This window comes from Dysgonomonas hofstadii, assembly GCF_014196915.1.
GTDB lineage: Bacteria > Bacteroidota > Bacteroidia > Bacteroidales > Dysgonomonadaceae > Dysgonomonas > Dysgonomonas hofstadii.
Genome location: NZ_JACIEP010000010.1, coordinates 92,746 through 149,292 on the forward strand (window position 1 = coordinate 92,746; position 56,547 = coordinate 149,292).

Sequence of the window (56,547 nt, forward strand, 5' to 3'; positions counted from 1 at the left end):
GCCCAGACAGTCGCATAATCTAACTTGTCATTATTATATCTGAAATTAATAGTATGAAGATAAGTATTGTTTGCCCAGACAGTCGCATAATCTAACTTGTCATTATTATATCTGAAATTAATAGTATGAAGATAAGTATTGTTTGCCCAGACAGTCGCATAATCTAACTTGTCATTATTATATCTGAAATTAATGGTATAAAGATAAAAACTCTCATCATTCTCACCCCCTCTCACATACTCCCCATCGATATTAAACACAATATCACCTTTGGCATCCGCCCCCGCCCGGATATAGTTGGCATCGATATTAAAGACCACATCGCCGGTCTTTTCCTTTCCCGCGCGTATCAGCTTGCCGTCTATATTGAAAACCACATCGCCCGTTTTGTCCTTTCCGGCGCGCACATAGTCCCCGTCAAGGTTAAAGACAGCGTCGCCCGATTTCTCCTTTCCCGCACGTATCAGGTCACCGTCAAGGTTGAAGACGATATTCTCTTTCTCCACAGGCGTTGTTGGAGGCGTAGGATTTACCGGCAGCTCGGGATTGTTGGGGTCGTCTCCACCGCAGGCGGCAAAGGTGAACGATAACAGTAAGATAGATATATAACGCAGTGGTTTCATAATTATAGCTTTTAGCTTTTGTCATCCTGACGATAGGAAGGATCTGACACACGGGATGCTTCGTTGCTCAGCATGACAAAGAGTATCTACAAATATAGACTATCCTTTTCATCCGAAGTTTAATAATCACAAGCAAAGTTTTTGTAATTTTAGGCATTAAACCTTTCTGCAAAAAGAATGTCATACTAATAAAGAAGCTGCTTTCTTTTTGTTAGCAAATAATATTATTTTGTAATCTAAATATATACTGAAATGAAAAAAGTAAGATTTTTAGCATCAATGATTGTCCTTTCTTGTGTTTTATCCTTTTCATCCTGTGGAACCATGAATCTGGGCAGCAAGCTGAAGAATGTGGAAATAGGGATGACAAAAAAAGAAGTGACCAACATTCTGGGTAACAGTTACGATGTGGTGGCCGCCCGCGATACACCCGATGGCCCGCTCGAAGTACTGCGTTACACCGGCGTGACTATCGACGGGGATAAATATTATATAGTGAACTTCCTTAACGGAAAACTGGTGGAATGGTTCCTCGAAACAGGCCGTTTGCCACATCCTTAATTAACACATGGATACATGCAGCAGGAATAGATATCCTGGTTAAAAATATAGTATCTCGTATTTTATTCCTTACTTTGGTCTTTGAACGCAACATCTATGTATAAAAACAAGAACTATGAAAAAGAGAATGCCCTTATTCAGGATTTCAACTTTGTGTTTACTAACAATAGGAATAATATCCTGCTCGTCTGACGAGGAAATATCAACAGATCTACCCGGAGAGGGAGACCCGGGCTCAAATCCTCATACGGAAATCACTCTGAAAGCAATACCCAGTACAGTAAGTTTGTATAATTGGTCTGAAATTTGGATTTCCCAAAATCACATCGACGGAGGTGTGCCGGTCGATTCGGTCGTATGGGATATGCCGGGTATCTTTAGGCATGTCTCTGTGCCGCACAGTTCTCTTTGGATGATGTCACAGGCATTTTGCCTTCCCGGCGAATATGTGATGAACGCTACGGCATATCACGAGGGAGATACAGTTTCGGTCGGGTCGGCAACTATATTCGTAACGGACAATCTGAACGATTTTCTGGGACTTCGTTGGGACAGTAATGAAAGTATAAAAAGGGGAGATAAGCATTATACATCCAATGTAGACAATTATTCTTTTTTCCTGCAGTATGTGGCCGACGATCAGTATGCGCTATTGGAATTTGTAGTCAGAGTTAATGATGATAAAGAATTTATCGAAGCCAACGACGGTTCGCGCAAACTGCTGTCCGACTATATAACAAAGCTCTATGGCGACGCAAAGAATGTGTATGAGGGAGAAGATATTACTCAATCGCCCCTTATGGCTGATTATGATGAGCTTTTTAGTAAAAAACTCAATACTATTTATCCGAGAACACAGTTCTACCCACTGGCAATATGGCAAACACGAAGTTCAAATATCGCACTGATCGGATATATAGAGGATATGTATCCATGTACGATTTTTATGGTTATAGCCGAACCTCGTGCGAAATAAGATATTTGATTAATAAACTAAATAATACAGAAATGAAGAGAACATTTTTATTATCCTTGTTTGCAGTACTACTGATGTTTACATTCTCCGCTTGCGGATCGTCATCGCTGGTCAATAAAGCAAAAAAACTGGAAATAGGGATGATTAAACAGGATGTAGTCAACATTATGGGGAACGGTTACACCACGCTGGCTGCCCGTCAGACACCCGAAGGTGCATTGGAAACCATACGCTACGAGAATATAATGGAATTTCCGTATATTATAAGTTTCCTCGACGGTAAATTGGTGGAATGGTATATTGACGAACCGAAAACGCAACCACCACATCATCACCGCAATGGCAATCCTCATCCGTAAATATGATTTACCGGTGTAAAATTATAGGGGCTGTCCCAAAAGTAAGATTACACTATCAAAGTGTTACTTTCTTTTGTCATTATGAGTGTAACGAAGAATCTCAACTCTCAAAAGAAGATCCTTCACTCCGTTCAGGATGACAGAAAGAAATCAAAAATTACTTTTGGGACAGCCCCTTTTTATTTATATGCAAACATCACAAATAATATATAAAATCCGTGAGGCAATAATTTTTTATAGAACGCATTATTCCAACTACAGATTCGTTCTGATACTAATTTTTTCTATCTTTATATCCATTATGCAAAGAGTATAAGATAGCAGAATGGTTAACCAATATGAATTAACAGACAGGCAAAAAGAGATAATTCTAAGAATACCACTCTTTAGAGGAATATCGGAAGAACTGAAGAATAATTTCTTCGACCGCATCGACTATTCTTTCACACCCCTTAAAAAAGGAAACATCATCATCGAACAGGGAACTACCTGCAATCATCTGCATATCCTCCTATCGGGCACACTCGACGTGAATATTATAGATGCCTCGGGTAACGATATCAAAGTAGAGGACCTGATCGGGCCACGTTCTTTTGCCACCCCTCATCTCTTTGACGGGAATAATATTTTCCCTGCAACATTTACTGTGGTCGAAGATGGTCTGCTGATGCGTATAACCAAAGAATCGGCCTTTAAGCTGATCAGCTCCGAGCCCGAAATGCTCAGAAATTTTCTGCGCCTGACAGGAAACTGCAACGTATGCACTGTGAGCCGTCTGCGCATACTTGCCTATAAAAATATTCGCAGCCGCTTTTCTTATTATCTGCTCGAATACAAAAGGGACGAAAACGACATGATAACCATTGCCCATAACCAGACTCAACTGGCCGAATTTATAAATGTGACCCGTCCGGCACTGGCTCGTGAGATCAGGAGCATGATAGACGAGGGTATTATAGAGATGTCGGGCAAAAATATAAGGATAGCCAATTACAAAGCATTGCTGCAAAATATCTGAGATATTCTGTATTACAGCATGTAACCTCTCTTTTTTAGTCATTATTCTGTGTTTTTTCAAGTATAGATAATTTCGAATAAAATTGATAAAGAGGCGGAAGACGAGTTGTCGTTTTCCGCTTTTTCTCTTTTATTCTTTTCTTGTCTTTTCTTGTCTTATTATTTGGTATCGGCGAGTGTCGGGTAACTATCCTGTAAGGAGTGGCAAATGCGACAGTGAAAGTGCAGGCATGAGTGTATCTTATAAGATACGGTTGGGGAGGCAGATTGAAAAAATCATGCCGCTAATCTACTTAAATTCAAATATTTTTGTATATTTATAACCACATAGTGTTTTACGAAGATTTTACCGGATATAAACTGTTAGCATAGAATTTTAGTAACTAAAATACATGCTATGAAAGGATACTTAAAAAAAGTATTTGCTGCCATCGTGATAACGGTATTGACAATGCCCCTTGGAGCACAGATCTCCTGGAATATACCGTCCGATTCTATAAAGAAGAATTTTATTTTCCAGTCTGTAATTTTGCCCCAGGAAAAAGTGTATGTTCAAAATGACAAACCCTATTATGTGACAGGAGAAGATATTTGGTTTAGAGCCTATCTGGTTGACGCGATTTCCCATGTGGCAGATTACTCGAGCCGTTATATCTATGCAGAGTTGATAAATCCGGTAAATGAAGTGTCGGTAAGGATTAAGATCAAGCCCACACTGGGAGCATATTCGGGATATATCAAGATCCCGGAAGAAGTGCCTTCGGGAGACTATCAGCTAAGGTTTTATACCAAGTTTATGGAAAATGTGGACGATGCCTATTTCTTCAAAAAGAAGATCAGGATAGGAGATCCGCTGGGCGCTCTCTACAGGACCGAGGCTACTTTCAGCTACGATACAAAAGATAATGTGATTGTGCGCCTGCAGTTTATTGACGTGAAAACCGGGAAACATATTTACCCCGATGAAGTGAGGATTAAAAATGATGATAAGCTTATAGCAAGTGGTGGGCAAAAATATAAGAAATATAGTCCAGACAGCGAATCCGGGATAGAATTTGAACTGAAAGAGCCTAAAAAGCGCTATGGTAATTATTTGTATATCGAGTATGACTATCTGAAAAAATTCCATAAAGAATACATCGCGATACCGTCTTCCGACAGCGACTTCGATGTAACCTTCCTGCCCGAAGGCGGTAATTTTCCGGCAGGTGTGAGCAGCATAGTAGCTTTCAAGTCCTTAAATGCTAACGGTATGGGAGAAGATATAAACGGATGGATAGAGAATGGTAAGGGCGAACAGATCGTCGAAATAAAATCTATGCACGCCGGTATGGGATTGTTTGCACTTAATGCCACAGTCGGAGAAAAATATTATGCGGTATGTAAGAACGGTAAGGGTATAGAAAAGCGCTACGAACTTCCACTCTCAGTCTTGGGTGTGCATAGCCTGAAAACCAACTGGCAAAAGGAACAACTGTACATTTCCGTGAATAAATCGGCTGGTGTGCAGCCAATACCACTTTATTTGATAATACATTGCAGAGGTTCGGTGCTGTATGCTGCACCTTGGGACAATGCAAAAGAATATATAAATATAGATAGGAAATTGTTGCCTTCGGGCGTTATCCATATTATCCTGTCGGATGCGAATCTTAATCCGTTGAGCGAGCGTCTGGTTTTCAGCCGGAATGAAAAAGAAGATATGAAACTGGCATTCAATACCGATAAGGCTGCCTATGGCAAACGAGAAAAGGTGAAAGCTGCTTTCTCCCTTGCCGATAAGGAAAACCGTCCGGTAATGGCCAGCCTGTCTGTTTCGGTGACGGACGATAAAGACGTGAATCCCGAAACAGGTGTAAATATCTTATCTTATCTACTTCTGTCTTCCGAACTACGTGGATATATAGAATCGCCCGCTTATTATTTTACTGATGTCAATAATACTACAATAGCCGAACTCGATGTGTTGATGATGACTCAGGGGTGGAGACGGTATAATATCCCCAATGTGCTGAAAGGAAAATATGAAGAGCCAGTCAGTCCGCTGGAAATCGGGCAGGAAATATCGGGAACAGTGACCAGTGTTGCCCGCAAACGGCCGGAGAATAATGCCGAAGTAGGTATCTTTTCTACCGGAGCTAATTATTTTGATCTGCTAAAAACGGATAAAGACGGACGCTTTGCATTCAAAGGCTTTGAACATCCCGAAGGTACGTCATATTTACTAAGAGCAAATAAAGGTAATGGAAATGACTGGGTTCGCCTTACCCTCGATGAGGAAACATTCCCCGATGCAAAAAGATATGGTAGCATAAAGCCTTTGCCAAGCGGAATAGAGAATGTGTATGAAGCATATCTCGAAAAAGCCGATAATAAGTATGTACTGGAAAATGGTATGCGCATGATTTACCTGAAAGAAGTGGAGGTGACAGCTACTAAAAAAAAGCGTTATATGGCTACAGGACCTGTTTCTGTAATAGCAGATAAATCATATAATTATCAGGATATTGAAGAACACAAATATTTTTCTATACGTGATATTTTGCAACGGACGGCAGGAGTAATGATATTGGGCGACCAGATAATTTTGCGTACAAGGACGACGATAGGCATCAGTTCCGGTAGTTCAACTGAGCTTTCGAATGGTGAGGCAGCAGGTGATTATAGCAATCCTAACCCTGAGCCGGGTATATTTATCGATGGCGTTTATATAGATCCTGAATTGATGGGTGGAAGCGCACTCTATTTTCTGGAGCAAATGAATATACATGATATAAAGCAGGTTGATATACTAAAATCAAATACCGTTCTTTTTGGGTACAGAGGGGCTAAAGGGGTGATAAATATAACTATGAAAGATGGTTCGGAGCCAAGTGCTCCAAATCCTATGTACAATATGGCAACCATATCTCCGCTTGGTTATCAGCCGGTTAAGGAATTCTATTCTCCTAAATACGATACCCCGGATCAGAAAAATGTGAATACTCCTGACCTGCGTACTACTATTTATTGGAATCCTAACGTAAAAGTATCGCCTGAAGGCAAAGCCGATATAGAATTCTACACAGCCGATTCCGCTTCAACTTATTCGGTAGTTGTAGAAGGTGTAACAATAGATGGGCAGCTTGTACACGCCGTAGAAAAAATCGACTGCACAGGAAATAATTAAGGCTTAACTCTGATAAAAGCGTCCCGGTATAAAATATATCGGGATGTTTCTTTTTATTCTCTTTTTATCCGTAAAAACTTTTGTTAACCAAAAAAGTTTTTTAATTTTGCAAAATACAATTTTATAAAATTGAATTATGTCAGATGATTTGAAATTAGACAACCAATTGTGTTTTCCCTTATATGCCTTATCGCGGCAAGTGACTACATTATACCGTCCGCATTTGGAAAAGCTTGGATTAACATATCCGCAATACCTCGTAATGATGGTATTGTGGGAACACCATTCGGTAACTGTTAAACTTTTAGGTGAATTACTTTGTTTAGATAGTGGCACACTTACACCCTTGCTGAAAAGAATGGAAGCTGCCGGACTGTTAGTCCGCAAGCGTTCGTCAAATGACGAAAGGATGGTCGATGTAACCATTACCGGTAAAGGAAAAGAGATGGAAGCACAAGCCGAATCCATCCCCCTTAACATTAAAATAGGGCTGGATATGACCGACGAACAAATAGTGAAATTACGTGACCAACTTAAAAAAATATTAACAAAAACAATTGAGGATAAATAATAAGATGAGCCTTTTAAATACATTACAATGGCGCTATGCCACAAAGAAATTTGATCCTTCAAGGAAAGTAGATCAGAAACTAGTCGACCAGATAGTAGAAGCCGCATGGCTTGCGCCCACATCATCGGGTTTGCAACCTTTCAAAGTGATAGAAATAACCAATCAGGAACTGAAAGAAAAATTGGTATCTGTGGCCATGAACCAGCAACAGATAGCCGATTGTTCACACCTGCTGGTATTTGCCGCCTGGGACAATTATACTTCCGACCGCATAGACAAGATTTATCATTACACAACAGAGCGAAGGGGACAGCAGGTCGATACATACAAATCGTATACCGACCGCCTGAAAAAAGCCTATCTGAATCGCCCCGACAGTGAGAATTTCGCTCACACCGCACGTCAGGCTTATATCGCTTTCGGACTGGCAATAGCTATGGCCGCCGAACTGGGCGTAGATACCACTCCGATGGAAGGTTTCGATAACGATGCGCTCGACGAATTGCTATCGCTGAGCAAACTGGGTTTGAAAAGTGTGGTTATCCTTCCTCTGGGTTACAGGGACGATGCCAACGACTGGCTTGTGAAACTGAAAAAGGTGCGACATCCTAAAAATGAATTTCTTATACAAATAAAATAATATAAACCAACTAAAATTAAAGAATCATGGCAAAAATTACATTCAAAGGAGAAATTCCGGTAAATACAAGTGGCGAACTTCCTGCAAAAGGATCGGTAGCACCTGATTTCGCATTAGTAAAGTCAGATCTGTCAGAAGTTTCACTTAAAGACCTTAAAGGCAAAAAAGTAGTATTGAATATCTTCCCTAGCATCGACACTGGCGTGTGTGCCGCTTCGGTACGCCGTTTCAATAAAGAAGCTGCCGGACTTCCAAATACTGTGGTATTGGCCGTTTCTGCCGACCTGCCGTTTGCAGCAGGCCGTTTCTGCTCGGCTGAAGGTATTGAGAACGTACATCCTGCATCAGTATTCAGAAGCCCTGAGTTTGCCAAAGCTTATGGCGTGTTAATGACAGACGGCCCGTTGAAAGGTTTGCTGGCACGTTCGGTGGTGGCGATAGATGCCGATGGTAAAGTGCTTTATACCCAGCTGGTGCCTGAGGTGACAGAAGAACCTGACTATCAGGCAGCAATCAGCGCTGTTAAATAAAAGGTATACCATCCTCCTGCATACATACCTGAATAGGAAAAAAACAATGTCGGTTCCTATATTGGATAATGAAACGATAAAAAAAGAAACTGGAAAAATACAGGTTCGAAAACTAAGATAAGGCAAACTCCGAAACAAATCCGTTTCGGAGTTTGTTTTTAATAAATATTTCCCCATAAAAATTATCTATATTCAATCGATTGAAAAAAGTGCTATTTATTACACTGTTTATGAACACTAACTCGTATTTTTATGTTCATATAATGTTTTTTAATACCACTAAAAACTTTAAGCCCATGAAGATACACGAATATCAGGCCAAAAACTTGTTCTCATCTTATGGCATTCCTGTCGAAAAATATGTGCTGTGCAACCTTGCCGGAGAGGCAACTAAAGCATATGACGATATGGCTATGCCACGGGTAGTAGTAAAGGCACAGGTACTTACCGGAGGACGCGGGAAGGCCGGAGGAGTCAAGCTGGCGAAAAGCCGTGACGATGTCACCCTATATGCCGGTTCCATCCTCGGGATGACAATTAAGGAATACACAGTAGAAAAGATCATTGTCAGCGAAGCTGTGAATATAAGTTCGGAATACTATGTGAGTTTTGCCATCGACCGCAACTCTAAGTCGGCCATTCTGATGATGAGTGCCGAAGGAGGTATGGATATAGAAGAAGTAGCAGCCACCACTCCCGAAAAGATCTATAAATTTCCTATCGACCCGCTGATAGGTATTCCCGGTTATCTGGCACGTAAGTTTGCCTTCTATTTGTTTAAGGACGTTGCACAGGTAAACCAGATGGCTTCCATATTACAAAAGCTGTATAAATTGTTTGTCGACAAAGATGCATCGCTGGCTGAGATCAATCCGCTGGTACTGACCGGCGAAGGAAACCTGATCGCGATAGATGCCAAGATGACATTCGACGACAATGCCCTGTATCGTCAGCCGCAGATACATGCACTATTCGAACCTACCGAGGCTGAAAAGGTAGAAGCTTACGCAAAAGAAAAAGGTTTCAGCTTTGTGCATCTCGAAGGAGAGATCGGCTGTATGGTGAATGGCGCTGGACTGGCTATGGCTACGATGGATATGATAAAACTGTATGGCGGCCGGCCGGCCAACTTCCTCGATATAGGCGGTAGTTCCAATCCCAATAAAGTGATAGATGCGATGAACCTGCTACTCAAAGACCCGGATGTAAAAGTAGTGTTGATCAATATATTCGGTGGCATCACCCGTTGCGACGATGTTGCTTCGGGCCTGCTCACCGCTTTCAACCAGATAGAGACGGATATCCCTGTTGTGGTTCGTCTTACAGGAACCAATGAGAGAGAAGGACGCGAGATGCTGAAAGGCACACGCTTTAAGGTAGCCGAAACTATGAGTGAGGCGGTACATATGGCAGTAAATAATTAGCAAATTCGAAAATTAAACTAAATACATTTGCTAATTTTCAAATTACCGAATTTTCAAATTGAGTTATCATGAGCATACTTATAAATAAATCGACACGATTGATAGTACAGGGAATTACCGGACGCGACGGTAGTTTCCATACACAAAAAATGAAAGAATACGGCACCGATATAGTCGGAGGCACTTCGCCAGGAAAGGGTGGGATAGAGGTACATGGCGTCCCTGTATTCAATACTGTATATGAAGCCGTGGAAAAGGCAGGAGGCAATACCTCCATTATCTTTGTACCTGCGCGCTTTGCCGCCGATGCCATTATGGAAGCCGCCGATGCCGGTGTAAAACTCATTATATGCATATCGGAAGGAGTGCCTACACTGGATGTGATAGAAGCATACCGCTTTGTGCAAATGAAGGGCGCTATGCTGATAGGGCCTAACTGCCCCGGGCTGATGTCGCCCGGTAAGAGCCTGGCAGGTATACTTCCTGCGCAAATCTTCAAACAGGGCAATATCGGCGTTATCAGCCGTAGCGGCACGCTTACCTATGAAGTGGTTTATCAGCTTACAGCAAACGGAATGGGACAATCCTCTGCCGTTGGCATGGGAGGCGATCCTGTGGTGGGGCTTTATTTCCGTGAATTGCTGGAAATGCTGCAAAACGATCCGGAGACTGATGCTATAGTAATGATCGGCGAGATTGGGGGTAATGCCGAAGAACAAGCCGCCGAATATGTCAAGAATCATGTGACAAAACCTGTTGTGGGCTTCATTGCCGGACAGGCTGCACCTCCGGGTAAGCAGATGGGGCACGCGGGAGCTATTATATCGAGTGGTAGCGGTACGGCAGCCGAAAAGATCGCCGCCTTGGAGGCCGCAGGCATACAGGTTGCCAAAGAACCATCTGAAATACCTGTAATGCTAAAGGCTAAACTGGGTAAATAAGGGTATAGTATAAAATAAAGAAACTCCGGGATTTGAACGATCAGATCCCGGAGTTTCTTTTATTTTAAGATATTTATATCACCTTACCCCTGTCATATTTTCAGGGTTCAGTATCTTGTCCAGTTCTTCTTTCGATAATACGCCTTTTTCCAGCACCAGCTCATATACGCCGCGTCCTGTTTCCAAGGCTTCTTTTGCTATTGCTGTGCTGTTGTTGTAGCCAATGTATGGGTTCAGTGCAGTTACGATGCCGATACTATTCATTACGAGGTCTTTGCAATGTTCTACATTTGCGGTGATGCCATCGACACAGTTCGCACGGAAACAGTCGATAACATTCGTCAGCAGATTTTGCGATTCCAGTATGCTGTATGTGATCACAGGCTCCATCACGTTTAGTTGCAGTTGTCCGGCTTCAGCAGCCATCATCACTGTCAGATCGTTACCCATCACCTTGAAGCAGGTCTGCGATACTACTTCAGCTATCACAGGGTTTACCTTACCCGGCATAATCGATGATCCTGCCTGGCGTGGAGGAAGGTTTATCTCATATATTCCACAGCGTGGCCCCGAAGTGAGTATGCGGAGATCATTCGCCATTTTAGACAATTTGGTGGTCAGTCTCTTCATAGCCGAAGAGTAAGCCACAAAAGCACCTGTACTGGAAGTGGCTTCCACCAGATTTGTAGCCGGATAAAACGCATATCCTGTTATTTTGGCTAAAATGCCGGCACAAAGCCCCGCATAACCCGGGATGGCATTCAATCCTGTTCCTACTGCAGTTGCTCCCATGTTTATCTCGAGGCACTGGTTGGCATTGTATTTCAGATAGTCGATCTCTTTTTCTAAGGTAGCGGCATAGGCATCAAATTCCTGTCCCAAAGTCAAAGGAATAGCATCCTGTAGATGCGTACGTCCCATTGTTATCACATGGGCGAATTCTTTTCCTTTGTTTTTCAGCGAATCCACCAGTTTTTGCAACGCTTCTGTGAGTTTTTCGTTATAGAAGAGGATACCCAGCTTCACTCCTGTGGGGTAAGCGTCATTTGTGGACTGCGAAAGATTCACATGATCGTAGGGAGAGCAATGCTCATATTCACCTTTCTTATATCCCATTCCTTCCAAAGCGATGTTTGCCACCACCTCGTTTATATTCATATTGGTAGAAGTACCTGCCCCGCCCTGAAGCATATCGCTGGGAAACTGGTCGAGGTATTCTCCTGCGATAATCTTTTTACAGGCTTCCACAATGGCTTCTTCTGTCTTGTTATTCATTGCTCCCAACTGACAATTCGCTTCGGCTGCAGCCCATTTGACATAAGCAAGCGCTTTCACAAATTCGGGAAAACGGGATAGCTTTGTCCCCGAAATGTTGAAATTATTCATAGCTCTCTGAGTATGAATGCCATAATACGCATCGGCAGGAACATTTAAGTCGCCAATTAAATCATTTTCAATTCTGTTCATAATGTGTCAATTTGTAAACTGTTAACACTAATTTTTACTAAAAATAAAGACTTCGAATTTACAAAATGATTTTCTCATTACATAATATTTAATGAAAGAAAATTTAAAGAGGCTTTAAAAGTAAATTCACATGATTTATAATCAGATGCGGATTGTTATCAAAATCGGACTCAATTATCTATATAACAAAAACCAATAAACAGAGTAGATATGGGACAATTACCTTTAATTAACGAGAAGCTGTTTAAACAGCATTCGCCTGTTACGTCGAGCACCGATATAACAGAGTTTATTCCTTATATACATATAGCGCAGGAACTGCATATGTTGGAAATACTGGGACAACCGCTGGCCGAAGAACTGAGCGGGCAAATAGAGACAAATAGCCTGACACCCGAAAACAGCGAACTGATACTTAAAATCGCACCGGCATTATCTTTTTTTGCTGTTTATCAGGCGTTACCGTTCCATTGGGCCACAATTGTGAATAAAGGAATTACCATACGTGAAAGCGAAAACAGCAAGGGTGTAGATATAAAAGATCTTGCGCAGCTTCGCCTGTGGATAAAGAACGACGCCGAAATACTGAAAAAACAATTAATCACTTACCTCGAAAAGAACCGTGATAAATATCCATTGTGGGCACCTGCTGATAAGTACGAAAACGAAGAAAAATTTGACAGTGGATTTTATTTCAGGAAGTAGAAAACATTTATCAGAAAAGGATGGCAAAAGGCCATCCCTCTTTCTTTTTTATACAAAAAAAGAAAAAGGTCACGATATCACATCGCAGACCCCTTTCAACCTTAACACAAACTTTACAAAACTATGCATATATAACAATGCATTTTCGAATATGTTTTATTAAAATAGCTTATAAAATACTAAATTTGAAATTTTGGTTTTTATCGCTATTTTCTATCTTCTTTATAACCTCCATGCCTGAAAGTTATGAGCACATGTTTGAATCCCATAGCCTGTAAAATGGGCCGCAGCAGTGTGACTGCATTTTCACGGCTTTGCTTGTCTATATCGAGCTTTACGGCTTGTTCTCTCAGATGGGTCTCAGCTGCGCGATAGGCTTCGTCCACAACTTCCGATGTATCCCAGAATCCGTATTGGATATTAAATATCCGCGATTTTGAATGGTCTATTTTTGTGTGGCAAATTTCAGGAGCCGGCAATTGCAAACGTATGGAATCGCCGGAGGTATAAATATCTTCGGGACGCAACCGGGTGAGATCTATGCATCCGATGACCTCACCTGACACTACCAGCGCTGTTTTGGCATTTGGTAACCATCGTCTGACTTTTTTATATTCTACTATGTCCTGTATACTTAATTTCACTACTTCCAGATTGCCCAGACTCTCTATTTTTTCCACAATCATATTGTGCGAAATCTCCACCTTGCTCTCCCCGGGGCTTCTGGTGAAAACAAACATCAGCAGCATACCTGTGATAATGCCTGAAATAAGTATCAGAAGGCCTGACCTTTGTTTTACTCCAACTCTACTCATGTGTAATTTCTTGTTTTGTAGATTACAAAAGTACGTAAATCTTCATGCCACACCAAACAGAGACCATACAGGAGAGCTGTTTCTCACGTTTATAAATATACTTTATTATAAATTAAGAGCTTGCAATGCGTTTATCGCATTGCAAGCTCACATATGAGGTTTCGCACCTCAACTGCGAAGTTCTATATAGTTGGTTAAGGATGGAAGGTGGCTCTATTTTATTCAGATTACCCCTGTACACGCGAAAACCTGCAATAAGAAATACTGCAAGTTTTCATCCTGTGTTGTGAAGCCTGAAGAAGGCGTTGATTGAATATTTACCTAATGCCTAATACCTAGGGAATATCTTAATTAAACGCCGCCATGTAATATTGTTTTAGCAGACTAGTTTGTCTGTTGTTTACCGTGTTATTTTCTTCTCATCCAAATTTAATCAAATTTATAGTACAAATAACGCACTACGTGTTAAAAAAACACATTAGTATTTTCTTTTTTTGAAAAAAATGGAGAGGTGTTAGGTATATAGGTAACCAGATTCATTGATGATTCCTTAAAATGATTCTTATTTTATCGGTTTCAGAAATAAAACGCAGAATCAGGACATATTTAGTACATATACAGGGCAACTGACATACCGGCGTCACTGTGTTTGAGAAAGGTTTCGAAAAAGAGGTTTACATTTAACCCTTTAAAAATGCTTTTGCTGTTTCCGAAGTAGAAATTTCTGGAGATAGCAAATTTATAATCTATCCTGTCTTTAAAGAAAGAGGACTCTCCTGCAATCGTAATGAACGGAAGCGATGAGGTGATGGCTGACGTATAAACTCCCGCCTGAGTGCTTTCTGCATTATAAATATCTGTGCCTAACGCAGCTGAAAAATATTTGAAAGTCAGGCCGTAATTTATTTTATGAGTTCTCGATACCGTTTGTCCGTTCTCTATATAGTGAAGTCGCCGTTGTCTGTAGTTGTACCACAGATAGTCGGTCGCTTTTCCCCCTTTTCTGACAAAAATATTTGTTTTAGCACCTAATATCGAAAAATCATAAGAGCCATTTTTTCCGAAACGATGTATTATTCTTAAACCCGCATTCAATTTAAGGTTTCCCAAATATGTGATATTTGTAACGGCTTCGTAGCCATAAGGCATGCGCAAAGATCCTGAATAACCAACATGGTAGTTGATTGGTATATAGCAGGTTGTGATCATTCCTCCAGAAGTGTAACATCCTCTGCGTGGCAATGTTTTCTTATATGCGTCATACTTATCCCTTAATGAAAGTAATCTGGATAATTCGTTCACAAAATTTTGAACCAGCAATGCTTCGGGCAAAGAATCTTGTGATGTAGGCGTCCAGTACCATTTGTACCAATACTTTTCTTTATCTGCATGTTCTATAGTGTAGGTTATTCCGTCAAAACCCTGTTGCCACCCTTTAATATTTCTGGAAGAAGCTAAGTTCAGTATTCCTGAATCATTTATAGTATGGTATGCTTTTTCAGCTAAATATGTGGGTATAGAATCTTTTCGAAAAATCCTCTGTTTGTTATAATCTTTATCTAGTTTATATATATAATTGATAAGCGCCCCACTTATTATATCTTCATTTTTACAGATTTCTACTATCTGTCCCATATTTTCGAAACGAAAATTAAAGTCGTCGTTAGTCCTGGTGAAATCCGGCAAACCTGCCTCTTTAGAAAATGAGTCATTGCGTTCTTCCCAAAATATAGTATCTCCCAGTATCTGCTTGTCTTGCGAAAATAACATCAGTGCAAACAAAGATGAGATACAAAAAAGAATTAATCGGTTCTTCATCGTAAAAGAATTTGTTTCAGGTCATTATACGAAGATAATAAATAATCCAAATATCGAAGTTTTTGGTATAAAATTTGTAATAAAACAATTACTAATAAATTAGAAATGAATCTGTCTAAAAAAGCAAAGAAGAGAATGTTGATAATAATATCTATAATAGCTATTATTGTAATAGCAGTATTAACCTTTTTGCATTCGTCGCGTTTCGGGAGCACTCCCAGTGGCGAGCGCAAAGCAAAGGTAGAAGCTTCTGCAAACTACAGGGAAGGAAAATTCCAGAACCTGAGTTACACCCCGCAGTTAACAAGCGACAAGAATTATGTGGCAACGATGGCCGATTTCCTGTTTGGTGAAAAAGAACGGCTGACACCTGCCGGGGAATTACCTGTCGTAAAAACTGATTTATTGAATCTGGACAAGGATAGAGATATACTTGTATGGTTTGGCCACTCGTCCTATTTCATGCAGGTGGATGGCAAACGTATGCTGGTAGATCCTGTCTTCAGCGAAGCGGCATCGCCGGTATCATTTGTTAATAAGGCATTTAAAGGGACGAACGTTTATAAGCCGGAAGATATACCCGATATTGACTATCTTTTTATCTCGCACGACCATTGGGATCATCTCGATTATCCTACCGTCGAGGCATTAAAAGACCGTATAGGGAAAGTTATTTGCGGATTAGGTGTGGGTGAGCATTTCGAGTCATGGAATTTTGATAAGGACAAGATAGTGGAACTGGACTGGAATCTGGATACGGTTCTTGATGATGGTTTCAAAGCAGACTGTCTGCCTGCACGTCATTTTTCGGGCAGGGGGCTTTCTCCTAACCAGTCTTTGTGGGTATCTTTTATGCTGCAAACGCCTACGATGAAGATATATATAGGCGGCGATAGCGGTTACGATACGTTTTTTAGCCGGATAGGAGAAAAATATGGCGAGATCGATCTGGCCATTCTCGAAAACGGGCAGTACAACGGCGATTGGAAATATATACACATGTCGCCCGAAGAGACAGTAAAGGCCGCTAAGGATGTACATGCCAAAAGATTGCTGCCTGTGCACAACTCGAAATTCGCACTGGCTTATCATGCATGGGACACACCATTGATCGATGTGACTGAGGCCGCAGCAAGGGAAGGTCAACCGGTTATAACACCCATGATGGGCGAGGTGGTCAACCTGAAAGACATTACCCAGCAGTTCCGGCAATGGTGGGTAGGAATAGAGTAGAGCCCCCTCTGGCTCCCCCAAGGGGGAGAAATTGTAACCGATATTATTTACTAAAAACTTTTCGCGGCTTGCCATAAACTCCCCCTTGGGGGAGCCAGAGGGGGCCCTACTTCTCCATATAAGCAGGATAAACGATAACTTCCTGCTTTTTGTTCTTATTAGGTATCATCCACCGGATATCTTCGTCGCTGAATCCCATTTTGCGGGCAAAGTTATCGATGTGCAATCCTGCTTTTATATGAGGCGAATACAGCATTCTTATTGCTTTTTTCTCCTGCTCCGATAAATAATACGGTTGTGCCAGAAAGTCTTTTATCGCTTCCTGTGAAGAAAAATACTGAGGTATTACCGAACGGCCTATTGTCAGGTAATAAGAATACATATTGATGGGGTGATCTAGCCCGAGGGCATGCTCAAATTCGTGCAAAAGAGTCTGGCACTGGTTGCCGCACCCGGCATATACAATGGCAAAATCGATGCTCCACGAAAAGCGGCTTTTGCTGTTGATTTTCGAAATTCCGTTCACATATTTCGGTTTGGGTACATGGTGCGGCTTCGACGATTTCACATGTGTCACGTTCCGGTACACATGCAGGTTGCCGTCTTTGCGTACACGCTCTATTTTCAGAGGTGCGATCAATGGTGCCAGCAGGCTGATAATGGAATCTACTTCATCTATGGCCCGTTTGTCAATCTCACCTATATTTTTTATTTCCACCTTTATATCTTTGGTCCACTTACGGATGCGCACGCCATCGTCGGCAAAGGCAATATCACAAAACAGGGCCAGTTCTTCTATTGTAAATCCCGATTCTATAAACTTTTCCGAATTGAAGTCGTTGGCACTTCGTATTGCCGCATTCTCGTAGTAGAACGACGCCAGTCCCGATGCTGCGAGCAACAGGAGGAGGGTTAGTGTGCCATATTGCAGAAACTTTTTCATGCGCTTCGGGGTATTAGAGTTTCTATTTTTTTAAGGCTTTTGTATTTTATAGAGGAATTGGAAGCGGAAATTCCATAAATGAAGGTAAGAAATTTTTACGGGAAATAAATATCCGCCCCTGATATCATGATCGAGAGGCGGATAAATTCAGTAGATTAATTATTGCTATTGGTTTTTCTTATATACTTTCTCTGTTGTTTTGTCGCCGTTCTTGTCTGTTGTTTCTATAATATAAATGCCTTCTTTCAGGCTTGTATTCTGTATGTTGAAATCAATGGCGTTCTTTTCCTGATGTACTATTGAACCTGTGGTGAAGTTGTAGACTTTAATGGTGACAGGGGAAGGTGTGTCAACGGTGGTCGTCGATTTTAAGCCATTTGTGACACCATCAGTAATACCGCCGATTGGACCGCCTGTATTGGTTTGAATTGTTCCGGTTCTTGAATATGAAGCAGATATGCCACATCTGTTTTGTGCTGTTACGGATATAGTAAAACTGCTTCCTCTTCCTTTAGGTCCCATGGTAACCATCATGTTATTATTGTATTGGGTTGGCACATGAAGGACATATTTACTGGCATTTCCTGTTATAGTCCAGTTAAATGTCTCTATAGATGAATTATGTCCTACAAGGAAAGGATAAGTTGTATCCGGATTAAATTGCCTCATATCAAAGCCTTGTATTTGAGTAGGTGTTTCTGGCTTACCTACCCAGACATCGGAGTTTTCGATATTTAAAGTATTTCCAGAATATTGTACTCCTTCACCTCTAATAATGGCTTTTACTGTAACATAACCTGATTTTAATGGTTTAAAATGTGCATTTACAGTACCTTGACCTGATATTAAATTCATATTAGGGCCGGGTAGCCATTCTATTTCAATATTTGGAGGTAAATTAGGTATTGAATAGATTGCAAGTTCATCATTACATACAACTTTTTTAGAACTAAAGATTCGAGGCTTTATTGGAACGTATACACCTCCTGTAGCTATTTTATAAGATATTGTAGTAACATTAGTTTCAGGGTTCCATCTAGTCATTTTGTCGTAATAGATTGTTAATCCTACATTTACGTTGTTACGGATAATATTTTTAACTTTTATTGTGACCTTGGTCTCAGATTGTTCTAAAATTTCAAAACCTATAGGATCTGCAGACCATCTTGTTTCTACATAATCTTTAAAATGATCAGTCCCAGAGCCAGAAATAGTATATTCTGCTATTTGTCCGCAATATAATTCTGAGGGTCCATAAACAGAAATTGTTTTTACTTCTCTTGGAGGTTCATTTATAACTTGAGGAGGATTCGGGCTTCCTCCGCCAGAGTTGCTTTCTATCGAAACAGTATATGATCCCGAAAGAGATTGGGAACCGTTTATATATGTATAACTGAGAGTTCCATTTTGATTTTGACTTGTCCATATTACATCTACACCCATTACATCTACATTTTGAGTAAGTGTGGTACTACCATCTAAAAATTTACCATTAGTTACTTTCCAGGTTGCATTAGTCCCAGAAATTCCATGATGCCCCGATGTTATCCAATAATTATAGGTTTGATTTACTTTTGGATTTGCGTTACCAGTAATAATAATTTGCGAAAAAGAAAAAATTGAAGAAAATAAACAGACCATTCCGAGTAAAATTCTTTTCATAAGCATACAAATTTAAGTTAAACAATCGATGTTAATTCGAAAGTCTATCACTTATAGCTACATGCATATCCAAATAATTTTCCCCAGAGATTAGCGGATGTTAATGTATTAACATTTTTTCATTAAAACAAGTCTCGAAGAATTATTTTACAAAAAAAATCTCTTTTCCTGCATTTTTTTCAAACACAATTATCTATACCTAAAAAACAGTTGAACTGTAGACTGGAAACCAGTTCACTCATAATTTATAATTTATAACTCATAATTAACTATGAACCTCCCTATCTACAACTGCCTCATCGAAGACGAAGACGACCTGACGGGCATCTGTGCCATATCTTTTGTCGATTGTCCCGCCAATGAGGTCGATTTTGTTGCGTTGAAACGACAAGAGCAACAGGTTTTTCTCAACCGTGATTCCCGCAAACAAATACTGACCGGCGTAGTACTTATGCCAGAGCAACTTATTTACCGTCACAGTGAAGAACTGGGTGACTATTATATCCGGTTCTCTGCCGATCAGATAGAGAAGATTGCGCAAAAGATGATGCGCACAGGGGTTGCCCTGCAAAACACTACACACCAGCATCAGGCACCACTTAGCGGTAACTACCTCACCGAACTGTGGATAGTGGAAAACCCGCATAATGATAAATCGAAAGCATTAGGATTCGAAAACCTTCCCAAAGGGACTTTGATGTGCAGCTACAAGGTCGGAGATAAAGCATATTGGGACACTGAGGTGATGGCCGGCCACGTCAAAGGCTTCTCTTTGGAAGGTTTTTTCAATCAACAACCCTATAAACTAAATATCAAAAACAAAAAGAATGTGGACATGAACAAAAAAAGACCGAAACAATCGCTTCTCGGACGCCTTACACGCATGTTGCTCGACATCGAGGCCGTTACCAAAGCCGATATCACGGCAAGTGGTACGCCATATGTCGTATTTGTACTGGCTGACGGCAAAGAGGCTTATGTGGATGAGGATGGGTTTGTCACACTCGACGGCGAACAGATGCCTGCCGGAGAACACAAGCTGGCAAATGGAAATCTACTGATCGTGGACGAGCAGGGGCAATTTACAGAAACGCGCGAACCATCGCAGAACAAAACTGAGCCGGAAGAAGAAAAAGCACCCCAGACGCTGAAACGAAAAAGACAGAAATTATCGGAATTCGATCCTAAAACGGCTGAAGCCCTGAAAGCTAAGATCGCTGAGATGCAGGAAACTATCAATTCTTTGACAAATTCGCTCAATGAAGCACAAGCAATGCTGGAAGATACTAAAGGAAAGGTGGAGGAAATGCGTCGCAAAACCCCCTCTGCTCATCCGGTTACACATTTGTCGGGTACAACAAAGGTCGTAGGCGAAATGACTACCGCCGAACGTATGGCTGTGGCATTGAATCAGACAATAAACAGGAGGAACAATTAGCAAATTCGGAGATTAGCAAATGTGAAAATGAATTTCTATTGGCTAGTTTCCCCCCCCAAAAAAAAATCATTAATTCAAATTGGCGGAGACAACAAAACCATTTGCTAATCTGCTAATTTTCAAATTTTCAAATTAAAACTTATGGCAAACATGTATGACATTTCATCACTCACCTATCAGCCGTCGTCTAATATGGACTGGTTTACAAAAGCTGTATTTGGTGGAAAACTTATCGAAAAGGGAAAGATCACTCCGATTATAGGTGTGAAAGAATCTACCCAACTCAATCTTATCGACCTTGCGGGCAATATTCTTCAGACTGACAGTCGCGACTGTGCATGGACTCCGCAACAGATAGCTAAACTAAGCGAAAAAGAACTGAAGGTGAAGACTTACAAGATCAATCTGGAACAATGTCTCGATGATCTTGAGCGTAAGCGTACTATCTGGATGATGGGCCCGGGTGCAAAAAATATGGAACTGCCCGAATCGCTTGAAGAAGCAACTATGGCTTTACTGGCCAATGAGCTTAGCAGCGAGATAGAGACAAAGATATTCAAAGGTGACAGCTCTGCACCAGGAAGCAACGATTTTGACGGTGTAGTCAAAGTGTTGACTGACAGTGCAGATGCAATCAAAGTTTCGGGTGTAGCACTGACAAAAGACAATGTGCTGAACGAAATAGAGGCGGCCTTTGCTTTTCTGCCCGATGATGTCGCTGCTGCCGGACTGGAAAAGCAGAGCCTGAATATATACGTTTCGTATGCTACATTGCTGAAAGTGAAGATCGCATTGGGTGGTGTGTTTGGAACCAATGTTGTAGTAAATCCGAATTTCATAGTGGAAAACGATGTGGTGAAATACCTCGGTGCAGAGATTGTTCCGGTGAAAGGCATTGCCGATAACGATATGGTTGTGGCCGAAGCTTCCAATTTCCTTTTAGGTACGGATTTGTTAAATGACTTGGAAGAAATTCGTCTGGGACAGATGGCCGCACCTTACGATAATAAGATATTTATCGACGGACGCCTGCGCTTGGGATTCGCTATTCCATTCGAGGACGAAGTGGTTTTTTATAGTCCAAACAATTAGCATATTAGCAAATTCGAAAATTAGCTAATGCAATACAACGAATATCATTTGCTAATATGCTAATATTCAAATTTACTAATTTAATTAACTCATTTTCAAATTAATAAATTAAATCATTATGTCTTGTAAATTAACTTCAAATATAACAAAAGATAACTGCCAGTATTCTTTGGCAGGTGTAAAAGCAGTCTATCTGTTCAATTACGATACCGACAATAAATACACCATGAGCGCTGACGAAGGCATAGAGACTATTGTCCTGGCCGACGACACATTGAAAGCGTATAAAATCGATTTCGTAGACAATACGGCGTCTTTTTCCGACGAACTGGCGGTAAATGGGAACGGTGGCAAATACCGTACACATACTGTGAATTTCACGATCAGCAATTACGATTACAACCTGCTCAACCAGGGAGACAAACTGAGTCTCGGTAAATTTACGGCAGTGGTGGTCGATAAATCCAATAATGCGATCATGCTAGGCCGCAACAACGGGCTTTCTGCTACTGCATTCAACTATGCTTCGGGAGCAGCCGAAGCCGATGCTTACGGCTGGACTGTGACTATGGCCGGAACAGAGATAGAAATGGGGCGCCTGCTGACAGACGAAAGCGTTATTTCTTCTATTGCAGACACGACTGTGGTTACTCCGTAATTTAATTAGCAAATTAGCAGATTCGGGAATTAGCAAATGAAATGGGATAATTGGTTCATTTGCTAATCTGCTAATTTTCAAATTTTCAAATTGAAGATTATGACATGTAAACTACTAAAGAATATAACACACACCTGCGAATACAATCCCGGAGGAATAGTTGCAGTTTATTTGCTCGATATAAGGGATTTTATCTCGTATAAATTTACTGGTGACGGGCTGTTCGATAGCGGGTTTATCAGCAGTATAGAATCGGGTGAACCGTTCCGGGAAATAGGTGCTGTGAACGAAAGCGCTTTTACCGAGATACACGATAACGGCATCTACAAACAGCAACTAACCACCTTTATCAGGACGCTTAGCGGTGAGAAACTTTCCGATCTCCTTCTGGTAGCGGGAAACAAATATATAGTAGCCTTCCGTAATTCACAGGGTAAGGTATATTGTTTTGGCAGCGATGGTGGAGCATCTTTGTCGTTTTCGCAGATAAGCGGGCAAACGGGAGAAACGTCAGGTTATCAGGTCTCTATCACGAAAAATTCTGTTTATCCTTTATTCGAGGCAGATGCCGGTCGGTTCAATACGATTCCTGTATTAGGTACCGAAGATCTACGGATTGTAATGACGGAGAATTATGAAGAAGCAATATTAATTTAGAGCCCCCTCTGGCTCCCCTAAGGGGGAGAATTGCAGACTAATGCGAGTTCCTCCCCTTGGGGAGGCCAGGAGGAGCTTTTCTAACTATTAAACAAAATGACAAATGATACAAGAAAACAAAGCCCTGTAGAGCTATCGCAGCTTCCACCGATAGAGGACCCGGTCGGATTCTGGATATTCGGGTCGAAGAGCGATAGTCAGGGAAATTTCGAGTCGGGACGGTACGAATTTACACGTTTGGCCGATTATGCCCGTAATCTTCAATTGGAAAGACGTATTTCCATTACTATGGAAACCGATGACTTTGAGATGTTCATAGGGGAAGAAATGACTATATACCGGATTGTTGCTAAAAATGTGAAAACGCTTTATGTCAATGGGGACGATATTGGAGATTTCGATCCTGATGTAAATCTGGAGGATATTACCATACCAAAAGGTTCGGTAATGAATATACATATAGAGCGTTTGGGCACCGATACCAAAGCGTACTTATTTATTCACGCGAAAGCAAAAATAGAATACTGATGATTTACGAAGTGAAATATACTGTCCGCAATGAAGAGGATGGGACGGATGAAGTGAAAATATTTGAGATAGATGATCTGGTTATGTTCGATGATCAACCGGGAGAGTTTAAGAGATTATTCAATAGCCGTGAACAATGTGATATGATGGAATTTGATAATGCAACAGTGATCACACTATCTACAAACAGAGTGTTAATTACATTAAAAGAAGAATAAAGATAATGGAATATACATTTAAAGATGAATATTATGGTGTATCCAACCTGCCCGTGATAGAAACGGGTATGAATACGACATTTTTTGTATCCGGATCAGTAAAAAAAAGTACAGATGGAGTGGGTACAAAAGAAAACCCTTACTGTTCTTATAACAAGACATTTGCCGCCCCGACTGCGGGTAATCCCAGTTATAATGTAGAAATATTTTCTGACGGATATCATAAATTGTCTTTTTTCAGAAATACGGCAGCCGGGAGTAGTCAGTTCATCGGAAATAATATGAGAACTTGTTACTTGGATGGAAATATGACTTGTAACGGTTCATTTTCACGAGCATATTTTTTTCGTATGAAACTGAACCTGAACATTACCTGGACGGGAGGAAATAACTACGTAAATGCTTTTTACTATTGTGACATATTGAATATATCACAAATAAGTTATACCAATATACTTACATTCTATAATTCGATAGTCAGATTTAATTCAACAGCTGGTGGAAATAATAACTCCTATGTAGGCATCAATAGCAAAACCATCACCAACAACAACCTCTCCTTAGTTGAAAAATGTAATGTCGATATCAATCAGTCTGTTTTGACCTCTTATGTCGATTTATATTACGCATTCAGCGATTGCAATTTCAGGATAGGTAACGAAACGGGCTATACTTCGCTAACAGGGGAAACCGAAGCGGAACTAAGAGCAGATTTTATCCGCCGTTGCGACGAGCAGGGGCTTACCTATACCACAAAGACCGAATACGGAGAAACTTTGCCGGTGTATCGTTGGGTATTTGCAAAAAAATCATCGCATGATGGTGCTGTTCTGCCCAATAGTATAATTCATGATTTTGAGAGAAGACGAAAGGTCTATTTCGGTTATACATCTTGTCGTGAAGGAATTTTGGTAAGTGATGCGGTGAATGTTCCCAACTCCATATCTATGGGCAATCCCAATCAAAATATCGAGATATTCGATAATGCGGCTAAATTGCCGTCCAATAGTGATATCTTAACAAAGGTAACTTCAAAGATCCAATCCAATATTTGCTGGCTGGGAGGACTGAAGCAACTGACAGGCGCTGATGTTGTACATAATTTTGATATGAAATACGGATTGGCTGTTGATACTTCCGAAAATATAGAATCTACACCAGCTCAATCAGGAGATATCGAGCCCGGATCTTATTATGTTGTCAGATCTGTTGATGAAGATATTGCAACTATCGATTATAATGGCACAAGTTATTCATCATCATTGGCCGAGCGTAAGAATATATTTTTAGGCGTTTTGGGACAGACAGAGTTTGCACAGAGTACGAATGCCACTCTTTACAAATTGACAGGGCAACTCCAGTACAGGCATATCGATATGCGTATCGCAAATAAAATACCTGATGAAATCATCAAAACAGGCAGTTTGGCCTCTGGATATTGGTATCTGGTGGAACATGATAGTGATCAGGAGAATACGACAGATTATGTCACTTACAAGGGTGTGAAATATCCTGCAACATCATCATTTCTGACAGATAATAGTAATTTGGCTTTTACCACAACGGGCAATATCCATCTAAGAAGATGCTGGAAAGAAGACTTTGATTATGGTGTTGAGGCCATTGACAAAGATTTCTGGAAAAACGAGCAGAAGCCAAAATGGTTTAAAGTGATTGGCTCGGATTTAAGATGCCTGATGAAGCGGAACGTTGAAATTGAGAACGAAATGCAAATTGATGAAAATGGAGATTATATCACTTCCGGACATCCGCAATTTTACAAAATTATAGTTGGTGATAATGGAACCCTGTTGCCTTCATTTCCTATTAAGGGAGCATATATGCAGATAAGATTAGTAATAAGTACCTTAAATCCTATGTAATATGGCTGATTATGATAATGGGCTACCTCCCGGAGACATAAGTATAGAAGATGTTTCATTAAGCAATGTAATAGTCGATAGTATTGAGATAACAGACAATGAAACTGCTGATCATTTGAGCGAAATCAAAATAAGCACATCGGATATGACGTCTATCGGTAAGATAGAAACAGCAAATATTATTTTGATTGACAGTACAGCTAAGCCGGGTTCCAATTTTGCAATATTCCTATAAATACTAAATAACCTATGTTACTTATAATAGAATCATTTTTAAATCATGATTTTCCTGCTGTCCGCCTCAAACTGGCCATTGTCGCCATTATGTGGCTGTTTGTTGCCATCGCTATTGCCCTCGATCTGGTTAGCGGATGGCGCAAGGCTAAAGAACGATGCGAAGCCCGTACATCATATGGGCTCAGGCGGACAGTGACTAAAACAGTTCTCTACTATGCCATGATGCTTTTTGCGTTTATGTTCGATTGCATAGGCATGTTCTTTTACACTCAACCCTACGTTACATTCATTGCCGCAGGTTTCCTGATATTCATAGAAGCGAAATCCATTCTGGAAAAAGCGCACGACAAAGACAGGCGAAAGATAAGCAGTAACCTGAAAGACCTGTCGGTAATGCTCGACAATAAAGATGATCTGATAAAAGGACTTTCAGAACTGGTAAAGCGACTGACACAAGAAAAAAAGAAGGAAGAAGACGATGAGAAAGATAGATAAAATAATTATTCACTGCTCGGCTACAAAAGAAGGGCAGCATTTTACCGTAGAGGATATAGATCGTTGGCATCGCGAGCGCGGCTTTGCAAAGATAGGCTACCATCATGTGATATATCTTGATGGATCGGTACACAAGGGCAGGGACGAATCGCTGCTCGGGGCTCATTGCCTGGGACATAATGCAACGTCGATAGGTATATGCTACATCGGAGGTCTCGATGTAGATGGTAAACCAAAAGATACCCGGACAGAAGCTCAGCGGGCATCTCTGAAAAAACTTGTTGGCGAGCTGAAAGTGAGATATCCAAAAGCTACTATTCACGGACATAATGAGTTTGCGGCAAAAGCCTGTCCTTGTTTCAATGTGAAAAAAGAATTCAATTATTAACAACGCCAATCAGTATTTGAAATTATTATGATTGTAAAAAATAATCGTTCAATTGTACTAACGCACCCTTCGGGTTTGTTTTTCATTTTGACTCGCCTTCGCTTCGTCGATCGTTGATTGGCATTGCCCAAAACGAAACAAAAGGCTAGTGCTTTGTTCCCCGCCGACCTGTCAACGGTTTGCCGGCTAAACTAAATAAACTCGCCTGCGGCTCAGACAATATTTGGTTTCACACCGTCTTCACCGGACAGGTGCCCGTCGTAGGAACCTATGCACGGGAAGCTGACGCACGACAGGGAATTACCCTCCCTTGAGGTGGCTTCGCCCGGTGGCATTAAGCCGTAGTGCGGGGCACCCGTCAGGCGAGAGGGGCGTGAAATGGGAAGCGTCCGCAGGACAATCTTTCCATTTAGTCCCTGAGCCTGTAACGGGTCGCACGGAGGATGAGCCACCAAAGCGTTTTTGGTTCCTTTTGCGGCTTTGGGCAAAAGGAACACAAGCAATCTTCGATTGCGCGTAGCTAAAGAAAATAGAACGTATAAATTTAACTACTTATTCATATAACAACTAAAACTTAAAAAACTATGTTACAGATTATCAAAAATGAAAAAAGCCTTTCCTTTATAAATGGAGCCAACAAGAATGAAAGACCATTCAATACGGTTGACTATAATATTGTGAACGGAGACACAGTTATTTTCCAGCATGTAAATACCAGGACAACTCTTCTTTCCGAGAAGATAGAAAATATTGAAGTTGACGGAGTACAACTGACTGCTGAGAATGTCGATGAAAAGCTTCAGGACATACTTTTTTTCTAAGGAGGGGATCGAGGCTGTTAATCAGGAAGTTTGTTTCCCAATTGTCCCGGTTGGGAATAGATGTGGATGAAGCTTCGGTCAGGGAATTATACAATAGCCTCGATCCCCATATCAAGGAAAATGCAAAAATTATTTTATTGCCGGTAGCAACTGCTACCGGTACAGTGTATGCCATGGATAACGAAACAGGAGAACCTGTGTCTTTTGATTTTGCACGGGCGTCTTCTGCTACACACTTCTCTTCAGACCGGCATATCGGTGAAGCCGGCATAAATGTTCCCCGTATCGACTATGGAAACTATTCGGACAATACGAAATTATTGATCGAAAAAGCCAGTACAAACCTTTTAGTAGATTCTATGTTGAACTTAGGTTTATCAGAAAGTGGTATTTCTACAAGTTCAAAAATTGATATCAATTGGTATAACTTCTTTAGTAAAGCTGCTAGTTTACACAAACCTGCGGAAGCTCCGAATTATAGTTATCTGTATAAAAATGTGACATATAGTAATGATGGGTATTATATAGCGAGTTTCTTTACAAGAACACCTACTGGAGTTGCTCCCAAAATAACAAGTGTGTATAATACATCAGATGTAAAAGTATCTGTTCGTAATGGAGGAAGTACAAATCAAACTCTTTATGATTCGGTGGACGGCACTACATTTAGAGTGTCGGGTATTGCAAATGTAGTTGATACACCAAACACAGGAGGTGCTGGAGCTGCAAAACGATACGATAATTTAGAGGGAGACATATACGTTACCGGATATCAGTTAGAGACAGGTACAGGGATATCATCTTATATTCCGACGTCTGAAAGTACAGTAACCCGTTCGGCAGATCTGCTAAAGTACACGTTGAATAAGCCTGTAAAAGCTATGATTAAAACAGTTAATAATGGTGTTATTGAACTGGAATTACCAATAGGAGAGTGGAATATACATGATGACATTCCTACTAGTGATGGAATAGAATATATTGTCTTATTGGATACAGAGGCTACACTGGAAAATACATTTATACCTTTAGTAAAGGCTGATGGTGGAATTGTGGATGAAAACGCTTTATCAGAAGCATATAACGCTTTAACTGATGAAGAAAAAGATTCGGATGCGGTGATTATACCGGGTGCTTATACAGACGGTTTTGTTTATGGCATAAATAAGGATTTCTCTTTTGTTAAGTTGCCATTTGGCAGGTCATCGTCTGCAACTTTGTTCGATAAGGACATGAATTTAGTTGTAACTGAATCTAATATGCCACGTATTGACTATGGTAATTATTCACAAGACGTTAAATTATTGATTGAGAAAAATGCGACTAATAGCTTGATATTCAATGGGATAATAGCTCAAAATGGTACGTTGACAAGAGTGGCAGAAAAGTATGAGAACGCTAGATTATATAGAGAGAGTGATACCAATACGTATCATAGAGTGGCTATAAATTTAGAAGCGGTGGGTACTGAAATATCAAAACTAGCAGTGTCTGCCCTTGTTAGATATGATGGAACTCGAAAATATGCGATAATGCGATTAACTGGTACAACTAATAATATGGGCACTATCGATTTAGAGAATAAATTAATTACTAATACAATAGCGGGTCTTAACATAAAAGTGGAAAATTTAGGTAATGATTGGATGCGAATTTTAGCAAATGTAGATAATCCAAATTCAGAAGCATTAGTATTTTGGTTAACATCTTCTTTAATACCTGATTCTACATCAGCCGTTCCTGCATTCGAGGGTGACCCGACACAAGGATTTGTATACGCTTTGGCACAAGCTGAAAAAGAGTCTGATGGTAATACATCAATTATCCCTACTACAACATCCGCTGTTACCCGTTCGGCCGATCTTCTCTCTTATGATCTGGCGCGGGATTGCACTGTATATCTGAAAACGACTAAGCAGGAGATAACTCTAAACAAATTAGCAGGTATATGGAATATCCATGAAGATTTAAACAATGAAGGGATAATTTCAATACTTATCAAAAACAATTAATAATGGAAACAAAATACTATTCGTGTAAAGAAAAACAAGAATTGACAGATGCTTTTAAAAAAGTAACCGATCTTTCAGAATTAAACAACTATGATGATTGGAATATCAGCATAGATATTGTAGGGAAAGTTAATACCACTCCATCAATTTATGACGAAGAGGGCAATATTATAGAAAAAAACGAACCCACATGGACAGATTTCTTATTTAATGTAATCTTTGTAACAAACCGGTACATAGATTTATTTAAAGACTTTAAAGAAGAAAACCCTGAAACCCCATTCCGTAAATTCGCATGAGAAACAGATTATACCGGTTTTATTTGTTCCTGGTAATAGTTGTGGCTATTGCCTTTCCGGCTTGCCGTACAAAAATGATGTATGTGCCTGTCGAAAGTGTCAGAACAGAATATCAGGAACGGATAATCAAAGATTCACTTCATCTTTACGATTCAGTATTTGTGAAACTGAAGGGGGATACGGTTTGGCTGGAAAAGTATAAATATCTCTATCGGGACAGGTTCCTTCGTGATTCAGTTTTTAAGACAGACTCCATACAGATACCCTATCCCGTTGAGGTTGAGAGAGAAATCAACAGGCTGACCTCCTTCCAGTCTTTCCAGCTATGGTGCGGGCGGATATTGATCTTATTGTTTGTCGGATTGCTTGGAATCAGATGGATGAAAAAAGATTATATAAATAAATGACAATTCCCTGTGGCTCTACGTACAGGGAATTGTTTATTTTAAGACAGGTTGAAGTTATTTAACTAAATCAGGAGAACAGGATAGTGTCGGTGTCTGTTCAAACGCAATAGGGTAGTGGCGCTGTGTTATTTGCCGGCTGTTGAAATTCCCTGTAAGTTGATTAAAAACCTTTAATACCAATCAATTATGTCAGTAAAAACAAACCCCGTAGTATGGTTCGAGATTTATGTAAATGATATGGCCCGGGCTCAAAAATTCTATGAAACAGTTTTAGATAAAGAGTTACAAAGGCACGATGGTGAAGACTACGAAATGGCCTTTTTCCCGTGGGCAGATGATATGAATGCGCCTAATGCGTCGGGAGGATTGTGCCGGATGAAGGAGATGAAACCCGGAGGAAATGGAACGGTCGTTTATTTTGGCTGTGAAGACTGTGCTACAGAAGCAAGCCGTGTAGAAGCTGCCGGAGGCAAAATATTGCAACCGAAATTCTCTATTGGTGAACACGGATTCATTGTGTTATTCCTCGATAGCGAAGGAAATACTGTCGGGCTGCATTCGATGAAGTAAGATGATCTACTGATCTACAATAAAAAATAAGCAGTTACCGTTGATACAGTAGCTGCTTGTTTTATATTTGAGCATGAATAGGTAATGCGAATCTGCAGTTCGATTTAATCGTTCTATTTTACTAACGCGCCTTCCGGCTTGTCTTCTTTCAACTTTTTTCTTGATAAAAAAGTTACAAAAACTAATTAAGATTGAATACACTACGTTCGGTAAATTTCAAGCAAGCTTGACTTTACTCTCACTTAAACGTGTATTTCAAGGCTTCATTCCTCCGGCGACCCAAAACCAGCGTTGCGGCTGAACAAAAAGAACTCGCTCATCAGCAGGGCTAAATACGAATCTTACGTGTAAGCTCGAACAGCTTTTTGTTCTACGCCTCCACTGCCGGATTGGGTGCCCCGCCTGCGGAACGGATGCCGGAGTCGCAATGCGACGACAAGAAATATTCTGCCTTATCAGGCGTCCGCCCGGTGGCATTAGTCCGAAGTGCGGGTACCCGTCAGGAGAAAGGGGCGTGAAACCAAATACTGTCTGAGCCGCAGGCGAGTTTATTTGGTTTAGCCCCTGAGCCTGTAACGGGTCGCATGAAGGATGAGCCACCAAAGCATTTTTGCATCCTTTTTTTGCTTAGGAAAAAAGGATGGCAAGTAATCTTCGATTACGCGCAGTAAAAAATAGAACGTCTATTTATTGCCCTTGCTCGCGCAGAAACAACGTTCGAGGAGCAGATGCGATTCAATTCCAGTCTGTGTGTTGCGACAAAAAAAGATCGCTCGAGAAGGCACGGACAAGATGTCCGCGCCAGCGAGAGGCCCCGCACTACGGATCAATGCCACCGGGCGGACGCCTGATAAGGCAGAATATTTCTTGTCGTCGCATTGCGACTCCGGCATCATGTCCGCAGCAGGGGCACCCACCCTGCGAAAGCGGCGTGAAACTAAATACTGTCTGAGCCGCAGGCGAGTTTATTTAGTTTAGCCGCTGAGCAGATGGTGGGTCTGTGAGGACTGCAGCCTTGATTTTTTGTAACTTTTGTATCAAGACAAAAGTTGAGAGAACAAATCGGCTGGCGCGTTAGTAAGATAGAGCGATTTCTTATTACAATCATAATAATTCAACTACTGATTGGCAAGAATAAGTAATGGGGATTAGTCGTTAATTGAGCATAATAAGCGTCCGGTTTTTATACGATAACAAAAAATTATTTTAGTCATTCATTACGGTTTTTCTACCTGCTCCCCGTTTTTGTAACTGGCAAACCGGCCATCCTCCGGCTTATTCACCGGTCCGGGACTGTTCCATTGCCATCCTCCAAATTGAGTGAGTTCGTAGTCCGCGATGGCTTGCTCTATTTCCTGACGGGTATTCATCACAAATGGACCGTACGATGATACCGACTCACGTATAGGTTCACCTTCGAGTAACAAGAGCCGCGTCCCGGCATTGCCATTTTTTATTATTATATCATCGTTCCCACTGAGGTCGGCAAAGTGGTCGACAGGCAGTTCCCTGTCTTCTACAGTGACTCCTCCGCCCTCGTAGCAGTATAGCATGCGATTCAGGGTGAGAGATACCTTTGGTATAGTCAGTTCGGCGTGAGGTGGCATCGTTATCAGCCAGATGCCCACATGGTTGTTTCGGTCATAAGCCCAGGAGGCCGGCAGCGGATCGAGTGAGTTTACATCTTTATACGACCCGGCAATGACCCTTATCCGGCTGATATTTCCGTTCCTGTCCTTTTCTTCAGCAACGGGTATCTGTTCGTGCCACAACATTTTATAATTGGGCTCTGCAAATTTATTTTTCTTTGGCAGGTTGAGCCATATCTGGAAAAGTTCCATCGGGTTGTCTTCCGTTTCAGATATTACGGGGAACATTTCCGAATGCTGAATACCTGCTCCGGCAGTCATCCATTGCACATCACCCTGTCCGTAACGGCCACACGAACCGAGTGAATCGAAATGGTCGGCAAACCCCTCGGTGACCACCGTAACGGTTTCGAACCCACGATGAGGATGTACAGGGAATCCCGGAACTGTATTGCCATAGTACATACGCCAGGGCGCATGATGATCGAAGTCTTCGCCAGGTTGTCTGCTGTCCAGATAATAAGCAGGTTCCTGTTTGCCATTACCTTTCGGAAAATGATCTTTGTGGTGGAAACACACTATAAACGGGTTTTTCACTTCGAGCTGGAAACCCATTTTACCGATCCTGATTACTTTCATATCTTTTGTGGATTTATCGTTATACCTATTTAACAAATATAGTGAATAAAAAGTTATACCAGAAGTAGTTGAAATATAAAGAATTCAAATCACGGCATCTAAATTATCCTATATTTAAGGAAATACCTATCTTTGAACAATAGAATAAAACAGATTATGACAGAAAAAGAGAAAGCTGCAAAAGGTTTGCTATACGATGCCAACTACGACGAGGAGATTCTCAGGGAGAGGGAAATAGCCAATGACATACTTTTCAATTATAACATGACGCCTCCGGGCAGAAAAGAAGAACGCCAGCAAATGATGCGCCTTCTTTTGGGTAAAACCGGAGAAAACTTTTCGATCAGTTCCCCGTTTAACTGCGATTATGGTTATAATATAGAATTGGGAGAGAATTTCTATTCTAATGTGAATCTTGTTATTCTCGATGGTGCAAAAGTGACTATCGGCGACAACGCCTTCATTGCCCCAAATGTAGGAATCTACACAGCAGGGCATCCACTCGACGCAGAACAGCGCAACCAGGGACTTGAATACGCATATCCCGTAACTATTGGTAATAATGTATGGATAGGCGCGGGTGTGAGCATACTTCCCGGTGTGACAATCGGCGACAATACAGTGATTGCGGCAGGGAGCGTGGTCACAAAAGATATTCCGTCCCATTGTGTGGCGGCAGGTAATCCCGCCGTTGTGAAAAAACGGCTGAAAGAATGATGAGTGAATGAAAAGATATATTTACTTTATCATATTATTGTTTGCATTCTCAGTTTCTCTGGATGCTCAGATATATAACGAACCTCTCGATATAGAATTCAACTCGGTGATGTACACTCCCGGCGATACGGTGAAAAATTATATCGTAATGTCGTGTACGGGTGTGCATTACAGAGACAAGAAAACAGGCAAGAAGGTGAGTGATACCTGGTATCTCGAATGGCCTTTGCCTGTGCATACGTCGATGGCTGAGGGACAACTGGAAGAAATATTTCAGGTGGGTAAGGGAATCGTTACGGAAAATAAAGCCGAACTGTTCTTCAAATTTGCACCTATGCCACAATATGAAAAACTGGACTTTTGTCCTATTCCTTTAGTGCAATTTCCTTTAGAGGATGGAAAAGAGTGGACGTGGAATATTGAAGTAATCCCTACCAGTTACCCTACCGAGGTAGAGGGTGCTAACGGTAAAGAATGGAAACTGATAAGAGATACAACCATAGTGGAAAGCGTTTACCGTGTGAAAAGGAAAAGGGACTGGTTTTTTTCGCAGGAGAAAGACTTTATCGAATGCTACGAAATAGAGGCTGTTGGCAACAGTAAGAAAGGAGAAACCCGTCTTACTACTTACTTTTCGCCGAAATACGGGTTTGTACATTTCGACTTCGAAACAGTGGACTTCAGGCGCTATGTGTTTGATATGCGGCGGCGTTTTTTTGTGTCGCCCGACAGGTACAGGGATGTATATTAATAAAGCAAACGGGTTCTAATATCCCTGTAAAAGATTTTACTTCATCTCAGCTATCAGTTTTCTTTGTGTATCGAAAAAACGGAGCTGTTTGATCTCGTTACACTGAGTGATCAGTGTTGTGTATCTGATAAGGGATTCTATCCATTCTTTCTGGCGCAAGCAAAACTCCGGATTGGTAGATGATACTATATCTCCGGCAGGCGACCATATATGGAATACAACAGTATCATCATATTCCACATACGAATAGCTGGGCTCTATATCCACGTTTGACAGATAGACCTTGATGTCGGCCTGACAAGCGTTTGTTCCGGTGCGCACAACATTACTCATGATGTCTACTATCTGTAGCAGTTCTTCTCTGAATATTTCCATATCTTTGTCGTTGATAAGGTCGCTCCGGCGAAAATATTCTATTTCTTTTATTGTAAAAAGGAAAATATTTTCATCCAGTATAAGGTTTATCTCCCCTCTGGTATTCAGGCTTGTTTGCGCATATTCTTTAATACATCGGACCAGTGATTCGGGAACCTCAAAATCGTGGAATGGTGTTTTTATCCTTCCTTTATATCTGTGGCAGCACCATTTATAGTAATAGAACTTTGATAACACCTGACTGAGGGTAGTTATTCCAAAAGGAAGCCTGTTCAATACAGAGTATTGCATGACATGTTTTACATCAAGGTTTCTGCTTGCGGCGGATATATTGTTTTGCAGTATTTCCCTATATCTGTCTTCAGGTTTTTCGGTTTTGCAAAGCGGCATATTCAGGTATACTTTCTTTGTATTGAAACCTATCAGCTTGTCGATGGAAATTTCAAGTTTCAAGGCCAGTATACTTACTTCTTCGAACGAAAAACACACCTCGTTACGGATCCTCCTGTATGCCGATTCTTTGCTGATTTCCAGCGTTTCTATCAGAAAATTAGCTAACTCCTTCGTCTGTGGAAAATGTTTATATAGGACAGCAGTTAACTCTTCGTTTAATCTATCTTTCATAACGTTTATCACAATAATTTAAAGATCTGGGCATAGTTGCCAATCTGATATTTAGCAATTGCCGATCCAATTTACAAATAAATTACTTATAAAGTCCATTATTTGTTAAAATATTACAGAATGCCATTAAAATATTCCAATTGCTTCTTTTTCGATAATCTGTTAATCACTTCGGTGACCGAATGATTCACCAGCTCCACAATCAGTTTATCCGGTACGTCGCTTTCCAGATAAACAGCATTCCATTTCCCGGTTCTGGTGTGGTCGCCGTGTATAATTCCTGCATATTTTTCACGGAGTTCTTCCGATCTTTCCGGATTACATTTCATGCTGGCCCTGAACTGTCCGTCTTTCGGTGCTATGTGTATGTATGCGAACATTTTATCCATTACCTTAAACACCAGCACGTTCTTGTCTAAAAACGGAAAACTTTCGGTAGTTCCTTTAATAGATAAACAATAATCTCTGAATATTTCAATATTCATATTGGTTCAATATTACCCCTTTTTGTCGCTGTCTATTGTAAAGCCTGCCACACATGAATTATATACAACTACCCAATTTACAGGAATTTCTTCCAGATCGACCTGTTTCGCTTTATAATAAAATATCCAGGAAGAGCTTTCTTTCTCATTGTTAAGCCGTAAATGGCAAATATCCTTGTCGTATGCATCTGTGTAGAACATGACCGGATTCTGTTTATCTCCCATCCATACTATCTTTTCTTTTAGTTTTTCTTTTATGGTGTTCATCGCGCTTATAGTCAGATTATTAGTTAGTTTTTATTTTCATTTTTTTTTACTGAAAACGGGTAATATATTCAGGCTTAAACCTTTCTGATGTATGCTATTTATAAGAATTATAAACAAGGGTTAATATTGGATTATATGGTTCAAATATTTGCATATATTTAAAATATAGTCTAAATTTGAACTATTGATAATCGCTTACTTAATAATGTAAATATACTATGATTTTATGAATTTTTATTTCGATTATCTATTCTAAAAACGGTGGATTTAAATAAATAACATAAATACAAATAAAAAGAAGTATGGGTGCCTTAAAGATCGAATGTTTCTGCAATGAGAAGCAGATGGAAAAAATTGTTGGTATGGTGGCCGGTCATCTGACAGATTGCGATAGAACTGATATCGCCGATTTTGATGACATGGTAGATGGTGTACGCGTGTGTGCGGAGTTTGAGACATATATGGATGCTGTAAATGTAAAGACGGCCGAAATACTGGATGGTGACTGGGATCTGTTGTATGAAGATTCTGCGGTATTTACCTCACGCTTGCGGACTGTGGTAGATGAATACAACCGCCGCCAGAGTGATTACAGGTATCAGGCGCACCATGTCGTGCAGGATCGGTGGGAAGATTAACCGGGAAATTTAAAGAAAAAGGAGATGAAGAAAGTGTGTTTAATTATTGCCAACTGGCTGTTTTCATTTATTTTACTCATATATAACGGAGATAGTCTGATGCTGGTTTTTTTTGTTGTGGCTTACTTCTCTGTGGCTTGTTTGTTACTCAATAAGTACAGCAGGCAGGTAAATGAGGTGCTGAACAGGATGAATGACCGGATAGATAGAATCTTGTCGGGCCGATGACTTACATAGACCTCATTAATGCAGTATGGGAGCTGAGAGAGCAGGGGGTTATCACCATGTATGAACACGATCTGTACAGCTATCTTTTGCATAAGTGTAACCGCCTGAGCTGGAAGAATCCTTTCTATCAGTCTTCTTCGATAATGTGTGCTGTACTTGGTATTAACCGCAATGCACTGATGGATAGGCGTAGAAAGCTGAAGCAGCTGGGATTGATAACTTACAGAGAGGGCACAGCCAAAACCCGCCCTGCTGAATACCGGATACTGATGGTAGATAGTAGCAGGTACCTGGACACAGGCAACCGGAGGCCCAAAAGTAAAACAAAAAAAGTGCAGCAAACAGGTGGCATATTCAAAAAGCCATCACTGGCAGATGTAGTCACCTATTGCCGCGAGAGGGGGAGCGTAACAGATGCACAGGCATTTTTTGACTTTTACGAATCGAAAGGCTGGATGATAGGCCGCAATAAAATGAAGGATTGGCGTGCGGCTATAAGAACATGGGAAAAGAAGCAACAAGCGGTACGGCACAATTCAGCCGATCATGACAATGAAAAAAGATATGAAAAATTTTGAATCGATAGCAGCCGGTATGCAGCGTCTGCAGATGCCTGTCCCGGACGAAAGGTTAATGGTGCGCATTCCGGGAGCGGAAGATGTGCTTGCAGCCGGACTCAGGTATTTCCTTTCCAGATCGGGGGGAGAGATGCAATGGTTGCCCGAGTATGGTCAGGTAGCTTCGTGGCTCACCGACAATGAGGGTAGGGGGCTTTTCCTTTACGGGAACTGCGGGCGTGGCAAAAGCCTGTTGTGCAGGTATGTGATTCCGGCCATCCTGCTGGGGTATTGCCAGCGTGTAGTGTCGGTTTTCGATACATCGGAGATGAACAGCCGGCTCGATTATGTATTGTCACGCAATCTGATCAGCCTAGATGATATAGGAACCGAGGAGGTGAGTAATGTGTACGGAAATAAACGGCTGGCTTTTGCCGAAATAATGGATTCTGCTGAAAAATATGGTAAACTGGTCATTGTGTCATCGAACCTGACTGTGGCTGAAATTAAAAAACGCTATGGAGACCGTGTGCTTGACCGTGTAGTGGCCACAACAAAGCGGGTCTTGTTTGAGGGGGAAAGTCTCAGAAAATAAAATATATAACGATTAAAACTAAACAAAATGAAACTGGGAAACAGTAAAGGAAATAACACCGGTAAGAAATATCACATACGTAAGCGTGACGAACAGAAGGAGCCAAAACCCGCAAACCAGAAAAGGGCAGAGGAATTTAACAAATGGTTTGCTGAAAATTATCAGTTACTGATAAATTTCCTGATATCAAAAAATTCGTACGACGAAGATGTTTTCAATGCAACTTATATACGTATGAGCGAGAAATTGTTGTTCACAGGCGAGAAAATAGACGATTACAGGGCTTACTTCCATCGCTCCTATTATACTAATTATATTCTTGACAAAACAAGGGAATCGCGTTATGTACCATTGCCTTCCTATACCAACCTGGAAGCGCATCACAGCAATCCGTACGAAAGAGAGTGGATGCAGACGAAGCTGGAACTTGATATTTTCGATTATGTGTACGATCGTTACGAGCTCAGGGAATTCGAACTGTTTAAGATGTATATAAGCCTCAAGCCGGCTATAAATTATCATACACTGGCGCAGATCACACATGTACAGGTGCATAATATTCAGCGTATCGTATCGAGGATTCTTTCCGATATACGTAGCAACAAAGAGTTGGTAGGCAGATACAAGGAGATAGGATGAGGGATGAATTATAAGTTATAAATTATGCGAATCAGTATTTGAAATTATTATGATTGTAAAAAATAATAACTCAATTATACTAACGCGCCTATCGGCTTGTTTTCTCAACTTTTGTCTTGATACAAAAGTTACAAAAACTAATAAAGATTGAATACACTACGTTCGGTAAATTTCAAGCAAGCTTGACTTTACTCTCACTTAAACGTGTGTTTCAAGGCTAGAGTCCTCGCAGACCCACCATCTGCTTTGCAGCTAAACGGGCTGAACTCGCCTGCGGCTTAGACAGCACCCAGTTTCACGCAGCTTTCACAGGGTGGGTACCCCTGCTGCGGACATGATGACGGAGAAGCCCCCTCTAACTCCCCTTGGGGTCGGGCTGTTAAGTTCTCTGCTTTGTTCTGTTATTTTCTGCTGTCATCCTGAGTGAAACGAAGGATCTCTTATCTTACAAGAGATGTTTCACTCCGTTCAACATGACAAAGAGGGTATAAGTTTCAGAACTTAACAGCCCTGCCCCCAAGGGGGAGAACATCCCTCCCCTTTGGGGAGGCTAGGAGGGGCCCGTCGTGGCTTTGCCCGGTGGCATTAGGCCGAAGTGCGGGGTACCCGTCAGGTGAAAGGGGCGTGAAACCAAATATTGTTTGAGCCGTAGGCGAGTTTATTTGGTTTAGTCCCTGAGCCTGTAACGGGTCGCACGAAGGACGAGCCACCAAAGCATTTTTGCATCCTTTTTTTGCTTAGGAAAAAAGGATGGCAAGTAATCTTCGATTACGCGCAGTAAAAAATAGAACAATTAAATCTAACTGCTGATTCGCATGAATTATGAATGTTTGTCTACTAACTACTAAATATATACCATGTTTATAATAAAAGAAATCAGAGTGATAGGTGTCACCCGCCTGAAGGTAGAAGTGGAGACGGATAATATTGAAGAGTTTCGTCGCGAGTGTGCCCGTACTTATAAAGTGAAGTTGAGGCAGATAAAATTCATATATGAAGAAAGGGAGTAAATCCGGATAGTAAAAAAAGAAAGGGCTGTTGCGTCACGCATAAGCCCTGTCCAACCTTGAGACAAACTTAAAAACTACGCGGGGTAGTAATATGCTGATGTTTTGTAAGGCAAAGATAATATAATAAATCTCAATAATAAATCTCGATAATGGAATAATTCTAATGTATATAGTATTATTTCAAAGTTACTTTTTCGGTTTGGTTAATGATTTTAGGCAGAAAAGGACGCATTTTAGTGCGCCCTGTCTAACAAAACAATCCCTATGAGAGGATTATTCAATTGTCCTGTACATGTATTCTTATGCTGTTGTTCTTGTGTTTATCTATCGTGCCTTTTGATATTCAATAACAAAGGTAATGGTAGTTGTGTAAAATAGCAAGTGTTATGTTGAAAAATAAGTTTAATTTCTATTTATGTGTTGGTATTTTTCTAAGTGCTCTTATTTGTAAACGTAAAAGAATTGTCTTTAATTGAATAATGCTATCTTTGTTATATAACTCATATTTTACACTGGACTATTTATATTATTATGATCTCACAAGAAGACAACACACTGACACAAAAAGAGCGTATTCTGAAATTTCTGGAACAACAGGGTATAACTAAGAATAAGTTCTACATGCAAACTGGTATATCTAATGGCACCCTCGATAAAAAAAGCGGTGTCACAGGTGATACTATAACCAAGATCCATGCTGCCTATTCCGATTTGAATCTCGATTGGCTGATTGCAGGAGAAGGAGAGATGCTGAAGTCTTCGGTTTTCTCTATTCATAGCGATCTCAAGTCGATACGTGACCAGTATGCGGCTATTGTAAACATCGATCCGGATGATATTTCCGAAAAGAATATCATAAATATGGAATCCCCGCTTGAGTTTGTTCCTATATTTTCGTATAGGGAATCTCATCCGTGCGAGGGCTATCTGTCTATACCCAAATTGGGTAACTGCGACGGAGCCGGATATGTGAAAACCGATAGTATGTACCCTCTGATAAAGCCGGGCGACATAGTTTGTTATAAGACTGCCAATAATACCAATCTCATACATTGGGGCGAAATGTATATTATTTATATCTTTATCGACGGAGAAGAATATCTTACCATAAAGAAAATTGAGAAGTCTGATTTCGATGATGAGTATGTACGTCTGACCGGATATAATCAGATATATCAGCCAAAAGACATTCCGTTGAAAAACATACAATGGAAAGCTTTGATAAAAGCGCATGTGAGCTATAATTCTATTATGTAGATTCATGGCGTCTGATAAAAAAAGAGGAAAGCGCGGGCTTTCCTCTTTTCTTACGTTGCAGAGAATGTCTTATTCTAATTATTAAAGTGATACAAAAATATCACAGTTTCTTCTAATGCGTTTTTTGGCGAATCCTTAATTTCCAGTACAACTTTAAGTTCTGCTTTTGCAATGCCCCGCAGGTTAACCAGCGATTCCAGTTTTACCTTCAGGCGTATTTCGTTGTCTACAATCACAGGCTGATTGAATTTAAGTTTTTCTATTCCGTAGTTTATCAGCATTTTTATATTGTTCACCTCTATGACCTGATCCCACAGATAAGGTAATATGGAGACCATCAGATAACCATGGGCAATGGTATTCTTAAACGGACTTTCTGTTTTTGCCCGCTCGGGATCGGTGTGTATCCACTGATAATCGAGTGTGGCGTCGGCAAATTTATTAATACGTTCTTGCGTGATTTTCAGATAATCTGAAACTCCTAATTCCTGACCTACATACTTTTCGAAATCTTCGTAGGAATTGATGATAAGTTTACTCATAAAAATGTTAATTAACAATCCTGCTGTAAAATTATTGATATTAACTGATATTACAAAATTATCGGATATTTAATCATCTCATTTTGTAAAAACGGACTTCTGGTGTTTTGTTAAAATTTACTTAAAAAATAATGAATCTTAAAAGATAGTTTGCCTCTCTCCGGAATTCAGGTTTGTATTTTGGCTATTTTTGCATCCGGTTAATTTTGAATATTAATAGTAGTTAAGTATAAATTAAAAAAGATTGCAGAATGAATAAGAAGATCTTTTATTTCGTGCTGTCGGTATTTTCTTTAGGAATGTTTACCGCCTGTGATGATGACCCTGCACCTATAGAGTCTCATATGAATGCGATATCATTCAGTAGCCAGTATGTAACAAAACAACCTGTTATTTCGGGTACAAACGTAACGTTCAATATAGCGTTCAATACACCCGACGAGGTGTTGAAAGAACTTGTACCTGTTATCGAATTGCCTTTTGGGGCGACTGTAGATCCCGCTTCGGGCAGCAAAGTCGACTTTTCGGCTGGTTCGGCCGTGTTTACAGTAACATCGGGAAATAAGTTCTACAATAAGTCTTATAAAGTATCGTGGGTAAGAGACCCGAATCCTGACGCGATGATCACCGAAATGACATTTGCCAGCCCTCTGGTCGTATCGCAACCTGTATTCGATGGAACAAATATTTCATTCGAGTATGATTTTTATACTACAGATGCCGAACTGAAAGAGTTGGTTCCTACCATTGCACTGTCTCCTCAGGCTACTGTTACCCCTGCATCGGGCAGCAAGGTAGACTTTTCGGCTGGGCCAGTCGAATTTACAGTGATAGCCGGAGACAAAGTAGGAAAAACAGTATATACGGTAACAGCCTTGCGTGCGCCAAGCCCTGAGGCTTCGATACTGGAAATAACAATGGCCGGAGACGCAGTGTTAACTCAACCTGTTATAGAGGGATCTAATATTACTTTCTATGTTGATCCGACTGATGACAATGCATTAAAAGCAATTGTACCAACCATCAAAATATCGGAAAATGCGACTATCGATCCGGCATCGGGTAGTAGTGTGGATTTCACAGGCGGTACAGTCGTATTTACTGTAACGGCTCAAGATGGAGAGACGAAAGTGCCGTATAATGTGATAGCGAAAAAGGCGCAGGTGGATAGTTTTGAAGAGTGGACAGAAGAGACTGGTACATATGGCCCTATTCCAGTTCCTGCCGAAAATTGGAGCACTAGTAATATAGGTGTACAATTTTTAATGAATATGAATGTAGGTGGAGTACCATTGGCAGATAGGCTGAATGCAACAAAAACAGAGGAGTCTCATTCCGGTTCTGCTGCTGTAAAGTTGGAAACCCTATATACAAAAGGGTATAATATGATTATAGCTAAGATACCAAAAGTAACACCTGCTTCATTATTTATAGGGAAATTTAAAACAGAAATAACTAATACATTAAAAAGTACAAAGTTTGGAGTTTCTTATGATAAAAAACCTTTACTGGTAAGAGGATATTATAAATATACGCCAGGTACAGATTTTTATAGAGCAACAGGAGCCAGTGATTGTCATTTGGCTCAGGTAGAGCCTGGAACTGTTGATGAATGTGCTATTAATGCTATTTTGTATGAGATAAGTAGTGAAAATGATGATTATCTGACAGGTTTAGATGCATATAAGTCTGATAAATTAGTAGCAAGGGCTGAACTTAAAGATGGAACAGCTAAAGAAAATTATACTCCATTTACTATAGAAATGGAATACAAATATGGGAAAACATACGATCCTGGTAAAATGTACAGATTTGCAATAATCTGTTCATCCAGTAAGTACGGAGATACTTTTAGTGGGGCTCCGGGAAGTATTCTTTATGTAGATGATTTTATGGTTATTTCTGAATAAGATATCTTCTATATAATAAAAAAAAGCTGCGAATTTCGCAGCTTTTTTTATGGTATCCAATCAATTATCCCACTCACAGGATTGGCCATCCGCCATTTTGTAAAATCTTCGTAATTCCTTACTCCGTCCCTTATCACGGCCATATAATATTCCATACCCATGATCTTTTCCGTTTCGGGCGTATCGTTCTTTATATTCAGTATGGCAAGCTTTGTTTCATCAGTCAGCACCGACATGATGCGGTCGGCCACATGCTCAAAATAGCCATCGTAGTACGAGCCTGCTATAATATGTATCAGGTCGAACTGCCACAGGTTGGCTTCTCCGTCCTGATACCACGCATGCCATTCTATGCATTGCTCGTTAGTGTCAAGCAGGTTTGCATACTCAATTCGCTTTATCGCCGGATTTTCGGCAAGCTTCTCCATTGCCCTGAAACTGTCCGACAGTGAAAACGGATCAGTATAGATATGAAAGTCTATATCGCGGTGCTTCATCAGTAAGCCCATTTTCAATGAGCCTACCAGATTGATGCGGGCACCTATAGATTCCCAGATATTGACAATATCTGTATCGTTAATTATTTGCCATGCCTTTTGCTGATTGGCTTGCGCTAGTTGTAATATATCTGTATTCATATGTAAATAAATGTTTATCCTCGGCTGTCCATACTATTGTCGTCGGGATGCAGTATCTCGTTCGCTGCTTCTACCTCTTCATCCGTAATGTTATCGGTAGCTTCAGTCTCCGGCTTCTCTATCCTGGCTTCCTCGTATGAAACGAAGTCTTCTTCGGGTTTCTCAATTTCCTTCTTCATAATCTAATATTTCTTACTTGCTACATTATCCAACAGTTTCAGAAGCCTTTATGTTTAAGGGCAGAGCAAAAAAAGATTATGGATTTATGTTGGTCAGTCTTCCAGCAGATCGTCAAGGAAACGTCCTAAAGGGCGCATTACCTGATACATATCGGTGGCGAACTCTACAAAATTATCACTGAATAATTGCTCTCGTGTAACAGGCTTGAATGCGTAGAAATGTTTCAGTTTCAGGTATTCGGCAGCAGGATGGTCTTTGTCGAAACCATTAGGTACCCGTTTTAGCGCGTCTTCATCTTTAAAGAGGTCTCCTATCTCTTTCTTGAAACGTTTCTCGTTGAGTATTTCCTCCAGCATTTCGAAGTCGTCATAGATGCCACGCCTGACTTTTTTCAACTGGTCGGGCATCAGCATATATTGTCCGTAGGAAACAAATATTTCGTCGGGAGACAAATGCAGATAATAACCCGATATCCTTTCGGCCGTATGTGGGCGAAATATAGCTCCGAAGTTCGTTTTATAAGGTGATTTGTCTGTCGAAAAGCGGGTATCCCTGTATATGCGGAACATACACTTTTTGGGGTTGAGCAATCCTATCTCCGAGTCGAATGCAGCGATGGACTGTATCAGTTCTCCCACCAGTTTTTCGAAGTCGGTGCGTGCACGCTCATACCATTTTTTGTTTTCGGCAAACCATTCACGGTCATTGTTTTCTTTCAGGGCGACAAGGAAATCGAGAGTATCTTTTTTTAGCATAGTTTCGGTAATTTAATAACATGTAAAGATAGTTTTTATATTGGTAGTTGTTAAATTTTACCGGGTTATTTCTGTTCGGTATCCTGTAAATAAATATACTCCAACTGCTGATTTGTATTAATAATAAAAAAATATTTATTTTTGAGAACTTTATTTAAAGAGCAAGTGTTTATTTATAAATCAGTTGGTATATACGGTATTGATTGAAACGGACTTCCAACCTTTTTACTGAAGTTACAAATACATTTTGTTCTGTGATCTTCCCAATCGCGGTCATGAGGCGTAGGAAAGATTACAGAACTTTTTATAAAAAAGAACAAAGGCCGCTCTTCTCAGAGCAGCCTTTGTAGTGTGTAGAAAAGATTTAGAGAAATTGAAACTTAAAACACGAAATTAACTCCTAATTTATATTTTGTACTGAGATCGAAGTCGAAATTAAAAATGTTTGTTATACATTCAGCGAATTTTACCCCGCAGGGACTACGTTATTGTAAACATTGATGGCGACACCGGGCCTGAATCCTACTACAAATTCATGCACTTTTGTATCTGTCGATTTCACCTTACTATACGCATAACCGGCGCCACCATCAATGAATATCCCTTCTATATTTTCTTGCTTTCTTCATAAGCTCATTTTTTATAGTTGATAACCAATCTTTATTTAACCTTTAATAACCTAAACCTTATAATCGTTGTTGTAAGTAATCTCCCGATTACATGACAAAGATCATATAAATTGAAGTGTTAAAAAAGGCCTGAAACTCGTTGAAAATGTCCTATTTTTCCTTTTCTGCAAAATAAATGGAAAAATCGGTAATGACGAATGTCCTGATATTCCGAAACTATGTCCCGATTGTCTTATTGTATAAAATATAAAAAAAGAAAGGTTGCCCGAAAAGAGCAACCATCTGAACACAAAGTTTTTATGCAATTTGTGAAGTATATCAAGTAGTGTTGTTTAGAATATAAAATTCACTCCGAACAGGGCCTGACGGAAATCGAAGTCCAGTTGGAAAGAGTTTGTTTTATGATCTTCTTTATTCTCTGTCTGAGAATTACCATTGCCATAGTCCCACGGAGACGTACTGATGGTATACTTATTATACCAATAGCCAATAAATCCATATTTGGCAGTCAATACCACTTTGTCGGAAATTTTCAGAGCCACACCGGGGCGAAAACCGACACCGAATGTATTGTTTTTCTGGCTGTAATCTTTATAATAAGAAGATATATCGCTTTTATCGTCTAATTTAGTTTTACTATAAGTATAGTCTATCCCTCCATCGACAAACATACTGCCTAAGTCCCCTTTAAGGAACGAATAACGGACAAATGGGTTTACAGTAAAGCCATTATCTTTACGAAGAGTATATTTCAGGCTATTGTCGTTAGTACTGTAATACGATGTGTTATTTTCATTGTGTGTATATCCGAGACTGAGGCCGATTCCCCAGTTTGCGGAAAGCACATAGCCTATTTCAGGCAGAATTTTATAATAATTCGTTCTAAGCTGATCGGTCGTTTTATTTGTAGAGAAGCCTACGCTTCCTCCTATCCACATCTGTCCGGCATCCTGTGCACTAACGGTTGAGGCCGTAGCCAGAATAATAATGATAAGTATAGATGATATTCTTTTCATAATATGATGTTTTTTTTAAAAAATAAAATTTACTCCGAAAGCAGCCTGACGGAAATCGAAATTAAGATCGAATGAATCGCTCTTTACGTCTCCCTCTTTCCTGTTCTGGTAGCCTATAAAACCATATTTGGCTGTCAATACTACTTTGCCGGAAACTTTAATAGCTACGCCGGGACGGAAGCCTACTTCCAGCTCTTTGATTTTGTTTTCCCAGTCTTTCAGATTATCCGACATATCATCTTTCTCTTCCAGTTTTGCTTTGCTATGGGTATAACCTACTCCCCCGTCGACAAACACACTGCCTATATCTCCTTTAAGGAAAGTATATCGAACGAATGGATTAACAGTAAATCCGTTATTCTTTTCTTTAGTATAATTGTAGCTATAGCTATATCCGGGAATTGGATATGCATAATTATTTTCGCTGTGGGTATATCCCAGTCTGATTCCCAGTCCCCAGCTATCAGACAGTATATATCCTATTTCGGGCAGGATATTATATTGATAGAGCCTGTCGAAGTCATCTGTTTTACTTGTAGAGAAGCCTACGCTTCCTCCTACCCAAATTTGCCCTGCATCCTGGGCACTAGCTGTTGACATAATGCCAACGAGAATGGCAAATGTTACTAAGATTCTTTTCATACTAGTATTCAATTGTGTGATTAAATAATTAATGTTAGCTTATATTTTCTCGAGGCTATTTATTACATTAGCAAAGATAAGTTAAAATTGATATGAGCAAAATTTATTTTAACCAAAATCATATTGATTTTTAAGAGGCATGCTGCTTTATTTGTATTTTTAGCAGATAATTGTTAATATTCTATGTAAGTCAGAATCAGCAGGAAAAGATAAACCGGAAATGAAATTTATCTGATTGTTTAATGCATAGACTATACTTATATAAGGACTATTCACAGAGGATTTGAGGAACAGGAATTATGGATTTAACAAGAATACAGCTCGGCGAAATTTCGGAACAGATAGATCCGTATGCAATAAAGAACTTTATCATCTCGGACAAATCTGTCTCGTTACCACCAATGACTACCGATTATCCGTTTGTTATAGACGGGGTTGTCTTTGCCATTTGCATCAATGGCAGTGCACGTATAAAGGTCAACTTTAAAGAGTATGAGATAGAAAAGAACAGTATTATCACCATAATGCCGTCTTTTGTTATAGAATACCTGTGGCGAAGCGAGGACCTGATGGTCGAATTCCTGATATTCTCTGTCGACTTTTTACCCGATATGCTGTCTTCTGCAAGCCTGGATATCTCACGCAACATTATCCGGCATCCCTGTCTGTCTATCTCCGACAACGAAGCCAAAACATATCTCGAATTTCATTCTTTTATAGTAAAACAATATAAACGGAAAGATCATCCTTTCAGGTTGGGAATGACAAGAGGTTTGCTATACTCATTGCTAGCCGAAGTGGGAAGTTTATATTACGAGCAATTAAAAGATAAGAAGGAAGAAAGTGAAACCTCGGGAGTGACGTCGCATCAGGAAGAACTGGTCTCGGGATTTTTCAAGCTGTTGTTGTCGCACCACAGGGGCGAAAAAACATTGCAATTCTATGCTGATAAGATGTGTCTTACACCCAAATACCTGTCGACAATAGTAAAGGAAAGAACCGGCCGCACGGCTTTTACCTGGATCAATGAGGCCATGATATCATCGGCCAAGTATTTGCTGAAGACAACGAACAATACTATCCTGCAGATATCGGATGAGTTGAATTTCCCTAATCCTTCTTTCTTTGGACGCTTTTTTAAGAAACATACGGGAATGACGCCTGTGCAATACAGGGAAAGCGAGGTGTGACGGATTAAAGATACCCCAACAGGTATTCTACAAGGAACAGTAAAGCCGGAATTACAACAAACAGGATAATAATAAATCCGATAACCAATCCTCTGCCAGGCATAGGTTCCTCGTGCCGGTAGGGAAAGAATACCTTTCTGAATTCCTGCATTATTTCCACTATGTTTTTCCTCATGCGATAAATATACAAAAAATGAGGCTGTATGCCTCATCATTTATGTTTATTATATATAGTCTGCCATAAACTCTTTCAGCAGAGGATTTTTCTTCATTTCCTCATATTTCCTGACGGTGACTCCCAGTTTTTCAAATAGTTTTTTGACCATAGTATCTGCATTCATCAGGTATATTTCCTTTATATTCTTAGTTAGTACCCACAATGCCAGATAGTTGATATCCTTTCTCAATATGAAGTCCTTTTCGACATCAATCACAGACTTATTGTCGGTATGCAGTACGATAACCGGGATCGTATCCGCCGTCGGGTCTTCTATTTTTTCTTCTTTAAGGATTAATGCAATTTTCATGCAGGCTTTCTTTTTATGTAAAGTTCCCCATTATAAATGTGGAAATAAAGCCCTAAAAATCACAGAATATGTCCTAAAAGTCGGAAATGGAAGATGTTTATCTACAAATTATTCTTTTTCAGCCACGAAAAGATAGTTGCATATACTTTTTCCCTTACAGTTTTTGGCGAAAGGATAAGATCGTGAAGCCCGCCTTCGATAGCTGTAATCTCCACATTCCCTTTAATATTAGCAGCAATCTTTTGTATATCTTTCACGTCTAGTATGGCATCGCGTGTCTGGATCTGTTGGTTGTCTTCAATATTATCGGTCGATTTGGCCGAATGTAATACCAGCACAGGCTTCGGTATCCGGAACTTTCTTTTCAGTTCTTTTTGCCCTTTGTATATGGCATGAAGCCAGCCCAGATTGACTTTTGGCGCTACATTAGGTTTCCATGATAGATCGTAACTCCATTCGCCCGAAAAAGATTTGTGGATGCTTTCACCGTATTTTTCAGTAAATCCACCCGTAATAGTTACGTCAGGCAGAAAGTTTCCTGCAAATGAAACCAGAGGAAGCAGTATTTTTACAATACGGCTTTGATTGAATTCAAAGAAAGGGCTGTTGAGAACTAGCGCCGAGAATAGATTACTGTCGGCATGGTTTTTTGCATATAATGTAAGTATAAGCCCGCCTGTGGAATGTCCGAAGAGAATGACTTCCTTGTTTAATTCGGAGTGTATTGTTATCAGCGCTTTCTCTATTTCCTCGTAATATGCTTTCAGATTGCGGATGTCGTTAAACTTCTGGTTTGGCAGATGAGACCGTCCGTACTTACGCAAATCGACAGCATAGAAGTTGTATCCCTGTTCATTGAATTTATAGGCCATTTCGGACTGAAAAAAATAATCGTTGAATCCGTGGATATACAATACCGCACGATCCGATTCTTCTTTTGCTTTATGCCGGATAAGGGTAGCTATCGCTGGCCCTTCGTAATCGTCTATCAATGGGATGGTTTGTTCTTCAAAACCATTCCTCAAAATATCTTCGGTATATAATAAACTGCTGGCCATTTCTTTTTTATATTAAACGAAACAGGTTACAATTTGTTCGATAATATTCTATATCATCTTATAGAGACCAAATATACTCATTAAAGCCAATAAATAATTCGCGTTATATATTCTTTTTTTCAATATATCATGCGAATCAGTAGTCAGAGGAGTCATCACTCGCTTAGCGACTGATAACTGCTTGACTACTTTAACTACTGCTTGACATATATTTTAAGTTTATATATTGCTATATTTTTAACTGGACAATACAACAGTTACGGAGCCAAATTATTTGCGATGTGGAAAGAAATTAGTTAAATGAAACTAAAGCCTTACTTATATTGACGTATCAATGAGTATCTTGCGAAAATTTTAAAATCAAACACATCCATGTTCGGACGTATTTTTACTATTGTCTTCCTTATCCTTTTGGTAGCAGACCTGTACATCTTTTTCCTTTACATAAAAAAACTGACGGCTAAAGTTTCGTTGAGGATATTATGGTTTGTTCCATCGGCTCTGCTTCTGGCCGGTTTGTATATATTCTTTTATACTGATTTTGGCCGGGGCTATCGCGATATTTTTATGCTCACATTCATTATAATCGCCCTGCCGAAAATCTTTTTCACTATTATCAGCCTGTTCGATCTGCCACTACGATACTTCTTTAAATGGAAGGTTTACCCTTTCACCATTCTGGCATTGGCGGTAAGTATCGCGGCAATATATATCGTGATATACGGCAGCACAGCCGGAAAAAGTAAATTTGAAGTAAAGAGGATAGAATATACATCATCGAAACTACCTCAGGAATTTGATGGCTACAGGATCATCCAGCTATCCGATCTGCATATAGGCAATTGGGAGGGCGATACTAAATCGATAAGCAGGATGGTAGATATAGTCAATACTTTAAATCCCGATGTAATTGTAATTACAGGTGACCTGGTGCATAACAGTGCATCGGAACTGGACGGGTATGAAGAAATATTATCGGCGCTGAAAGCCAGGGATGGAGTATATTCCATATTGGGCAATCACGATTATGGCTTGTATAAGCGTTGGGGAAGCGAAGAGAAACAACAACTCAATCTCGATGACCTGAAAAAACGCCAGGCCGGTATGGGATGGCGTCTGCTGAATAACGAGCATACATATCTCGTCCGTAATAACGACAGCATCGCTCTTATAGGCGTGGAAAACGATGGCTCTCCGCCTTTTCCTCAATATGGAGATCTGCCGGAAGCTGGCAGGGGCATCAGCAACGATAAACTGAAAATCTTGTTAAGCCACGACCCTACACACTGGCGGCGCGAGGCTCTTGGTTCGGGCGTCGACCTCATGCTGGCAGGGCATACCCATGCCACACAATTTGCGCTAGGTTCGTTTTCGCCCGCAGCCTTTGTCTATCCCGAATGGCGTGGATTGTACACCGAGGGAGATCAGGTACTCTATGTGAATGTGGGTATCGGGCATGTAGGCATGCCATTCCGTTATGGAGCATGGCCCGAAATAACAGAAATTACATTGAAAAGAAAATAGAACCCGGTGGCAGATGGAAGGTTTTAATATTAAATAGTTTATATTCAATTGCCTCCACTTTTAAGTGGAGGTAAAATATAACAAAAGAAAAGACTTTAGTCAAAATTAGACATGGAAATATGTTCGGCTAAAGCCTATTTCCATAAACAATCCTTATCCACGACTTAAAAGCCGTGGCAATTAATTAAAAACAGCCACTAAAAAACTCTACTGGTATTAAAGAACCCTGTTATTTTTTCTTTCCTTTCATCAGATTTCGCAGAGCTTCGTCGAGATGCTCGAAAGTAAATCGGTAATGCAGGTCGGTCAGGTGCTGGGGAATAGCGCGTTGTCCGTCGAGTAGTATCGTAGCCGATTCACCCATCACCAGTTTTATAAGGAAAGACGGAATCTTAAATATCTGGGGACGATAGAGCGTAGATGACAAAATATTGGCAAACCGTTTATTCGTTACCGGATTGGGAGCCGTGAAATTGAAAACACCCCTTGCCTCGGGCATATTGAGAAGATATATTATACCATTGACCATATCTTGTATATGAATCCACGAAATATATTGTAGCCCCTTTCCCAATACACAGCCTAATCCCAGCTTGAAAGGCATGGAAAGCATTGCCAGCATTCCTCCTTTCCGGGACAAAACAACACCTGTACGTGATATACATACACGTGTATTGGGACTTTCGGCAGCAACAGCCAGCCCTTCCCACTTTTTGCACAGCTGATATGTGAATTCATCGTGAGAATCGGCGATCTCGGTGAGCAGATTGTCAGCCTGTGCCCCATAATAACCGATTGCCGATCCTGATATATATACTGACGGTGGACTGTCTCCGGTTTTTATCAGCTCTGTCAGGCGGCGGGTAATATCCCAGCGGCTATCACACAGGCGCTCTTTCTGTTTTTTAGTCCAGCGTTTTCCGGCAATAGGTTCACCTGCAAGATTTATTACAGCGTCGTATTTGTCCATCGACTTCAGAGATTCCAACGATGTACAATACCGTACAGCCGTTCCCAGTTTTTTCTCAGCCTTTGCCTGATTGCGTGTAAGGACTGTGATCACATGTCCTTGTTGCAATAAGGTACGAATAAGCGCACTGCCTATAAGCCCTGTTCCTCCTGTAATAAATATATGCATATCCGGTCTAATTGTGTTTTCAGCAAATATAATCTATTTTCATAAAACACTTTTGCCCATGGTTATGTTTTATTACAAAATGATAAGGTATGAAAAAAGCAGCCAATATAATAGTTCCGGTATTAATATGTTTTGCGGTGGGTTACACAGCGCAGTATTTCCAGTCCGATGCTATCGGGAGTTGGTATCCGGCATTAAACAAACCCCGGTTAATACCTCCAAATATTGTATTTCCTATTGTATGGGGTATTCTTTATCTCTGCATGGGTATATCTATCGGTTTGATTTTGAATGCTAAAAGTGATAGGAAGACATATTTTATAAGACTGTTCGCTTTACAATTGCTACTCAATTTCACATGGAGTATTTCGTTTTTCTATCTTCAGAATCCACTGGCGGGCATGATAAATATTTTGCTGCTTGATGCAGTAGTATTTTTTTATATATACAAATCGTTCGACACGTTCACGTCCAGCAGTATTTTATTTATACCATATCTGATGTGGATTTGCTTTGCTAGTTACCTGAATATTTATATTCTGGTAAATAACTAAAAATATTATTTCTCATAAGCGAAGTCGGCCAACTCCTCCAGTTCTTTAGCTATTTGCAATTGCCATTCCTTCTGTTTTACAGGGTTGTTAGCTGCATTTGTTTCCTGTGTATATTGTCCCCTGCGCAGGGCGTATGCGGTCATAATCTCCTGATTAAGATCTTCGGCTATCGCTGTGCTTTTCAGCAGTTTCTTACGGTTTTCGCGCAAAGCCTTTCTGAACTGGCGGGTATAAATCTCGCACAAGTCAAAAAGTGTCTGTTGATAAAGCAGGTAGACAGGTGCATTGCCTGTAGTATCTATTTGTGAAGCCGGTATTATCATATAATTACGAACTTTCTTATTGAAGTTTTTGGTAAGAAAATTCAGTCCGCTGATCTTATAATCGACCATAAATTGTGCAGAAGTAGCACCACTTTCCATATTTTTGGTTTTGATGCCAAAATCGTCTAACGAAAGTTTTCTGTCGGCACTCCACAGTACAATATTATCATCTTCTTTATCTTGCGAAAAAGCCGGAGCTGCCAGCACAAGGAACGATGCCAGTATAAGTATTGATTTCCTTATTATATCCATTCTGCTATTATTTGGTTTAGAGTCCAAATATACACAATGCAGTTTATTCAATGAAGCCGTTTCGACTTTTTATTTTAACCACAGGGTAAAAGGAGTAACACGGAGTTTTTACATTTTATAATTATAAGGAATTTAGGATGAATATCCATTCTACTGTAATTACCAACTTCGTGAAACTCTGTGTGACTCCGTGATTAAAAGTCGAGATGAGTTTAATAAAAAAAATCCGGTATTACTAAAAAGGATAACCGGATTTTTCAAAAAAGTAGTGTATAGATAGATTGTTTTCAACCCCTGAAAACAACAAGGGTCACGTTTGTATTTACCAGCACTTTGCGTGATATGCTTGGCATGAATATCCTGCCAAAAAGATTACGCCTGCGCGTGTTTAGCGCCAGGATGTTCACTTCTTCGCTTTCTATATAATAATTTATGGCTTCAACAGGATCGGCGCTATCAAGTACATCATATCCCACATTCAGTTCGGGATATTTCTTCGAAAAATATTCTTTCATCCCCAGCAATTCGGTCTCTGTCCATTTGTCTCCTGTGCGGTTTTTCACATTAATGTGCAGCAGGGTTACCCGTACCTGAGGAAAAGGTTTAAGAATGTTTACCAGATTGTCGAACGACTCCAGATCTTTTTCTTGCAAATTGGTGAGGAAAGCTATATGTTTCACATCCTCAGGGTTCTGCAAGTTCGAATTTTCGGGAACGGCCATTACCGGCACATTGGTCATTTCTATAATGTCGGCTGTTACCGAACCCAGATAATTGCTCTTATTGTTGCTCTCTCCCTTCGAGCCCAATACGAGCAGAAAAGGCTTGTATTCTTCTACAAAAGCTTCTATTTCTTCTTCTACATTTCCCTCACGCAGCGAATAAGAATAGTTTATGGAAGGGAATTCTTTTTGCGTTATTTTCCGGTCTATTTCGTTACAGAAATCGAGCATCCGGCGGCGGGCGGTATCGAGCATATTTGTATCCTTATCCTCCACAGCCATGTCGGCAAACGGAAAAGTAATGGGATAATGTATGCGGTATACGTGCAATATCTTCACTTTCGCATTCATCTGGTGCGCTACCGTGAACGCTGCCTTGCAGGCCTTGAGCGAGTACTCCGAAAAGTCTATGGCCACAAGCACACGTTTGCGACCGTCGTCTATCTTTATTGTCTGTTCGTTATCGTAGCGGAAAAGGCCTATACCTTCTATTATTCCGAGCGCCCTTGTCAGATCAGACTCTTTGATCCGCACGGCGAATCCAGGTGTGGAACTATCATAATCGCTGATATCTATCAGTTGGGTAGCGATTCCTCTTTCTTCGAGGGTCTTTTGCAGGATTTTTGCTTTCGGTGCAGTGTGAATGGCTACTGTAATCAATTTATCTTCCATATTCTGAGAGCTTTTATGTCATTTGTTATTTGCGAAAAAGGGCATTTGGCTTATTGTTTCCTTCACTAACAAATTTACTAAAAACTATTGTGATTATAGGCTACTCAATAGATTATTTTTAACAAAAAGAAGTAAGTTTTTACTTAGTTTTACCGTCGCAGTCAACAAACCGGTGAAGTGATGGCCTGAATCCCCGGGCCTTTAGTTAAAAAAAGAGGATGATTAATGGCTTTGAATACCTTATGTTATCCTTCTTTCATTAATAAGATTCCGCCCAGGATAAGGCTTACCGTATCGGCTTTTTTCAATACCATCAGGTGGTCGCCACCTTCGACAGGAAAGGCATTGTGTATATGTTCGAACGGGAATATCTGGTCTATGGTACCATGTATGTGATACAGGTGGCCGGCAGGAGCCGAAGGTGTCCATTCGGTGATTTGCTTCACAGCCCATTTTACATATACAGGATCTGTGACTGTCATGTACTGTGCCAGCTCCGAGGTAGGCATATGATAAATCAGGCGGTTGAAAGTTTCGGTAATGAATTCCGTAGACGAATATACGGTCATAGGTACATATTCGGTAAGATTGGAACGCCTCACGGCCTTAAATAATGTAGGTATTTCCGCCTCACTCTTGAATGATGATATGATAATACTTTTAATAGGGGTGAGAAATTTATTCATTTCCTGCATGATTACTGCTCCGAAGGAATAACCTGCCAGTATGAACGGACGCGATGTATCA

General features: G+C 40.4%; 64 protein-coding genes and 1 pseudogene (1 of these 65 only partly in view). 40 read left to right on the top strand and 25 right to left on the bottom strand.

Translation table 11 applies throughout. From position 1 onward, the window contains the following. Nucleotides 1–623, bottom strand: a 623-nt coding sequence (locus tag GGR21_RS13955) for a hypothetical protein (RefSeq protein ID WP_221233009.1), incomplete at its 3' end; no start/stop codon positions are given. Nucleotides 624–875: 252 nt separating this feature from the next. Between GGR21_RS13955 and GGR21_RS13960 the strand changes: the two genes are divergently transcribed. The 10 genes from GGR21_RS13960 to sucD all read left to right on the top strand — a co-directional run bounded on the left by GGR21_RS13960 (nt 876) and on the right by sucD (nt 10,811). Continuing rightward, entirely contained in the window at nt 876–1,184 is a 309-nt protein-coding gene (locus GGR21_RS13960; RefSeq protein WP_183307851.1) for a hypothetical protein, read from the top strand. A 115-nt stretch (nt 1,185–1,299) separates the two neighbouring features. Then, complete coding sequence (locus GGR21_RS13965; RefSeq protein WP_183307852.1) at nt 1,300–2,160, top strand: hypothetical protein; 861 nt, start codon at nt 1,300–1,302, stop codon at nt 2,158–2,160. A 32-nt stretch (nt 2,161–2,192) separates the two neighbouring features. Further along, nucleotides 2,193–2,519 (top strand): hypothetical protein, encoded by a 327-nt coding sequence (locus GGR21_RS13970; protein ID WP_183307853.1) that lies wholly within the window; start codon nt 2,193–2,195, stop codon nt 2,517–2,519. Nucleotides 2,520–2,844: 325 nt separating this feature from the next. After that, nucleotides 2,845–3,537 (top strand): Crp/Fnr family transcriptional regulator, encoded by a 693-nt coding sequence (locus GGR21_RS13975; protein WP_183307854.1) that lies wholly within the window; start codon nt 2,845–2,847, stop codon nt 3,535–3,537. A 396-nt stretch (nt 3,538–3,933) separates the two neighbouring features. Continuing rightward, a complete protein-coding gene (locus GGR21_RS13980; protein WP_183307855.1) occupies nt 3,934–6,705 on the top strand; it encodes a TonB-dependent receptor plug domain-containing protein in 2,772 nt (923 codons plus the stop codon). Nucleotides 6,706–6,841: 136 nt separating this feature from the next. Beyond that, entirely contained in the window at nt 6,842–7,276 is a 435-nt protein-coding gene (locus GGR21_RS13985) for a MarR family winged helix-turn-helix transcriptional regulator (protein ID WP_183307856.1), read from the top strand. Nucleotides 7,277–7,280: 4 nt separating this feature from the next. Beyond that, nucleotides 7,281–7,916 carry an NAD(P)H-dependent oxidoreductase gene (locus GGR21_RS13990; protein WP_183307857.1) on the top strand — a complete coding sequence of 212 codons (636 nt, stop codon included), beginning with the start codon at nt 7,281–7,283 and terminating at the stop codon, nt 7,914–7,916. A 26-nt stretch (nt 7,917–7,942) separates the two neighbouring features. Beyond that, the gene (tpx, locus tag GGR21_RS13995; protein WP_183307858.1) at nt 7,943–8,446 is read left to right on the top strand and encodes a thiol peroxidase; all 504 of its coding nucleotides are present in this window, start codon (nt 7,943–7,945) and stop codon (nt 8,444–8,446) included. 296 nt (nt 8,447–8,742) lie between these two features. Continuing rightward, on the top strand, nt 8,743–9,870 hold the full coding sequence (gene sucC / locus GGR21_RS14000) for an ADP-forming succinate--CoA ligase subunit beta (protein ID WP_183307859.1): 1,128 nt from the start codon (nt 8,743–8,745) through the stop codon (nt 9,868–9,870). Between the two features lie 68 nt (nt 9,871–9,938). Beyond that, nucleotides 9,939–10,811: a succinate--CoA ligase subunit alpha gene (gene sucD / locus GGR21_RS14005; RefSeq protein ID WP_183307860.1), complete on the top strand. Its 873-nt coding sequence runs from the start codon at nt 9,939–9,941 to the stop codon at nt 10,809–10,811. A 78-nt stretch (nt 10,812–10,889) separates the two neighbouring features. Here the strand turns inward: sucD and aspA are convergent, their stop codons facing one another. After that, nucleotides 10,890–12,278, bottom strand: a complete 1,389-nt coding sequence (gene aspA, locus GGR21_RS14010; RefSeq protein ID WP_183307861.1) for an aspartate ammonia-lyase — start codon at nt 12,276–12,278, stop codon at nt 10,890–10,892. 210 nt (nt 12,279–12,488) lie between these two features. On the opposite strand from aspA, the gene GGR21_RS14015 reads away from it, so the two are divergent. After that, nucleotides 12,489–12,983, top strand: a complete 495-nt coding sequence (locus GGR21_RS14015) for a DUF6712 family protein (RefSeq protein ID WP_183307862.1) — start codon at nt 12,489–12,491, stop codon at nt 12,981–12,983. A 206-nt stretch (nt 12,984–13,189) separates the two neighbouring features. Here the strand turns inward: GGR21_RS14015 and GGR21_RS14020 are convergent, their stop codons facing one another. Together GGR21_RS14020 and GGR21_RS14025 are read right to left on the bottom strand one after the other, a co-directional pair. After that, nucleotides 13,190–13,798, bottom strand: coding sequence for a DUF4230 domain-containing protein (locus GGR21_RS14020; RefSeq protein ID WP_183307863.1), 609 nt, complete (start codon nt 13,796–13,798; stop codon nt 13,190–13,192). A 606-nt stretch (nt 13,799–14,404) separates the two neighbouring features. Further along, the gene (locus GGR21_RS14025) at nt 14,405–15,616 is read right to left on the bottom strand and encodes a hypothetical protein (RefSeq protein ID WP_183307864.1); all 1,212 of its coding nucleotides are present in this window, start codon (nt 15,614–15,616) and stop codon (nt 14,405–14,407) included. Nucleotides 15,617–15,751: 135 nt separating this feature from the next. Here GGR21_RS14025 and GGR21_RS14030 point away from each other — a divergent pair, with 135 nt between their 5' ends. Continuing rightward, a complete protein-coding gene (locus tag GGR21_RS14030; RefSeq protein WP_221233010.1) occupies nt 15,752–16,849 on the top strand; it encodes an MBL fold metallo-hydrolase in 1,098 nt (365 codons plus the stop codon). A gap of 106 nt (nt 16,850–16,955) precedes the next feature. Here the strand turns inward: GGR21_RS14030 and GGR21_RS14035 are convergent, their stop codons facing one another. Both GGR21_RS14035 and GGR21_RS14040 read right to left on the bottom strand, forming a co-directional pair. Further along, complete coding sequence (locus GGR21_RS14035; RefSeq protein ID WP_183307866.1) at nt 16,956–17,792, bottom strand: zinc metalloprotease; 837 nt, start codon at nt 17,790–17,792, stop codon at nt 16,956–16,958. Between the two features lie 165 nt (nt 17,793–17,957). Then, nucleotides 17,958–19,454, bottom strand: a complete 1,497-nt coding sequence (locus tag GGR21_RS14040; RefSeq protein WP_183307867.1) for a T9SS type A sorting domain-containing protein — start codon at nt 19,452–19,454, stop codon at nt 17,958–17,960. Between the two features lie 271 nt (nt 19,455–19,725). Here GGR21_RS14040 and GGR21_RS14045 point away from each other — a divergent pair, with 271 nt between their 5' ends. The 10 genes and pseudogenes from GGR21_RS14045 to GGR21_RS14090 form a co-directional block, all read left to right on the top strand. Beyond that, on the top strand, nt 19,726–20,892 hold the full coding sequence (locus tag GGR21_RS14045) for an XkdF-like putative serine protease domain-containing protein (protein ID WP_183307868.1): 1,167 nt from the start codon (nt 19,726–19,728) through the stop codon (nt 20,890–20,892). 141 nt (nt 20,893–21,033) lie between these two features. Then, nucleotides 21,034–21,984: a hypothetical protein gene (locus tag GGR21_RS14050; protein WP_183307869.1), complete on the top strand. Its 951-nt coding sequence runs from the start codon at nt 21,034–21,036 to the stop codon at nt 21,982–21,984. Nucleotides 21,985–22,102: 118 nt separating this feature from the next. Next, nucleotides 22,103–22,642, top strand: a complete 540-nt coding sequence (locus GGR21_RS14055; protein ID WP_183307870.1) for a hypothetical protein — start codon at nt 22,103–22,105, stop codon at nt 22,640–22,642. 99 nt (nt 22,643–22,741) lie between these two features. Beyond that, nucleotides 22,742–23,299: a hypothetical protein gene (locus tag GGR21_RS14060; protein WP_183307871.1), complete on the top strand. Its 558-nt coding sequence runs from the start codon at nt 22,742–22,744 to the stop codon at nt 23,297–23,299. Nucleotides 23,300–23,395: 96 nt separating this feature from the next. Continuing rightward, the gene (locus tag GGR21_RS14065; protein WP_183307872.1) at nt 23,396–23,827 is read left to right on the top strand and encodes a hypothetical protein; all 432 of its coding nucleotides are present in this window, start codon (nt 23,396–23,398) and stop codon (nt 23,825–23,827) included. Then, nucleotides 23,827–24,045 carry a hypothetical protein gene (locus GGR21_RS14070; protein WP_183307873.1) on the top strand — a complete coding sequence of 73 codons (219 nt, stop codon included), beginning with the start codon at nt 23,827–23,829 and terminating at the stop codon, nt 24,043–24,045. The genes GGR21_RS14065 and GGR21_RS14070 overlap by 1 nt, the downstream gene beginning before the upstream one ends. 5 nt (nt 24,046–24,050) lie before the next feature. Then, a complete protein-coding gene (locus tag GGR21_RS14075) occupies nt 24,051–25,928 on the top strand; it encodes a hypothetical protein (RefSeq protein ID WP_183307874.1) in 1,878 nt (625 codons plus the stop codon). A gap of 1 nt (nt 25,929) precedes the next feature. Further along, nucleotides 25,930–26,163: a hypothetical protein gene (locus GGR21_RS14080; protein ID WP_183307875.1), complete on the top strand. Its 234-nt coding sequence runs from the start codon at nt 25,930–25,932 to the stop codon at nt 26,161–26,163. 14 nt (nt 26,164–26,177) lie between these two features. After that, nucleotides 26,178–26,660, top strand: a complete 483-nt coding sequence (locus GGR21_RS14085) for a phage holin family protein (RefSeq protein WP_183307876.1) — start codon at nt 26,178–26,180, stop codon at nt 26,658–26,660. Further along, nucleotides 26,644–27,033 (top strand): annotated as a pseudogene (locus GGR21_RS14090) (N-acetylmuramoyl-L-alanine amidase); the annotation flags it as partial. The gene GGR21_RS14085 and the pseudogene GGR21_RS14090, both read left to right, overlap by 17 nt. Nucleotides 27,034–27,260: 227 nt before the next feature. On the opposite strand, the gene GGR21_RS14095 reads toward GGR21_RS14090, so the two are convergent. Further along, entirely contained in the window at nt 27,261–27,545 is a 285-nt protein-coding gene (locus tag GGR21_RS14095) for a hypothetical protein (protein ID WP_183307878.1), read from the bottom strand. 87 nt (nt 27,546–27,632) lie between these two features. Between GGR21_RS14095 and GGR21_RS14100 the strand changes: the two genes are divergently transcribed. The 5 genes from GGR21_RS14100 to GGR21_RS14120 all read left to right on the top strand — a co-directional run bounded on the left by GGR21_RS14100 (nt 27,633) and on the right by GGR21_RS14120 (nt 31,157). Beyond that, on the top strand, nt 27,633–27,869 hold the full coding sequence (locus GGR21_RS14100) for a hypothetical protein (protein WP_183307879.1): 237 nt from the start codon (nt 27,633–27,635) through the stop codon (nt 27,867–27,869). Between the two features lie 50 nt (nt 27,870–27,919). Continuing rightward, entirely contained in the window at nt 27,920–29,881 is a 1,962-nt protein-coding gene (locus GGR21_RS14105; protein WP_183307880.1) for a phage head spike fiber domain-containing protein, read from the top strand. A 2-nt stretch (nt 29,882–29,883) separates the two neighbouring features. Then, a complete protein-coding gene (locus tag GGR21_RS14110; protein ID WP_183307881.1) occupies nt 29,884–30,180 on the top strand; it encodes a hypothetical protein in 297 nt (98 codons plus the stop codon). Beyond that, complete coding sequence (locus GGR21_RS14115) at nt 30,177–30,587, top strand: hypothetical protein (protein WP_183307882.1); 411 nt, start codon at nt 30,177–30,179, stop codon at nt 30,585–30,587. The genes GGR21_RS14110 and GGR21_RS14115 overlap by 4 nt, the downstream gene beginning before the upstream one ends. Nucleotides 30,588–30,773: 186 nt before the next feature. Further along, the gene (locus GGR21_RS14120) at nt 30,774–31,157 is read left to right on the top strand and encodes a VOC family protein (RefSeq protein ID WP_183307883.1); all 384 of its coding nucleotides are present in this window, start codon (nt 30,774–30,776) and stop codon (nt 31,155–31,157) included. 255 nt (nt 31,158–31,412) lie between these two features. Here the strand turns inward: GGR21_RS14120 and GGR21_RS14125 are convergent, their stop codons facing one another. After that, nucleotides 31,413–31,757 (bottom strand): hypothetical protein, encoded by a 345-nt coding sequence (locus GGR21_RS14125; RefSeq protein ID WP_183307884.1) that lies wholly within the window; start codon nt 31,755–31,757, stop codon nt 31,413–31,415. 617 nt (nt 31,758–32,374) lie between these two features. Continuing rightward, complete coding sequence (locus GGR21_RS14130) at nt 32,375–33,385, bottom strand: pirin family protein (protein WP_183307885.1); 1,011 nt, start codon at nt 33,383–33,385, stop codon at nt 32,375–32,377. Between the two features lie 156 nt (nt 33,386–33,541). Between GGR21_RS14130 and GGR21_RS14135 the strand changes: the two genes are divergently transcribed. Continuing rightward, nucleotides 33,542–34,102 carry a sugar O-acetyltransferase gene (locus tag GGR21_RS14135; RefSeq protein ID WP_183307886.1) on the top strand — a complete coding sequence of 187 codons (561 nt, stop codon included), beginning with the start codon at nt 33,542–33,544 and terminating at the stop codon, nt 34,100–34,102. 7 nt (nt 34,103–34,109) lie between these two features. Then, nucleotides 34,110–34,853 (top strand): hypothetical protein, encoded by a 744-nt coding sequence (locus tag GGR21_RS14140; RefSeq protein WP_183307887.1) that lies wholly within the window; start codon nt 34,110–34,112, stop codon nt 34,851–34,853. A gap of 36 nt (nt 34,854–34,889) precedes the next feature. On the opposite strand, the gene GGR21_RS14145 is transcribed toward GGR21_RS14140, so the two are convergent. The 3 genes from GGR21_RS14145 to GGR21_RS14155 form a co-directional block, all read right to left on the bottom strand. Further along, complete coding sequence (locus tag GGR21_RS14145) at nt 34,890–35,852, bottom strand: hypothetical protein (RefSeq protein ID WP_183307888.1); 963 nt, start codon at nt 35,850–35,852, stop codon at nt 34,890–34,892. 113 nt (nt 35,853–35,965) lie between these two features. Continuing rightward, complete coding sequence (locus GGR21_RS14150) at nt 35,966–36,337, bottom strand: MmcQ/YjbR family DNA-binding protein (RefSeq protein ID WP_183307889.1); 372 nt, start codon at nt 36,335–36,337, stop codon at nt 35,966–35,968. Between the two features lie 12 nt (nt 36,338–36,349). After that, nucleotides 36,350–36,604 (bottom strand): hypothetical protein, encoded by a 255-nt coding sequence (locus GGR21_RS14155; protein ID WP_183307890.1) that lies wholly within the window; start codon nt 36,602–36,604, stop codon nt 36,350–36,352. Between the two features lie 302 nt (nt 36,605–36,906). Here GGR21_RS14155 and GGR21_RS14160 point away from each other — a divergent pair, with 302 nt between their 5' ends. The 7 genes from GGR21_RS14160 to GGR21_RS14190 all read left to right on the top strand — a co-directional run bounded on the left by GGR21_RS14160 (nt 36,907) and on the right by GGR21_RS14190 (nt 41,528). Continuing rightward, on the top strand, nt 36,907–37,242 hold the full coding sequence (locus GGR21_RS14160; RefSeq protein ID WP_183307891.1) for a hypothetical protein: 336 nt from the start codon (nt 36,907–36,909) through the stop codon (nt 37,240–37,242). 24 nt (nt 37,243–37,266) lie between these two features. Further along, a complete protein-coding gene (locus GGR21_RS14165; protein ID WP_183307892.1) occupies nt 37,267–37,470 on the top strand; it encodes a hypothetical protein in 204 nt (67 codons plus the stop codon). Next, nucleotides 37,467–38,048, top strand: a complete 582-nt coding sequence (locus GGR21_RS14170) for a hypothetical protein (protein WP_183307893.1) — start codon at nt 37,467–37,469, stop codon at nt 38,046–38,048. Before GGR21_RS14165 ends, GGR21_RS14170 begins: the two co-directional genes overlap by 4 nt. Next, nucleotides 38,035–38,622: a P-loop NTPase family protein gene (locus GGR21_RS14175; protein WP_183307894.1), complete on the top strand. Its 588-nt coding sequence runs from the start codon at nt 38,035–38,037 to the stop codon at nt 38,620–38,622. The genes GGR21_RS14170 and GGR21_RS14175 overlap by 14 nt, the downstream gene beginning before the upstream one ends. A 27-nt stretch (nt 38,623–38,649) precedes the next feature. Beyond that, nucleotides 38,650–39,261, top strand: coding sequence for a hypothetical protein (locus GGR21_RS14180; RefSeq protein WP_183307895.1), 612 nt, complete (start codon nt 38,650–38,652; stop codon nt 39,259–39,261). A gap of 857 nt (nt 39,262–40,118) precedes the next feature. After that, nucleotides 40,119–40,271 carry a hypothetical protein gene (locus GGR21_RS14185; protein ID WP_183307896.1) on the top strand — a complete coding sequence of 51 codons (153 nt, stop codon included), beginning with the start codon at nt 40,119–40,121 and terminating at the stop codon, nt 40,269–40,271. Between the two features lie 531 nt (nt 40,272–40,802). After that, nucleotides 40,803–41,528, top strand: a complete 726-nt coding sequence (locus tag GGR21_RS14190; protein ID WP_183307897.1) for a helix-turn-helix transcriptional regulator — start codon at nt 40,803–40,805, stop codon at nt 41,526–41,528. Between the two features lie 74 nt (nt 41,529–41,602). Here GGR21_RS14190 and GGR21_RS14195 read toward each other — a convergent pair whose 3' ends face one another. Continuing rightward, nucleotides 41,603–42,070 carry a MaoC family dehydratase gene (locus tag GGR21_RS14195; RefSeq protein ID WP_183307898.1) on the bottom strand — a complete coding sequence of 156 codons (468 nt, stop codon included), beginning with the start codon at nt 42,068–42,070 and terminating at the stop codon, nt 41,603–41,605. A 251-nt stretch (nt 42,071–42,321) separates the two neighbouring features. Between GGR21_RS14195 and GGR21_RS14200 the strand changes: the two genes are divergently transcribed. Beyond that, the gene (locus GGR21_RS14200) at nt 42,322–43,980 is read left to right on the top strand and encodes a PCMD domain-containing protein (protein WP_183307899.1); all 1,659 of its coding nucleotides are present in this window, start codon (nt 42,322–42,324) and stop codon (nt 43,978–43,980) included. Between the two features lie 47 nt (nt 43,981–44,027). Here GGR21_RS14200 and GGR21_RS14205 read toward each other — a convergent pair whose 3' ends face one another. The 5 genes from GGR21_RS14205 to GGR21_RS14225 form a co-directional block, all read right to left on the bottom strand. Next, nucleotides 44,028–44,618 (bottom strand): phosphoglycerate mutase family protein, encoded by a 591-nt coding sequence (locus GGR21_RS14205; RefSeq protein WP_183307900.1) that lies wholly within the window; start codon nt 44,616–44,618, stop codon nt 44,028–44,030. 14 nt (nt 44,619–44,632) lie between these two features. Further along, nucleotides 44,633–44,797 carry a hypothetical protein gene (locus GGR21_RS14210; RefSeq protein ID WP_183307901.1) on the bottom strand — a complete coding sequence of 55 codons (165 nt, stop codon included), beginning with the start codon at nt 44,795–44,797 and terminating at the stop codon, nt 44,633–44,635. 93 nt (nt 44,798–44,890) lie between these two features. Continuing rightward, on the bottom strand, nt 44,891–45,553 hold the full coding sequence (locus tag GGR21_RS14215; protein WP_183307902.1) for a DUF2461 domain-containing protein: 663 nt from the start codon (nt 45,551–45,553) through the stop codon (nt 44,891–44,893). Between the two features lie 961 nt (nt 45,554–46,514). Then, entirely contained in the window at nt 46,515–47,198 is a 684-nt protein-coding gene (locus GGR21_RS14220) for an outer membrane beta-barrel protein (protein WP_183307903.1), read from the bottom strand. A 15-nt stretch (nt 47,199–47,213) separates the two neighbouring features. Further along, entirely contained in the window at nt 47,214–47,840 is a 627-nt protein-coding gene (locus GGR21_RS14225; RefSeq protein WP_183307904.1) for an outer membrane beta-barrel protein, read from the bottom strand. A gap of 299 nt (nt 47,841–48,139) precedes the next feature. Here GGR21_RS14225 and GGR21_RS14230 point away from each other — a divergent pair, with 299 nt between their 5' ends. Then, complete coding sequence (locus GGR21_RS14230) at nt 48,140–49,030, top strand: helix-turn-helix domain-containing protein (RefSeq protein WP_183307905.1); 891 nt, start codon at nt 48,140–48,142, stop codon at nt 49,028–49,030. Nucleotides 49,031–49,034: 4 nt separating this feature from the next. Here GGR21_RS14230 and GGR21_RS14235 read toward each other — a convergent pair whose 3' ends face one another. From GGR21_RS14235 to GGR21_RS14245, 3 genes are all read right to left on the bottom strand, one after another. Continuing rightward, nucleotides 49,035–49,205 (bottom strand): hypothetical protein, encoded by a 171-nt coding sequence (locus GGR21_RS14235; protein WP_183307906.1) that lies wholly within the window; start codon nt 49,203–49,205, stop codon nt 49,035–49,037. Between the two features lie 49 nt (nt 49,206–49,254). Continuing rightward, on the bottom strand, nt 49,255–49,557 hold the full coding sequence (locus GGR21_RS14240; RefSeq protein WP_183307907.1) for a hypothetical protein: 303 nt from the start codon (nt 49,555–49,557) through the stop codon (nt 49,255–49,257). 101 nt (nt 49,558–49,658) lie between these two features. Continuing rightward, nucleotides 49,659–50,615 carry an alpha/beta hydrolase gene (locus GGR21_RS14245; protein ID WP_183307908.1) on the bottom strand — a complete coding sequence of 319 codons (957 nt, stop codon included), beginning with the start codon at nt 50,613–50,615 and terminating at the stop codon, nt 49,659–49,661. Between the two features lie 372 nt (nt 50,616–50,987). Here GGR21_RS14245 and GGR21_RS14250 point away from each other — a divergent pair, with 372 nt between their 5' ends. Further along, the gene (locus GGR21_RS14250) at nt 50,988–52,139 is read left to right on the top strand and encodes a metallophosphoesterase (protein WP_183307909.1); all 1,152 of its coding nucleotides are present in this window, start codon (nt 50,988–50,990) and stop codon (nt 52,137–52,139) included. 229 nt (nt 52,140–52,368) lie between these two features. Here GGR21_RS14250 and GGR21_RS14255 read toward each other — a convergent pair whose 3' ends face one another. Next, nucleotides 52,369–53,277 (bottom strand): TIGR01777 family oxidoreductase, encoded by a 909-nt coding sequence (locus GGR21_RS14255; protein WP_183307910.1) that lies wholly within the window; start codon nt 53,275–53,277, stop codon nt 52,369–52,371. An 89-nt stretch (nt 53,278–53,366) separates the two neighbouring features. Between GGR21_RS14255 and GGR21_RS14260 the strand changes: the two genes are divergently transcribed. After that, on the top strand, nt 53,367–53,831 hold the full coding sequence (locus tag GGR21_RS14260) for a TspO/MBR family protein (RefSeq protein WP_183307911.1): 465 nt from the start codon (nt 53,367–53,369) through the stop codon (nt 53,829–53,831). 5 nt (nt 53,832–53,836) lie between these two features. On the opposite strand, the gene GGR21_RS14265 is transcribed toward GGR21_RS14260, so the two are convergent. The 3 genes from GGR21_RS14265 to GGR21_RS14275 form a co-directional block, all read right to left on the bottom strand. Beyond that, nucleotides 53,837–54,406 carry a hypothetical protein gene (locus GGR21_RS14265; RefSeq protein WP_183307912.1) on the bottom strand — a complete coding sequence of 190 codons (570 nt, stop codon included), beginning with the start codon at nt 54,404–54,406 and terminating at the stop codon, nt 53,837–53,839. A gap of 287 nt (nt 54,407–54,693) precedes the next feature. Next, complete coding sequence (locus GGR21_RS14270) at nt 54,694–55,800, bottom strand: universal stress protein (protein WP_183307913.1); 1,107 nt, start codon at nt 55,798–55,800, stop codon at nt 54,694–54,696. 245 nt (nt 55,801–56,045) lie between these two features. Beyond that, a protein-coding gene (locus GGR21_RS14275; protein WP_183307914.1) for an alpha/beta hydrolase crosses the window boundary here: on the bottom strand, nt 56,046–56,547 show its 3' portion. The gene runs 239 nt beyond the window's last position; only the last 502 of its 741 coding nucleotides appear in the window; its start codon lies off the right edge, out of view; its stop codon occupies nt 56,046–56,048.

What these genes read in the sequence shown, in the direction of transcription:
- GGR21_RS13960 (WP_183307851.1), top strand. Translation starts at nt 876, where the DNA reads ATGAAAAAAGTAAGATTTTTAGCATCAATGATTGTCCTTTCTTGTGTT.
- GGR21_RS13965 (WP_183307852.1), top strand. Translation starts at nt 1,300, where the DNA reads ATGAAAAAGAGAATGCCCTTATTCAGGATTTCAACTTTGTGTTTACTA.
- GGR21_RS13970 (WP_183307853.1), top strand. Translation starts at nt 2,193, where the DNA reads ATGAAGAGAACATTTTTATTATCCTTGTTTGCAGTACTACTGATGTTT.
- GGR21_RS13975 (WP_183307854.1), top strand. Translation starts at nt 2,845, where the DNA reads ATGGTTAACCAATATGAATTAACAGACAGGCAAAAAGAGATAATTCTA.
- GGR21_RS13980 (WP_183307855.1), top strand. Translation starts at nt 3,934, where the DNA reads ATGAAAGGATACTTAAAAAAAGTATTTGCTGCCATCGTGATAACGGTA.
- GGR21_RS13985 (WP_183307856.1), top strand. Translation starts at nt 6,842, where the DNA reads ATGTCAGATGATTTGAAATTAGACAACCAATTGTGTTTTCCCTTATAT.
- GGR21_RS13990 (WP_183307857.1), top strand. Translation starts at nt 7,281, where the DNA reads ATGAGCCTTTTAAATACATTACAATGGCGCTATGCCACAAAGAAATTT.
- tpx (WP_183307858.1), top strand. Translation starts at nt 7,943, where the DNA reads ATGGCAAAAATTACATTCAAAGGAGAAATTCCGGTAAATACAAGTGGC.
- sucC (WP_183307859.1), top strand. Translation starts at nt 8,743, where the DNA reads ATGAAGATACACGAATATCAGGCCAAAAACTTGTTCTCATCTTATGGC.
- sucD (WP_183307860.1), top strand. Translation starts at nt 9,939, where the DNA reads ATGAGCATACTTATAAATAAATCGACACGATTGATAGTACAGGGAATT.
- aspA (WP_183307861.1), bottom strand. Translation starts at nt 12,278, where the DNA reads ATGAACAGAATTGAAAATGATTTAATTGGCGACTTAAATGTTCCTGCC.
- GGR21_RS14015 (WP_183307862.1), top strand. Translation starts at nt 12,489, where the DNA reads ATGGGACAATTACCTTTAATTAACGAGAAGCTGTTTAAACAGCATTCG.
- GGR21_RS14020 (WP_183307863.1), bottom strand. Translation starts at nt 13,798, where the DNA reads ATGAGTAGAGTTGGAGTAAAACAAAGGTCAGGCCTTCTGATACTTATT.
- GGR21_RS14025 (WP_183307864.1), bottom strand. Translation starts at nt 15,616, where the DNA reads ATGAAGAACCGATTAATTCTTTTTTGTATCTCATCTTTGTTTGCACTG.
- GGR21_RS14030 (WP_221233010.1), top strand. Translation starts at nt 15,752, where the DNA reads ATGTTGATAATAATATCTATAATAGCTATTATTGTAATAGCAGTATTA.
- GGR21_RS14035 (WP_183307866.1), bottom strand. Translation starts at nt 17,792, where the DNA reads ATGAAAAAGTTTCTGCAATATGGCACACTAACCCTCCTCCTGTTGCTC.
- GGR21_RS14040 (WP_183307867.1), bottom strand. Translation starts at nt 19,454, where the DNA reads ATGAAAAGAATTTTACTCGGAATGGTCTGTTTATTTTCTTCAATTTTT.
- GGR21_RS14045 (WP_183307868.1), top strand. Translation starts at nt 19,726, where the DNA reads ATGAACCTCCCTATCTACAACTGCCTCATCGAAGACGAAGACGACCTG.
- GGR21_RS14050 (WP_183307869.1), top strand. Translation starts at nt 21,034, where the DNA reads ATGGCAAACATGTATGACATTTCATCACTCACCTATCAGCCGTCGTCT.
- GGR21_RS14055 (WP_183307870.1), top strand. Translation starts at nt 22,103, where the DNA reads ATGTCTTGTAAATTAACTTCAAATATAACAAAAGATAACTGCCAGTAT.
- GGR21_RS14060 (WP_183307871.1), top strand. Translation starts at nt 22,742, where the DNA reads ATGACATGTAAACTACTAAAGAATATAACACACACCTGCGAATACAAT.
- GGR21_RS14065 (WP_183307872.1), top strand. Translation starts at nt 23,396, where the DNA reads ATGACAAATGATACAAGAAAACAAAGCCCTGTAGAGCTATCGCAGCTT.
- GGR21_RS14070 (WP_183307873.1), top strand. Translation starts at nt 23,827, where the DNA reads ATGATTTACGAAGTGAAATATACTGTCCGCAATGAAGAGGATGGGACG.
- GGR21_RS14075 (WP_183307874.1), top strand. Translation starts at nt 24,051, where the DNA reads ATGGAATATACATTTAAAGATGAATATTATGGTGTATCCAACCTGCCC.
- GGR21_RS14080 (WP_183307875.1), top strand. Translation starts at nt 25,930, where the DNA reads ATGGCTGATTATGATAATGGGCTACCTCCCGGAGACATAAGTATAGAA.
- GGR21_RS14085 (WP_183307876.1), top strand. Translation starts at nt 26,178, where the DNA reads ATGTTACTTATAATAGAATCATTTTTAAATCATGATTTTCCTGCTGTC.
- GGR21_RS14100 (WP_183307879.1), top strand. Translation starts at nt 27,633, where the DNA reads ATGTTACAGATTATCAAAAATGAAAAAAGCCTTTCCTTTATAAATGGA.
- GGR21_RS14110 (WP_183307881.1), top strand. Translation starts at nt 29,884, where the DNA reads ATGGAAACAAAATACTATTCGTGTAAAGAAAAACAAGAATTGACAGAT.
- GGR21_RS14115 (WP_183307882.1), top strand. Translation starts at nt 30,177, where the DNA reads ATGAGAAACAGATTATACCGGTTTTATTTGTTCCTGGTAATAGTTGTG.
- GGR21_RS14120 (WP_183307883.1), top strand. Translation starts at nt 30,774, where the DNA reads ATGTCAGTAAAAACAAACCCCGTAGTATGGTTCGAGATTTATGTAAAT.
- GGR21_RS14130 (WP_183307885.1), bottom strand. Translation starts at nt 33,385, where the DNA reads ATGAAAGTAATCAGGATCGGTAAAATGGGTTTCCAGCTCGAAGTGAAA.
- GGR21_RS14135 (WP_183307886.1), top strand. Translation starts at nt 33,542, where the DNA reads ATGACAGAAAAAGAGAAAGCTGCAAAAGGTTTGCTATACGATGCCAAC.
- GGR21_RS14140 (WP_183307887.1), top strand. Translation starts at nt 34,110, where the DNA reads ATGAAAAGATATATTTACTTTATCATATTATTGTTTGCATTCTCAGTT.
- GGR21_RS14145 (WP_183307888.1), bottom strand. Translation starts at nt 35,852, where the DNA reads ATGAAAGATAGATTAAACGAAGAGTTAACTGCTGTCCTATATAAACAT.
- GGR21_RS14150 (WP_183307889.1), bottom strand. Translation starts at nt 36,337, where the DNA reads ATGAATATTGAAATATTCAGAGATTATTGTTTATCTATTAAAGGAACT.
- GGR21_RS14155 (WP_183307890.1), bottom strand. Translation starts at nt 36,604, where the DNA reads ATGAACACCATAAAAGAAAAACTAAAAGAAAAGATAGTATGGATGGGA.
- GGR21_RS14160 (WP_183307891.1), top strand. Translation starts at nt 36,907, where the DNA reads ATGGGTGCCTTAAAGATCGAATGTTTCTGCAATGAGAAGCAGATGGAA.
- GGR21_RS14165 (WP_183307892.1), top strand. Translation starts at nt 37,267, where the DNA reads ATGAAGAAAGTGTGTTTAATTATTGCCAACTGGCTGTTTTCATTTATT.
- GGR21_RS14170 (WP_183307893.1), top strand. Translation starts at nt 37,467, where the DNA reads ATGACTTACATAGACCTCATTAATGCAGTATGGGAGCTGAGAGAGCAG.
- GGR21_RS14175 (WP_183307894.1), top strand. Translation starts at nt 38,035, where the DNA reads ATGAAAAATTTTGAATCGATAGCAGCCGGTATGCAGCGTCTGCAGATG.
- GGR21_RS14180 (WP_183307895.1), top strand. Translation starts at nt 38,650, where the DNA reads ATGAAACTGGGAAACAGTAAAGGAAATAACACCGGTAAGAAATATCAC.
- GGR21_RS14185 (WP_183307896.1), top strand. Translation starts at nt 40,119, where the DNA reads ATGTTTATAATAAAAGAAATCAGAGTGATAGGTGTCACCCGCCTGAAG.
- GGR21_RS14190 (WP_183307897.1), top strand. Translation starts at nt 40,803, where the DNA reads ATGATCTCACAAGAAGACAACACACTGACACAAAAAGAGCGTATTCTG.
- GGR21_RS14195 (WP_183307898.1), bottom strand. Translation starts at nt 42,070, where the DNA reads ATGAGTAAACTTATCATCAATTCCTACGAAGATTTCGAAAAGTATGTA.
- GGR21_RS14200 (WP_183307899.1), top strand. Translation starts at nt 42,322, where the DNA reads ATGAATAAGAAGATCTTTTATTTCGTGCTGTCGGTATTTTCTTTAGGA.
- GGR21_RS14205 (WP_183307900.1), bottom strand. Translation starts at nt 44,618, where the DNA reads ATGAATACAGATATATTACAACTAGCGCAAGCCAATCAGCAAAAGGCA.
- GGR21_RS14210 (WP_183307901.1), bottom strand. Translation starts at nt 44,797, where the DNA reads ATGAAGAAGGAAATTGAGAAACCCGAAGAAGACTTCGTTTCATACGAG.
- GGR21_RS14215 (WP_183307902.1), bottom strand. Translation starts at nt 45,553, where the DNA reads ATGCTAAAAAAAGATACTCTCGATTTCCTTGTCGCCCTGAAAGAAAAC.
- GGR21_RS14220 (WP_183307903.1), bottom strand. Translation starts at nt 47,198, where the DNA reads ATGAAAAGAATATCATCTATACTTATCATTATTATTCTGGCTACGGCC.
- GGR21_RS14225 (WP_183307904.1), bottom strand. Translation starts at nt 47,840, where the DNA reads ATGAAAAGAATCTTAGTAACATTTGCCATTCTCGTTGGCATTATGTCA.
- GGR21_RS14230 (WP_183307905.1), top strand. Translation starts at nt 48,140, where the DNA reads ATGGATTTAACAAGAATACAGCTCGGCGAAATTTCGGAACAGATAGAT.
- GGR21_RS14235 (WP_183307906.1), bottom strand. Translation starts at nt 49,205, where the DNA reads ATGAGGAAAAACATAGTGGAAATAATGCAGGAATTCAGAAAGGTATTC.
- GGR21_RS14240 (WP_183307907.1), bottom strand. Translation starts at nt 49,557, where the DNA reads ATGAAAATTGCATTAATCCTTAAAGAAGAAAAAATAGAAGACCCGACG.
- GGR21_RS14245 (WP_183307908.1), bottom strand. Translation starts at nt 50,615, where the DNA reads ATGGCCAGCAGTTTATTATATACCGAAGATATTTTGAGGAATGGTTTT.
- GGR21_RS14250 (WP_183307909.1), top strand. Translation starts at nt 50,988, where the DNA reads ATGTTCGGACGTATTTTTACTATTGTCTTCCTTATCCTTTTGGTAGCA.
- GGR21_RS14255 (WP_183307910.1), bottom strand. Translation starts at nt 53,277, where the DNA reads ATGCATATATTTATTACAGGAGGAACAGGGCTTATAGGCAGTGCGCTT.
- GGR21_RS14260 (WP_183307911.1), top strand. Translation starts at nt 53,367, where the DNA reads ATGAAAAAAGCAGCCAATATAATAGTTCCGGTATTAATATGTTTTGCG.
- GGR21_RS14265 (WP_183307912.1), bottom strand. Translation starts at nt 54,406, where the DNA reads ATGGATATAATAAGGAAATCAATACTTATACTGGCATCGTTCCTTGTG.
- GGR21_RS14270 (WP_183307913.1), bottom strand. Translation starts at nt 55,800, where the DNA reads ATGGAAGATAAATTGATTACAGTAGCCATTCACACTGCACCGAAAGCA.